This is a genomic window from Pseudomonas mandelii (assembly GCF_002251635.1).
Lineage (GTDB): Bacteria > Pseudomonadota > Gammaproteobacteria > Pseudomonadales > Pseudomonadaceae > Aquipseudomonas > Aquipseudomonas mandelii_B.
Genome location: NZ_NMOJ01000002.1, coordinates 57,672 through 99,112, shown reverse-complemented (window position 1 = coordinate 99,112; position 41,441 = coordinate 57,672). Strand labels below are relative to the sequence as shown.

Below are 41,441 nucleotides of genomic sequence, written 5' to 3'. Positions count from 1 at the left end.
CAACCGTGAATCAGTAAGCCTTGCCAGTTTTGTAGAAGTGCTCGTAGCAGAAGTTGGTCGCCTCGATGTAGCCTTCAGCGCCACCGCAGTCGAAACGACGGCCTTTGAATTTGTAGGCAATCACGCAGCCGTCTTTGGCTTGCTTCAACAGGGCGTCAGTGATCTGAATCTCGCCACCCTTGCCTGGCTCGGTTTCTTCGATCAATTTGAAGATGTCCGGGGTCAGGATGTAACGGCCAATGATNGCCAGGTTCGACGGTGCATCTTCAGGTTTTGGCTTCTCGACCATGCTGTGAACACGGTAGATGTCGTCCCGGATCATCTCACCGGCAATCACGCCGTACTTGTGAGTTTCTTGCGGGTCGACCTCTTGAACCGCAACGATGGTGCAGCGGTATTTCTGGTACAGCTTGACCATCTGGGTCAGTACGCCGTCGCCTTCCAGGTTAACGCACAGGTCATCCGCCAGTACCACGGCGAACGGTTCGTCACCGATCAGTGGGCGGCCGGTCAGGATCGCGTGGCCCAAGCCTTTCATCTGGGTCTGACGGGTGTAGGAGAACGAGCACTCGTCGAGCAATTTACGGATACCGACCAGGTATTTTTCCTTGTCGGTGCCCTTGATCTGGTTTTCCAGCTCGTAGCTGATGTCGAAGTGGTCTTCCAGCGCGCGCTTACCGCGGCCGGTAACGATGGAGATTTCAGTCAAACCAGCGTCCAGTGCTTCTTCGACGCCGTACTGGATCAGTGGCTTGTTTACCACCGGCAGCATCTCTTTAGGCATGGCTTTGGTCGCTGGCAAGAAGCGAGTGCCGTAACCGGCTGCTGGGAACAAGCATTTCTTGATCATATGAGTCCTTACAAAGGGCTGTGCGTACGAGTTTCGGCGCAGTCTAATCAGGCGGCGTGCACCTTACAATGCCCCGCGCTGGCTAACCGATGCCATCATAGAGAAATATTCCAGCGGATAGTTCCATCCAGATTTTTGCGCGGTCAAATCAGCGTAGCTCAAAGAGGCCGACAAACTGGACCACCATACGCTTATCGCCCCCCAATGCGAGCATTTGCCGGTATCATGGCGACTTTGAACCAGTGAACGAGACAGATAGATGACCGTAGCAAAAATCATCAACGGGTACACGGTCGACAAAGGAAAAGATGGCCAGTGGCACATTACCGCCGCGAATGGCGAAGATGTTTCCGGGCCGTTACCCAGCGAAGCGATGGCGATTGAAGTGGCGTCGGTGCTCGACTACACACCCCCCGCGCCGAAGCGACGCGGCAAGAGTCAGGACTGATCTCCTGCGGCATACGCAGAGCCCTGCCATCCAGCAGGGCTTTTTTATGGCCGGGTGCAAACAAGTGGCCATTCGCTATAACCTTTTGATGCCTGCGCTGTCACAGGCTTAGCCCCATCATCCTGACGACGACAACGACATGACTAAATTTTTGCCCCTGATTGCAATCCTGGCCCTGAGCGGCTGCGCCACTTCCGAGAAAATGTACCTGAACAACGGAGAGCAAGGTCTGGAAATCGACTGTTCCGGCGAAGCCAATTCCTGGGCCACGTGCTATGAAAAGGCCGATGCCTCTTGCGCGGGCACCGGCTACCGGATCGTCGGTACCGACGGAACGCCTTCCACCAAGGAAAGCGACAAAACCCTGGGGGTCGATGTCGGCAACTTCAAGAACCGCAGTGTCGTGGTGGTCTGCAAGTAGGGCGCCCTGCCCTACATGTGAATTTCCGCAAATTTGATTCCGAGACCACGCACGGTCTCGATCAAATCGTCGAGACGAGCAAACGATTCGACCTCGTCGTTATCATCCACCAGAAAATAGCTGCGCCCGGCGCTTTTCTTGAAAAACACGATCCATTCCCCGGGGTTCGCGGGATTTTGAATGACGTGGGTGGCAGAGATCAGTCCCTCTGCATGGCATTCCCGTAAATGTTCTCGCTTCATGCTCGACTCCAGAAAAGACAATGCCGCCAAAGCATGACTTTGACGGCATCGGTGTAAACGGTGGCCAGTCTATCAGCCGGAAATGCAGGCATTGGCGGCTTTTTGCACGTCTTTAGGACGCACCGGCACATTGGACATACGCTCGTGCAGCTTGATAGCACTGCCACCCGAACGGTCTTCGATGTCGAATACGGCTGCCGGGGCCGACGAGAATTTCGCCGGTACGATCACGCGCATCCCATCCTTGTGTGACTCCAGTTGCAGGGCGCCACGACTGTCGGCCAGTTTTTCAACCAGGCATTGCGCGTATTCATTGGGCTTTTTGCCTGAGATCACGTTCATGGTAGGCAGCGTCTCGTTAATCTCCGAGACACTCGCACAGCCACTCACTACCAATGCCAACGGCAAGGCCAACACACCCCACTTCATACAAAACCTCCGATAAAGACCCTCCGACAGCACAAATGCTGATTTTCTCCGAGGCTCGCTGCGTTTATCGCTCATAGAATTCCGAATAACTGTTTTTAATTGTCAAAGCGAACCTCGACGACCGGATAATAACCTGTTCGGGCTGATAAACTGCGCCAATCGCCCATGCTATCGTTTTGATTTTGTAGAAAAAGCCCTTCTGGAGGCGCCCCATGAAATTCATCCACCAGCGCGAGCACCTCAACGAGGGCGACATCGTTGTCATCGAATGCTCGCAGACCTGCAATATTCGCCTGATGAGCGATGCCAATTTTCGCAGCTTCAAGAACGGCGGCCGCCACACCTACCACGGCGGCGCCTTCGAAAAATTCCCGGCAAAAATCACTGCACCGAGCACCGGTTTCTGGAACATCACCATCGACACGGTCAACCGCCGGCCGATCAGCGTGACCCGCAAACCGACCCTGACACACTCGATCAAGATCATCCGTCGCTCCAGCACGAAACTGAGCTGAGCCACGTTCCCACACGAATAAAAGCAGGTATGACCGTGGCCCAAACGACCAAGTACGTCATCAAATACAAGCTCAACGGCGAACGCCGCTTCGAATTTGCCCAGCTCGAAAAAGGCACTGAAGAAGAAGCCAAGGCCGCGCTGGACGCCATTCATGGTTCGAGCGAAGACGTCATCAGCGACATCGCCGTCAGCAAAGCGCTGTAACGCGACACGGCACCCGGAGCAACAACAAGGACGTCATGCTCCGCGCCCGTTTTGAATTCGACCGCAAGCGCCGGAGTGTTCACTCCCTTGGCGCGCCCTAGACTGGCCACCTCGACCTTTGGTTAAGGAGTCAGAACATGCCTACTTCCCCGATTCGCTACATCGGCGGTACTTCCAGCCTCGGCGTCTTGTTGCTGGCATTCAGCGCCGAGGGCCTGTGCGCGTTGCTGCTCGGTGACGACTTGATCACGCTCGAACGCGATCTGGCGCGGCGTTTCCAAGGCCCGACGCCGCAGCGCGATAATGGTTTGATGCCGGCCCTGGAGCAAACTCTGCGCCACCTCGAAGACCCACGCACCGCACTCGATCTCCCACTGCACCTGACCGGCAGCGTATTTCAACGGCGAGTCTGGGAAGTCCTGCGGCAAATCCCCGTCGGCGAAACCGCCAGCTACCGTGATATCGCCCAACGCCTCGGTCAGCCCAGCGCTTCTCGGGCGGTAGCGAATGCCTGTGGAGCCAACCCGGTGGCCGTTATCGTGCCTTGCCATCGAGTGTTGCGCCAGGACGGCAGCCTTGGCGGTTACCGCTGGGGACTGGAGCGCAAACGGCAGTTGCTGGATCGCGAGGCTCAGCGATGAGCGAGCAAGCTTTCGATGCGCTGGACTGGGCAACCCTGGAGCAACAACTCGACCAGGATGGCTGCGCCGTCATCAAGTCGCTGTTGAGTGCGCAGGCGTGCGATGACGTCAGCGCCCTCTACCCCCAGTCAGCGCCCTTTCGCTCTCAAGTGATCATGGCGCGTCACGGTTTTGGCCGTGGCGAATACAAGTATTTCAACTACCCCTTGCCGGACACGGTCGCCCGCTTGCGCAGTACGGCCTACCCTCGGCTGGTACCGATCGCCAATCGCTGGTACGAATGCATGGACCTGCCGACCCGTTTCCCCGCAACCCACGAAGCATTTCTGCAACGCTGTCATGCCGCCGGTCAGGAACGCCCAACACCGTTATTGCTGCAATATGGCCCGCAGGACTACAACTGCTTGCATCAGGACCTGTACGGCGAACACGTGTTCCCGCTGCAAGTGGCGATTCTTCTGTCAGAACCGGACGAAGATTTTACCGGCGGCGAGTTTGTGCTAACCGAACAACGCCCGCGTATGCAGTCACGCCCGCAGGTGATCGGCCTGAAGAAAGGCGATGGTGTGATCTTTGCCGTGAGCCAGCGCCCGGTCAAAGGCGTTCGCGGCTATTACCGAGTGACGATGCGTCACGGCGTGAGTCGCCTTCACAGTGGAAAACGGCATACCCTTGGAATCATTTTTCACGATGCGTTATGACCCCATGAGTCCGACCACCTTCGATCTGTTTGCCGATGCCGAACCCGAGCAGGAGCCCAGGCGTGAGCAGATCGGTGAACAGTCCTGCGTCTTGCGCGGCTTTGCCCTGTCCCGGCTCGATCGGTTGCTGCCGGCACTGGAAGCGGTTCTGACAGCTGCACCGTTCCGGCAGATGATCACGCCCGGCGGCTTTACCATGTCGGTGGCTTTGAGCAGTTGCGGCACTTGGGGCTGGACCACTGACCGCAGCGGCTACCAGTACACGCGCAACGACCCACAGACCGGACGACCCTGGCCCGAGATGCCCGACGTGTTTTTCGAACTGGCACAAGCGGCGGCACGGGAAGCGGGATTTGCAGATTTTGTCCCTGATTCGTGCCTGATCAACCGCTATGTCCCCGGGGCGAAGATGTCATTGCACCAGGACAAGAACGAAGGTTCCTACGCCGCACCGATCGTGTCGGTGTCATTGGGGTTGCCGGCCATGTTCCTGTTCGGCGGGTTTGAACGAAGCGATAAAAGCCAGCGCATACCGTTGCTGCATGGCGATATCGTGGTCTGGGGTGGCGTCGATCGTTTGCGTTATCACGGCGTCTTGCCGATCAAGGACGGCCATCACCCGAGACTGGGCGAGCAACGGATCAACTTCACCTTTCGCACTGCCGGATGACACCCTCGAATTCAACCGCAAGACTCGGAGTGCGGCGGCGTTGCGGGCTGGTTAGTCTGAAAAAAACGGGTCAACGGACATGAATCCATGACAACTCATTCGACCAGGATTGCCACCGAGGACGATCCTCGCTGGGCCGCCGTTGTTGCACGGGATCCCGGCGCCGACGGGCAGTTTGTCTATGCCGTGAAAACCACCGGAATCTATTGCCGCCCCAGCAGCCTGGCGCGCTTGCCGAAACCGCAGAATGTCGAATTTTTCGACACGGCGGAACAAGCGCTGGCGGCGGGTTATCGTCCGAGCAAACGGGCCACGAAGGATCAAAGCGATGTCGCCGCACAACACGCAGCAACCGTCGCAGCCGCCTGCCGCCACATCGAATCCGCCGAAAATCCGCCGGCGTTAAATGAACTGGCGCAGGCAGCGGGCCTGAGCAGCTTCCACTTCCATCGCGTATTCAAAGCCGTGACCGGTCTGACACCCAAGGGTTACGCCACAGCCCATCGCTCACGCAAGGTTCGCGAACGCCTGACCGACGGCGGCTCGGTCACCGACGCCCTGTATGACGCCGGTTTCAACTCCAACAGCCGCTTCTATGAATCGGCCGATCATCTGCTGGGCATGAAGCCGGGGGATTACCGCGCGGCGGGCCAGAACAACGACATCCGTTTTGCCGTTGGCCAGTGTTCCCTGGGCGCGATTCTGGTGGCGCAAAGTGAACGTGGCATTTGCGCGATTCTGTTGGGGGAAGATCCGCATCAACTGGTCTGCGATCTACAGGACAAGTTTCGGCGTGCCAATCTGATTGGCGCCGATCACGCGTTCGAGCAATTGATTGCCAAGGTGGTCGGTTTTATCGAAGCCCCAGCGATTGGCCTGGATTTGCCGCTGGACGTGCGCGGCACTGCTTTTCAAGAGCGGGTCTGGCAGGCGCTGCGGGAGATTCCTGCGGGTAGCACCGCCAGCTACGCCGATATCGCTCAGCGTATCGGCGCGCCCAAAGCCGTGCGCGCAGTGGCTCAGGCCTGCGGCGCGAACAGTATTGCAGTGGCGATCCCGTGCCACCGCGTGGTGCGTAGCGACGGCAACCTCTCGGGCTATCGCTGGGGTGTCGAGCGCAAGCGTCAGTTGCTTGAACGCGAGACCGTGTAATCAGCGATTCACATCGACCACAACCCGCCCGCGCAATTGCCCGGCGAGCAAGCGGGGCGCGGCGTCGATGGCTTCGCTCAAGCCGATTTCATGGCTGATCAGTGGCAGCAACGCGAAGTCCAGATCCTTGGCCAGCCGATTCCAGGCTTCCACCCGCTTGGCTTTGGGCTGGGTCACGCTGTTGATCCCGGCCAACGTCACGCCACGCAAAATGAACGGCGCGACGGAGGCTGGAAAATCCATGCCTTGTGCCAGACCACATGCGGCAACCGTGCCATTGGCCTTGGTGCTGGCGCAAGCGTTGGCCAGCGTGTGGCTGCCGACCGAGTCAATCACCGCCGCCCAGCGCTCCTTGGCCAGCGGTTTGCCCGGCTCGGACAGCGTCGCGCGATCAATGATCTCGCTGGCCCCCAATTGCTTGAGGTAATCGTGCTCTGAGGTGCGGCCCGTGGACGCTACGACTTTATAGCCGAGCTTGCTTAGCAGCGCGATGGCGAAACTGCCCACGCCGCCGTTGGCACCGGTGACCAGGACTTCGCCCTGCTCAGGCGTTACACCATTATGTTCCAGCGCCAGGATGCACAGCATCGCCGTGTAACCGGCTGTACCGATTGCCATGGCTTGAGCCGCGGTGAATTCCTTGGGTAGCGCAATCAGCCAGTCGCCCTTCAGGCGTGCTTTTTGCGCCAGTCCGCCCCAGTGCCCTTCGCCCACGCCCCAACCATTGAGCAGGACCTGGTCACCGACCTTGTAGTCCGGATGCTCGCTGACTTCGACCGTGCCGGCCAGATCGATCCCCGGCACCATCGGGAATTTCCTGACCACCGGGCTGCTGCCGGTGATCGCCAGGCCATCCTTGAAGTTCAGCGTGCTGTACGCGACGCGCACCGTCACATCGCCTTCGGGCAGTTGATCGTCATTGATCTCTTGCAGTATGGCCCGGTAACCGCTGTCGTCTTTGTTGATCAAAATACCTTTGAACATCATTGCCTCTCAATGGAATGAATCCGGTTGTGGGGGGCATTGAAATACCACAAAGAAACACCTCGCCGTACAAGACTTTAGCCAAACGAACAAAGCGCCGAGCGTTTCCATGACGTGTGGCTATGCCTTTTTTGTGGGGGCCTGGAATAACGGAAAACGTCCCGGATACAAAAGTCGACTGGCTCTGCGTCAACCATTGCTGGTAAAAAAACGGTTCTACCCGTCGGAGAATCATTGAAATGAGCCAATGGCCAGACACCCGTATTCTTGACCTGCTCGGCATCGAACTGCCGATCATCCAGGCTCCCATGGCCGGCGCTACTGGCTCGGCCATGGTCATCGCCGCGAGTAACGCCGGCGGCCTGGGCTCGATGCCCGCTGCGATGCTGAGCATCGAGCAGTTGCGCGAAGAGCTGAAAACGATCCGCCAACACAGCCAGCGACCGTTCAACATCAACTATTTTTGCCATCAGACGCCAGCGGCCGATGAGCAACGCGCTCGGGACTGGAAACATTTGCTGGAACCGTACTATCGAGAACTGGGCGTCGATTTCGAAGCGCCCACTCCGGTCTCCAATCGCGCGCCTTTCGATAACGCCGCCTGCGATGTGCTCGAAGAATTCCGCCCCGAAGTCGTGAGTTTTCATTTTGGCCTGCCGGAAAAAGCCTTGCTCGACCGGGTAAAAGCCACCGGGGCCAAGGTGCTGTCATCGGCCACCACCGTAGAAGAAGCCGTCTGGCTGGAACAACATGGCTGCGACGCGATCATCGCCATGGGCTACGAGGCAGGTGGACATCGCGGGATGTTCCTCAGCGATGACTTGAGCAGTCAGGTGGGCACATTCGCCCTCGTGCCTCAAGTCGTCGATGCGGTGAAAGTGCCGGTGATTGCAGCGGGCGGGATCAGTGATGCTCGGGGGGTGGCGGCCGCTTTTCTGTTGGGCGCTTCGGCGGTGCAGGTGGGGACGGCTTACCTGTTCACGCCGGAAGCCAAGGTCAGCGCGTCTCACCACAAGGCGTTGCGCACGGCCAAGGAAAGCGAGACGGCAGTGACCAATCTTTTCACCGGCCGCCCGGCACGAGGAATCCTCAATCGGGTGATGCGCGAACTCGGCCCCATGAGCGATAAAGCCCCGGCCTTCCCGTTGGCCGGTGGTGCGTTGATGCCGTTGCGGGCCAAGGGTGAAGCGGACTTCAGCAATCTCTGGGCGGGGCAGGCGTTCACGTTGGGCATTGAAATGAGCACGTCGGAGCTGACTCGGCGTTTGGCGGAGGAAGGTTTGGCCAAGTTGCTCCGTCGGTAAGTCACGCTGTTGTAGCAGGTGCCGAGCAACGCGAGGCACCTGCTACAAGTCGTGCGCAAACTCAGTACCGACACATTCCGTTCCCGGGCATTTCGCTATATATTCCGATATATAGCGTTTCACTCCCTCGTCGCATTCGCCTATCACGGAGCCGTTCCATGCCCCTGCGTGCCTCACGTTTTGCCCCGACCTGCCTCGCAAGCCTGCTCGCCGTCTTCGCTTTCGGTTCCGCCCAGGCGGACGAAGTCCAGTTGGCCGTCGCCGCCAACTTCACCGCGCCGATCCAGGCCATCGCCGCCGATTTCGAAAAAGACACCGGACACAAACTGGTCGCGGCCTACGGCGCCACGGGTCAGTTCTATACGCAGATCAAGAACGGCGCACCGTTCGAAGTGTTCCTCAGCGCTGACGACACCACCCCGCAAAAACTCGAAGCTGAAGGCGACACCGTCAAGGGTTCGCGCTTTACCTACGCCATTGGCACGCTGGCACTGTGGTCAGCCAAGGAGGGTTACGTCGATGCCAAAGGCGACGTGCTGAAAAAGAATGCATTCAAGCACCTGTCCATCGCCAACCCGAAAGCCGCCCCGTATGGCCTGGCCGCCACTCAAGTGCTGGCTAAAGAAGGCCTGACCGACAAGGTCAAGGACAAGATCGTCGAAGGCCAGAACATCACCCAGGCCTATCAATTCGTGTCCACCGGCAATGCCGAACTGGGCTTTGTTGCCCTGTCGCAGATCTACAAAGACGGCAAAGTCACCAGCGGCTCGGCCTGGATCGTCCCGGCGGCCATGCATGACCCGATCAAACAAGACGCGGTGATCCTCAACAAGGGCAAGGACAACCCGGCCGCCAAGGCGCTGGTTGACTACCTCAAGGGGCCGAAAGCCGCCGCTGTCATCAAGTCCTACGGTTACCAACTCTAAATGCCGCTGTCGAGTGCCGATTTGTCCGCGATCTGGCTGACCATCAAGCTGGCGTCACTGACCACCGTGATCCTGCTGGTCATCGGCACTCCGATTGCGNTATGGCTGTCGCGCACCCGCTCGTGGTTGCGCGGCCCGGTGGGGGCAATCGTCGCCCTGCCCCTGGTCCTGCCGCCCACGGTGATTGGCTTTTATTTGTTGTTGGCGCTCGGCCCTAACGGCTTTGTCGGCCAATTCACCCAGTCACTGGGGCTCGGCACGCTCACCTTCAGTTTTGCGGGGCTGGTGATCGGTTCGGTGCTGTACTCGATGCCGTTCGTGGTCCAGCCGCTGCAAAACGCCTTTTCTGCCATTGGCTCCCGTCCGCTGGAAGTGGCTGCGACTCTGCGCGCCAATCCCTGGGACACCTTTTTCAGCGTGATTCTGCCGCTGGCCAGGCCCGGTTTCATCACCGCTGCCATTCTCGGCTTCGCCCACACCGTGGGTGAGTTCGGCGTGGTGCTGATGATCGGTGGCAACATTCCCGACAAAACCCGCGTGGTCTCGGTGCAGATCTACGACCACGTCGAAGCCATGGAGTATGCCCAGGCCCATTGGCTGGCGGGTTCCATGGTGGTCTTCGCTTTCCTCGTGTTGCTGGCGCTCTACTCCAGCCGTAAAACCAAAGCGGGCTGGAGCTGATCGATGATTCATACGCGCCTGAAACTGAGTTATCCGGGATTCACCCTGGAGGTGGATCTGCAATTGCCCGGCCGCGGAGTGACTGCACTTTACGGCCATTCCGGNTCCGGCAAAACCACTTGCCTGCGCTGTATCGCCGGGCTGGAGCGCGCCGAGGAGGGCTTTATTCAGGTCAACGATGAAGTCTGGCAGGACAGTGACAAGAAGATTTTCGTACCGCCGCATAAACGTGCGCTGGGGTATGTTTTTCAGGAGGCCAGCCTGTTTCCTCACCTTTCGGTGCTGGCCAATCTGGAGTTCGGGCTGAAGCGCATCCCCAAGCCGCAACGTCGGGTCGACATGGCGCATGCCACTGAACTGTTGGGCATCGGTCACCTGCTGGACCGCCATCCGCAGCACCTGTCCGGCGGCGAACGGCAGCGAGTCGGCATCGCCCGCGCGCTGCTCACCAGCCCGAAACTGTTGCTGATGGACGAACCGTTGGCGGCGCTGGATAGCCAGCGCAAAAACGAAATCCTGCCTTACCTGCAACGCCTGCACGACGAACTGGAGATTCCGGTGCTGTACGTCAGCCATGCCCAGGACGAAGTGGCGCGGCTGGCCGATCACATCGTGTTGCTCAGCGACGGCAAGGCCCTGGCCAGCGGCCCCATCGGCGAAACTCTCGCGCGTCTCGATTTGCCCCTGGCGTTGGGCGACGATGCGGGCGTGGTGATTGAAGGCCATGTCAGCGCCTATGACCCGCACTATCAGTTGCTGACGCTGCAATTGCCCGATACCGACCTGAGCATTCGGGTGGCGCACGCTCCGATGACCCAAGGCCAGGCCCTGCGTTGCAAGGTCCAGGCGCGGGATGTCAGCCTGAGCCTGCAAGGCGTCGAGCACAGCAGCATCCTCAATCGCTTGCCGGTGACGGTGATCAGTGAAATCGGCGCCGATAACGCCGCCCACGTGCTGATCCGCCTGAATGCTGCCGGCACGCCGCTGCTGGCACGCATCACCCGCTATTCCCGGGATCAACTGGGCGTGCACCCCGGCCAGCAACTTTGGGCGCAGATCAAAGCGGTGGCCGTGTTGGCGTAAATTGTCGGCACCACGGCGAACGGGCGCGGTCAATGGCTTTACAGGCCCCCTGACTTCGTCGCCAAGGATCTTTTGCCATGTCCGATACCGCGCTGCCCGATGTGCTGCCACCCGACCTGCACTATGTCGATGACACGCAGCCTGGAATCACCCGCAAACTCTTGCGGGGCAAATTCTGCTACTTCGATCCCGCGGGCCAGCGCATTACCGATCCCGACGAAATCAAACGCCTGAATGCCCTGGCCGTGCCGCCGGCCTACACCGACGTGTGGATCTGCGCCGACCCGCGCGGCCATCTGCAAGCGACCGGCCGCGATGCNCGCGGTCGCAAGCAATACCGTTATCACGCGCGTTGGCGCGAAGTGCGCGATGCCGACAAATACTCGCGCCTGCGGGACTTTGGCCTGGCGCTGCCGAAATTGCGCAAACAGCTTGAAGCGCTGCTGGACGCTCCGGGCTTCAGCCGAGATAAAGTCATGGCCACCGTGATTACCTTGCTCGATGCGACGCTGATCCGTGTCGGCAACACCCAATACGCCCGCGACAACAAATCCTATGGGCTGACCACCCTGCGCAACCGCCATGTGGACGTCAAGGGCAGCGAGATCCAGTTCCAGTTTCGCGGCAAGAGCGGCGTCGAGCACCAGATCACCGTGAAAGACCGACGCCTGGCGCGCATCATCAAGCGCTGCCTGGAGATTCCCGGGCAAGACCTCTTCCAATACCTGGACGAAAATGGCGAGCGACACACCGTCAGCTCCTCAGACGTCAATGCCTACCTGCAAACCCTGACCGGCGCCGACTTCACCGCCAAGGATTACCGCACCTGGGCCGGGAGCGCGCTGGCGTTGTCGGTGCTGCGCGAGTTGCAGTGGGAGCCTGAGTCGGACGCGAAGCGGCATGTAGTCGAAATGGTCAAGAACGTTGCCAGGCAACTCGGCAACACCCCGGCGGTGTGCCGCAAGTGCTACATCCACCCGGCGGTGCTCGAAGGTTTTATGCTCGGCGCATTGGCCCAACTGCCCCGGCCGAGGCTGCGTAAAGGCCTCAGGGCGGAGGAAGTCGGACTGGCCATGTTTCTGGAAAAAATGATCGCGGCGGCCGAACCGACGAACTGACTGTCCATTTTTTGCACGATCACAAAGAACTTCTATAGTTGATGTGGACACGAATCAGCTGCGGTGACGCCATGGAAGACATTTTCGTTGTGAAGCGTTGCAACAAGATCATCATTCATGGCCGCCGGGCCGGAGAAACCGGCCACCCGCCACCCGACGCTGAAGTCTGGTTTCGCATCGCCGACACCCGCACCCAGGGCTTCATTGGTGACGGCTTCGATCTTGAAGAAGATGCCCGACGTGAATGCCAGCAGCTCAATGCCAGGTCCCAAGTGACGGCCCGACAGGCCTGAAGTCCGGGTCTATACTGAAATCAGCTGAAGGACCAGTGACCCCATCGGCAGAAAGCTCGCACCCAGCGGGCTTTTTGCTGCTATTTGTCAGGTTTCTTGAACGGAGGTGTTTGCCATGTCCGAAAAAGAGTCCATCACCACCCTGCTGACCCTGCTCGACTCCCGCCAGGCTCGACTTGCCGCAGCCTGCAAGGAGATTGCCGACTGGGTGGATCATCAAGGGGGGCACCCGACAGCCCTCAGAATTCGTGACCGCCTGAACGACATCGAAAAAGACGCGCCACTGATTCGAAACACCTTGTCTTCGTTAAAACCTGTCGACCCGCCTCTTCCGCGGTTCAGATGATTCGATCTGGACGCGTGATTAGAGAAACGGCCTGATTCAGGACGCATGAACGGCGACTTCATCGTCACCGCACCCGTGCCTGTCTGATTATCGTGCGCTTCACCCCCCACCCGGCCTGGCGCTGGGCTTTTTTTTGCGACCCTCTTTTCACGTAACGTTCACAACATACGCCTTACAGTGAGCCACTCCTTTGAAGTAATACCCCTGGTCTGCCCGCATGCAGACCTTTTTTTTGCCTGTGANNNAGGCAACGAACGTCGTCGTTGGCTGGAGGTCAAACGATCACACGTCACGAAGGAGACGTCCCATGGTCACTCACTTCAAAGTCAGCGGGCATCTGGCCTGCGGTCACAAAGGCAGCAATCTCACATCAACCGGCGAACTGACCCGCGTAAAGTGCAGAAGCTGCCGTAACACCGACGCGTTCAAGGACGCGCGCAAAGCCGAACGCAACGCAGCACGCCGTGCTGCACGCAAGGCCAAAGTCACCCACACCGCCAACGATTGGCGCGCAGCCTGGGTACAACGGTTGACCGCCATGGCCGGGTTGCAACGGTTACCCCGTGGTTTTACCGGCCAGCCTTTCGTTTAAAACTGCGCCTGGAAGATCTCATGCGGGAGAGAACCTGCTCGCGATGAGGGCAGCACATTCAACATTGATGTGACTGACCTTCAGCCATCGCTGGCGGGCTCGCTCCCACATTGGATTGACCCTGACAGTTCTGTCGGTGATTCGCACGGGTTCCCGTTCGCCGGCTCAATGATTTCAGCGAGCGACATGCGCTTGAAGGCTTCAAACAACCGCCGCCCCTCTTCGGGCGCACAAGAAATGGCCAGTCGCATGGTCGCTTCACCGAGCTGCCAGATCAGAAAGGCAGAATCAGCCATCCGCTGCGCATCGCGGCCTGGAAACACCCGCAGCATCGCATCGGCCAGCAAGCCGCCCGCCACACGACTCTCCTCCAGTTCCAACGCCAGCAACTGCTTGTCTGCCTGCATGCCTGACCAGATATCACGCATCGCAGGTTCCGCCTGAACGATCTCGTAATACTGATCCAGCAGCTCTGAATAGGCATCTGCCAACCCTTGCGCATCCTGCACCGCCACCAGCGCCTCTTCGATACAACGACGACTTGCGGCGTTATAGCGCTCGGCCAGCGTGCGAATGATCGAGCTCTTGTCAGGAAAGTACTGATAAAGCGATCCGATCGAGATCTCCGAACGTTCGGCAATTTCGCTCATTTTTAACTGGTCGCTGCCCTTGGTCGCGATCAGTTGAGTCGCCACTGCCAGGATTCGCTCCTGCCGCTCGCGACTGCGTTGTTGCGTGGGATTGCGGCGGGTCGGCTCTGAAACAGGTTGCTCGAGTCCGGTGGCGGCTTTCTTTCGCACTGGCGTGATTCCTGATCAATAACATGACGAGCACTCACCTTAGCATCACCCACGAACGCCCCCAAGTGGTTGCCTCCGCATGTCGGATTCCGCTCTAACGTTGGTTGACGGTGGAACATGAGCGATTATCATCTTTTTAACGTGAGCATCACTCACATTAACCCGATGGAGATGAACGCGATGAAAACCACTCAACACACCTTCCTCGTTCTCGGTGCGACCGGTAAAACAGGGCGCAGGATTACCCAACATCTCCAGGCCGCAGGATTGCCTGTGCGCCTGGGTTCTCGCGGCGCGAATCCTCCCTTTGACTGGGAAAATCGACGGACCTGGGAGGCGGCGCTTGATGGCGTTCACGCTGTTTACATTTCCTATCAACCAGACCTCGCCGTTCCGGGCGCCCTCGATACGATTCAGGCGTTTACCGACCTGACCGTAAAAAGTGGCGTCGGCAAACTGGTTCTGCTGTCCGGACGCGGCGAGGTTGAAGCGGAACAAGCCGAACGCGTCATTCAAAACAGCGGGGTTGACTGGACGATCCTACGGGCCAGTTGGTTCTTCCAGAACTTCAGCGAGGCGCATTTTCTGGAGCCCATTCTTGAAGGAGAACTGGCCCTCCCCGTCGGCAATATCGCGGAGCCCTTCGTCGATGTGGAGGACATTGCCGAAATTGCTGTCAAGGCGCTGACCCAACCGGGGCACTCACGCCAACTCTATGAATTGACCGGGCCACGGGCGCTGACGTTTGCCGAAGCGGTCGATGAGATTACTCAAGGGGCCGGGCGCGAGATCAGGTTCATCGCCGTACCGCCGAATGCCTATCGCCAGGCCCTGGAACAGGCACAACTTCCTGCGCAGTTGATTGACCTGGTGCTTTATCTCTTCACGACGGTGCTCGATGGTCGCAACACGCCGTTGGCCGATGGCGTCCAGCGCGCACTTGGCCGGCCCGCGCGAGACTTCAGCGCTTATGTTCGCCGCACCGCTGCTACGGGAATCTGGCAGAGCCAGGTTTGACGTCGGCGAAGTTCACCTGTCAAAAATTGCGAAGCAGAAACGACAAAGGCCTGCATGAGTGTCCTCATGCAAGCCCTTGATATCTATGGTGCCCGAACCCGGAATCGAACCGGGACGCCCTTACGAGCGGGGGATTTTAAGTCCCATGCGTCTACCAGTTTCGCCATTCGGGCGGCAGCGCGGTGAAGCTGTCTGGCTTGTGCAACAGAGGACGAAATATATACATCCCGCCCCGGTGAAGCAAGTTCGCAGATACCCTTTTCAAGACAAAATCTTGCAAGGTTGCGCAAATAAAAAAGCTCCGTAAATCNTTGATCTACGGGGCTTNTTTATAGTGGAGGCCGAGGTCGGAATCGAACCGGCGTAGGTGGATTTGCAATCCACTGCATAACCATTTTGCTACTCGGCCTCAAACATTTAATGTCATGTAGCGCAACATCAAATGTGTACAAACTTGGAGCGGGAAACGAGACTAGGTTTCGCGCTCTATCCCCTTGAAAACATTGAGCTTTTTCTGCCGCCAGTGCTTTCGATGGCGTGAATTATGTACTCATTTATTGAGGCTGGCAACCCCTTGATTTCAAAAAAAATTCTGCCGCACGATTTTTTTTAGCCTCCGGTGTCCAGCGCCCTCCTTGGCCCAAGCGCAACGGCACCTTGGACAGCGACGTACTGGTGCTCAAACCGGATGACAACATTGTCCACTTGGAGGAACTGGCCGCTCCATCACCCATTACATNNNTCCGGTTGTACCTCCGGGATCGGACCTCAAGTTGTGATTCGCCCTCGTCGATAGTCACCTTGCTGCAAGATAACAAAGCCGTCGATGCACTGACGTATACCTCCCGGGGCGGGATAGCGCAGCTTGACGCACCGCTTTCCTGGGAATACACGCAGCATGACAAAGTGTCCTTGCACATGAGGGGCAATTTCGGAAGTTCGTCGACGGCCGGCCGGTTCCAAAATCTGGGCGCATCGCTGCTTTTGCAACTGGCTGAGACCAACAAGAACATTTCCCAGTCAGTCCTTCGCTCATCGACTGGAAGGCCTCTCGAAGCTGGCGAGCTGGCGGCTGCCCAAGCCAAACTCCATAGTGGCATCGCAGATAACTCCATCAGCCTCACGCTGAATACAGCGAGTGGCAAAACCAGCAAAGGGTTGCAATATTGGTCGCGTATTGGATGTGATCCGATCAATCGCCGAGCAAACCAATCTTTTAGCGCTTAATGCCGCGATCGAAGCGGCACGCGCAGGTAAAGCCGGCAGAGGGTTTGCCGTTGTCGCCGACGAAGTGCGAGCATTGGCACATAGTACCGCCCAGTCGACAGAAGAAATCGAAATCATGGTTGCAGGGATACAGAGTGGTACGACTGAAGCCGTTCTATCCATGTCACGGAATAGCGATCGCACACAATCAACGCTCGAACTGGCAAATGCCGCGGGTGATTCTTTAACACAGATAACCGAGCCTATTTCTCAGATCAACGAGCGAAATCTGGTCATTGCAAGCGCTTCGGAGTAACAGGCACAAGTATCTAGAGAGGTTGATCGTAATCTGGTCGACTCAGTCTGCAGCAGGTGCCAATCAAACCAGTGCGGCCAGTAATGAGTTGTCACGGCTGGCTGTTGATCTAAGTGGAATGGTGACTCGATTGATAGTTTAACCACAGACAAAAGCCAAAAGTGTGGCGATTTACAACGTTCTCGTCACCCTGCATTGTGATGCCGTGCGCACGTCCGCCCGCAATCGGACGGAACACCCATCGCTAAACAGCTTGAAACAGTTAATGTTCACGGCCATCTCCCGGCATTAACACCCTACATTCAGGGCTCTGGAACGGGGGTTAAGAGCTGAAGCCTTTAGCCGGCAGGCCATTATCCAGGCTACCCACCGTTTCAGTACCCCTCTTCCTATTCGAATGTCCCGACCAGTCCTGCCATCGCTTGATACCATTCAGCACATTTATATGAAGCTTTAATGTCTGGAAGGTCTTTTTGTGAACGTTATCCGTCACTGGTTACGACAACCCTATGCGCGCCTCGTCGCGCTGATCGGATTGGTCCTGATCTTGCCTCTATGCCTGCGTGCGGCACTGGGTTGGTCGAGTCCACTCGGCTACCTTTCAGATCTGGGAACTGCCAGTCTTCTCATCGTCACCCTGCATCGTCGTCCCTGGTGGTTAGCGCTGCCGGTGTTGCTGGTTTGGGGAATTATGACGTTGGCGACTGCTGAACTCGTCAGTGCGGTCGGGAGGTTTCCAAACGCCACAGACCTGCAGTACTTGATTGACCCTCAATTTCTGGAAAACTCTGCCGGCGGTGGTTTCGCCCAGCCATGGCTGGCAGCCACCCTGTGCTTTGGACTGGCGATCTGGTTGATCACGCAGTGGATGGGCCGCTCCAAACCTATTCCGGCCTTACCACGTAGCGTGTGGGCAGCACCGTTGCTGCTGTTGATCGGCCACTGGGGCGCCCAGCACCTCTACCCCACCGACGAAGACCCCTGGCGCTTGTTCAACCTCCCGCATCAGTTACTGTCCGCGAGCGTTGGAGACGTTCAGTCAAGTGCTGAAGAATGGTTGGCAGGTGATGTTGTCGATGTCCCTCCAGAAATGGCGGGACTCACCCAACTCGATCTGGAAGGACAGAAACTGCTTGCCGCTCCCGGGCGGGCGCGGAATGTGTTGATCATCGCACTGGAAGGTATTCCCGGCGCCTACGTGGGTGTGAATCGCGAAGCCTTGCACAGCAGCTATCAGGAAAATCTCATGCCCAATCTCAGTCGATGGGCAGAGCGCGGCATGAATACGCCGGACTACGTCCTTCACAGCCACCAAACCATTCGCGGTCTGTATGCAATGCTGTGTGGCGATTACGACAAACTGGACAACGGCACGCCGAAGGGGGTGGAAATGTTGACCCAGAGCGAACGCAATCAAGCGTGCCTGCCAGCCCAGTTACACCAGAACGGATTCGCCACGCACTATCTCCAGGGTGCGGGCCTGCGTTTCATGGCAAAAGACAAAATCATGCCGCACATCGGTTTCGATGCCACTCATGGACTGGAATGGTTCACCAACAGCAACTACCTGGAATTCCCTTGGGGCAAGGACGACAAGGCCTTCTTAGAAGGAGCCCTTGAGTACGTTGGCCAGCTGAAAAAACAGAAAAAACCGTGGATGCTGACGCTACTGACCGTTGGCACCCACCAGCCCTATTCGGCCCCTGAAGACTACCTGGAGCGCTACGACACACCCAAGCAGGCCGCCGTCGGGTATCTGGATGATGCGCTTGGGCAATTCCTCAACGGCCTGGAACGTCAGGGAATGTTGAAAGACACCCTGGTGGTGATCACTTCGGATGAATCCCACGGTATCGATGGAGTGCGCCTGGCGTCCTCTTGGGGCTTCAATCTAATGCTCGCGCCCGAGCAGGATCAGTTGCCCAAGGTGAAGTCCGGGGTTTACGGGCATGTCGATCTGAGTGCCTCGATACTCGACTATTTCGCCTTGCCCTTCCCCCCAGCCTTGAGCGGTCGCTCGCTGTTTCGCGACTATGAAACGGGCCGCGAAATCATGTCGTACACCAACGACAAGTTGCGCTATCACAATGGTCAGGGCACCTTGACCGAGTGTGACTTTCAACAGCGCTGCCGGAATTACGCCAGCCCAGGCTTCATCGCGGAACATGCGACCTTGACTGGTCAGTACGGACGCAAGCGCGCCCGCCAAATCGCAGCCAGAGCGACGGCGCTGGATCATTCGCTGCTGCGCACACCCTTGAACCAGCACTACCAGTTCGGCAGTTCCGCCATCATCCCTCTTCAGACAGCGATCAAGGATGACTGGGCCGATAACCTCATTGGTGCGCAGTACCTGGAAATGCCAAAGGGCTCACTCACTCGCGTGCGTCTGACCGTGCGCTCGGTAGATCCACAACAGGATGCCTACATTCTGCTCAAGGCCAAGGAGCGGGAACAGGATGTCCCGTTGGGCCTCCCCGCAGAAATGATTGTCACTGCGGATCAGCCATTGGAGATGCACTTCAGTTTCGACAATCCGCAGCCGCGCAAGGCGTTCTCTTTTCACTTGCTGGGCTACGGGTTGGGGGCCGTTGAGGTGAGTGACTTCAGTGTAATTACTGAGTTACCGGGGCAGGACGACCTACCCACGAATATCGACAAGGCAGAGGGCTAGTCGCGACCGATCAGGCAGGCGTATGAGGCGGCAGAGAGAATTGAATCACCGCTCCCCGGGGCTGATTCGAACTTGCCCATAATCGACCGCCATGCGCCTCTATGATCGAATGGCAGATTGACAGCCCCATGCCCAGGCCGGTCGCCTTGGTCGTATAGAAAGCGGTGAACACCCGCTCGGCTTCACCTGCAGCGAACCCTGGGCCGCTGTCGCTCACCTGCACCAGCACGCTGCCCTGCTCTTCCATCTCGGCGTTGATCTGTAACTGTCTCTCGCCGCCGTTGACGCTGCTCATTGCCTCTAAAGCGTTAAGAATCAAATTCAGCAACACCTGTTGCAGTTCTACACGATCGCCGTGTACTAACGGCAAATCTTGCGCGATGTCTGTATGCACCGAAGCACCGTTACTGGTTGCCTGACTGCGAGTGAATTCGACCATTTCGCCGATGATTTTCGCGATGTCTACGGGTCCCTTTTGTGGCGGGGCCTTGCGGATATGCCCCCGGATCCGATCCAGAACCTCGGCCGCGCGATGAGCATCCTTAATCACGTTGTCGAGTACCTGTTTTATCTCGCCAAGATTAGGTGGCTGGGCGCCCATCCAACGCAGCGCAGCGTGAGCCCCCATAACGGTGGCGGCAATAGGCTGGCTGACTTCATGGGCTATCGAAGCTGCCAGTTGGCCCATCGTCGCGACACGGTTAGCGTGCGCCAACTCCATCTGGACATTGCGATAACGCTGTTCGCTTTGACGAGCGTTTTCTTGCGCCTGCTTACGCTCGGTCAGGTCAAGCACGAACGCGACACCCTCCTGGCTCCCTGAGTCGAACGTGGCCAAACCGATGATGATGGGCAGCAGGCTGCCATCCTTTTTGATGTACTCCTTCTCAAAAGGACGGGCACTCCCAGCCTGCAGCGCTTCTATCATTGTCTTTTCACTAACCTCACGATATTTCGGCGCTGTCAGGTCTCTCCATCTGACACGGCCTGAGACAATGTCTTCGCGTTCGTAACCGACCATCCGTAAAAACGCATCGTTGGCATCCGTGATTTCACCATCGGTATTCCAGAAAATAATGCCAATGATATTCGAGTCTACGAGCCGCCGGATCTTGGCTTCGCGCTCCGCGACATCGCGATATAAATGGGCGTTCTCCAGAGAGATGGCGGCCTGGGAGGCCACCAGCTTCAGCACGGCAATGCGCGCAGGGCTGAATGCCCCTGCGGTCAAATTGTTTTCCAGGAACAGCGCGCCAATGAGTTTCGCCTGGTTCATCAACGGCAAGCAGAGAATGGAGCGGGCTCGATGTTTCTGGATGTAGGGGTCCGCGGCGTACAAGGGTTGGGTAATCGCGTCGTCAATGACAACGCTCTCTTGCGTGCGCAGCACATGGTAGAGGATCAATTCAGGCAGCAGCGACGCACTCACCGGCACATCACGCAGACGCAGTTGCGGCGAGTCATTGCCCGCAGTCGCCTCGGCGACTATTCGATGGTGACTACCATCTGTGCGCACCATCAGACCTCGCTCCGCGCCGGCTTGTTCGACGGCCGTCGACATGACCATATCGATGAGCTTTTCCAGAACGATTTCACCTGAGACGGCCTGCGACACTTTGAGCACGGTGGCAAGATCAAGCTGTTCGATGGGTGTGGCGATGGTCGTCGCCGGACCGAACGTGGATGCTTCCGCCCGCAGATACGTGTGCACCGCTTCAAGCTGCCGGACCTTGCCATCCGCGCCCCAGCGCAGATACCCATAATGGGCATCGCGCATATATACGCGGGCGATTTTGGCAAGACCGCGTGCGGCGTAGAAGCGCGAAGCGAGTTCATTGGCGAGTGCTCCGATATGGATAAACCCGCCATGTTGCGCCGAGTCGATTGCCTCTTCGTATAAATGCTCCGCATCCACCAGGCGGTTCTCAATCCGGGCAATTTCGGCGCCCACCAGCGCCTTGTGGCTGGCGAAATTCTCGGGACAAATGTCTGCCCAGGCCCGCAGTTTCTGGTGGTGTGCATTGAGAACAGTCAAATGCTGCTGTCGATCATCTGACGAGTTGCTGGCGCACAGGCCCGCCCTCGCCAGCGCGTCATACAAGTAGTATTCGGCTTCCTCGAGAAAGGAGTGCGATACCTCGAGTAAAGGCTGCGCCAGTGCGGCGGCTTCAATGGCGGACGTAAAATCGCCGGCAAGATAGCGCGCTTGTAACTTGCGGATCCAGAAGCAACACGTCAACACCGGCGAGGTCTTGGAAACATGGTGCTCCGCGTCGCTCTCATTAAACTGCTCGCTGTCCAGGCAACCGAATACCGGTGTCAAACCACGCAACATCCGTATCAGTGCCAGCTGGTTTTCGATGAAGTCTATGACAAGGCCAAAGTGCACTTTCCTGGCATACGCGAGGCCTCGCTCGGCCTCACGTTGCAGATCGGGCAGCCGCTCGCCAGCGAACAGCAAGTTAGAGACGGTAATGTTGCAAGCAAACGCGCCAAATGAGTAATCGCCGACCCGGTTTGCAGCATCAAAAGCGCGATCCAGCAACGCGCGGCAACTGCGCACAGGACGTGCCCAGCGCGCGACAAAAAGTGAAAAGGATAAGTACGTACGCGCCTCATAACGCTCAAGGTTTCTGCGCTCGACAAGTTCACAACCCAGCTGGCCAAATCGAAATCCCACTTGATAATCGCCAAACCGTTGCCCGGTGACGAGAGAGAGATTGGCGTAGGCCACGCATGAGGCATCGCCATTGCCGTACTCAAGGCTGAGATTGATCGCCTTGCAAATGGTCAGACAGGCAAGGTTCGTGTCCGTGTGCAAAGCCGGCGAGATCAACATGGTCAGCGCATGAAGTGTTGCGAGAGCGACAGCATCCTCCATCGGCGGCAGATCGATGATTTGTTCAACTGCTTTATTACCAAGACTGGACCAGATGCCCTCGTATTCGCTCCGAGCCGCTTCGTCACTCGGGTGAGCGAACCACTCGATACCGACGTGACGCAGAAAGGACAGACAGACAGCCACCGCTTGATCACTGCGGTCGAGGAGTAAATTCACATTCATCCGCATGCACGCGACGCTACCCTGCTCGACGATCGTTAACGCGCGCTCCGAAAGTGCCTGTAGCCGCTGGTCCGCCACAAGCAACTGCCCGGTCAGGAATTCACATTCGGCCAGGTTCAACTCCAATTTGAATTTCAGTTCATGCCGACGAAGCCAGCACGGGTCGTCCAACAACTGGGCGCCGGTGATGAAATATTTGAGCGCCAAGTCATAGGCGGTCGAAGCATGGGAGCGCTGGCCGGCGATCAAGTTGAACCGGGCCAACTGCTCTCGTTCTTCCTGCTCGGTGATCAGCTGGGCGCCGCGATTGAGCTGGTTGACTATGTCGAAGATTACCTCTTCGTGCTGTTCCGCAGGCATTTCGCAAACTAGCAGCCGACCAATCTTCAGGTGGGCTTGCGAAAGCAGATGCGTGGGGATCAGTGAATAGGCGGCCTCATGAATTCGATCATGAGCGAACAGATAGACACCGTCCGAGCGCTCGATAAGCTCTTGGCGAATCGCTACCCATAACTCCCTGTGTAACTGCGCACGGGGAATCCCCATGACCGTCGCCAACGTCGAGATATCAACGACATTGCCGAGGCAGGCCATTTGCTGCAACGCCTGCAGCGTCGAGTGCGGCAGGCGGTTCAATCTGCCTGCCATCAGATCCACGACGTTGTCGGTGTAGCCCTTTGCGTGAATCCGATCGGTATCCCATTCCCACTGCCTGCGGTCATGGTCGAAGTTCAGCAGTTTCTCTTCGGCGAGCGCATGAAGAAACTGAATCACGAAGAAAGGATTGCCAGCGGTCTTATCGTGGACCAATTGAGCCAGCGGCTTGATCGGCGTCGGTTCGGTATGAAGCGCGTCGGTGATTAACTGCTCGATGTGCCCAATGGCAAGCGGCGTTAACGTTATCTCATCGATCGGGACCCCTGCACTCCTCATCGTTTGAAGCTTCTGCCTCAGAGGGTGATCTGCAGCGACTTCATTATTACGGTAGGCGCCAATCAGCATGAGGTGACGCAACGAAGAGCGTGTGAGCAAGTCCTCGATAAGGTCAAGTGTTGCCGTATCAAGCCACTGCAAATCGTCTAGAAACAGCACGAGGGGATGTTCCGCCCGGGCAAATACGCCAATAAATCGGCTAAATACCAACAGAAAACGACGCTGCGCTTGTTGCGGTTCCAGGTCTGGAACCATGGGCTGTTCGCCAATAATGAGTTTCAGCTCAGGCATCAGGTCAGTCATGAGCCGCCCGTTGAGATCGAGTGCCTCAAGCAGTGCCGTGCGCCAGCCATCCAGCTCCGCGTCGCTCTTGCCCAGAAGCGTGCGGACCAGTCCCTGAAATGCTTGCACGAGTGTTGAATAAGGGATGTCACGTTTGTACTGGTCGAACTTGCCAGAAGCCAGCAGTCCTCTCAACGGCACCAATGCCTTATGCAATTCATTGACGACAGAGGACTTGCCCATCCCGGAATAACCGGAGACCAGCACCAACCCTGTCCCGTCACTTTGAACTATCCGCCCGAAAGCGGAGACCAGGTCTTCAACGGCGCTCTCGCGCCCGTACAGTTTCTCGGAAATCACCAGCCGGTGAGACCTGCCGTGTTCATCCAGCGTAAATGGGCTGATATGTCCTTGCTGCTGCCACTCGGACCAGCAGCGCCGCAAGTCATGCTCGACGCCGGCAGCCGTCTGATAACGCTCCTCGGCCGTCTTGGCGAGTAACTTCATGATAATCCGTGAAATCGACTCCGGGACGGTGCCAACTCGCTCACTCGGTGGCATCGGCTTCCTGGCAATATGGCAATGCACCCATTCCATAGGGTCAGAGGCCGTAAATGGCAGCACACCGGTCAACATCTGATAAAGGGTCACACCCAACGAATAAAGATCGCTGCGCGAATCGATCGAGCGATTCATCCTGCCGGTCTGTTCAGGTGCCATGTAGGCAAGCGTACCGGCGATGGTCTCGGGCGCCTGCCGTTCCCGTGGCAAACGCGAAGCAAGCCCGAAGCCGGTGAACCGGGCCTCACCGTCCGGGCAATTGACGAATATATGCGTGGGCTTGATATCTTTATGGACGAGTCCGCTCAGGTGAAACTTGTTCAGCACAACGGCGATGCTGATCGCAAGACGCAAGAACGTTGCCGTCTCGACAGGACCAATGAGCAGCTTCGCCAGCGGCTCGCCTCCCGGGTCTTCAAACAACAACACTGTGCGGCCACCTTCGCTCACGAGTTCGATGGGACGCACTGCCCATTCGTCTTTGAGCTCATCCTTCAGGCCGAACTCGTGAGCAAGGCGATCCAGGGTAGCGAGCGATGGTTGCTCCAAGGTGGGCCGTGCAACCAGCACCTTTTCACGGCCAAATTTGCCGGAGCGCTGTCCCCGGCTCAAGACACGCTCACCGTCGTCCCACAATACCTGCATGCTTTCGCCTATCAACGCCCTATCCTCAATGTCCTAACCGACAGCCCTGCTACACCGCCGGCAAAGCGCCAGCCTCCTGATATGGAACACCACATCGCCTACAGATGGGTGTCCTGCATCGCCTTTTTTTGTCGCCTAAGCTGATGTCCAGAATGTCGGCCCTACGCTGCCGAACGATAGTAACGTAAAGCATTTGCTCAATGAGCGGCCCCCATAAAGATTCGGCGCTCCTATCGCCTCATTGAACCATGACAATTCACAGCGTTTGTATAATTTCGCCATACAAAGGCACTGCGCACAATTGCAGCTGTCACCTTCGTTATCGAAGCGCTTAGACAAGCCGAGTAAATCATTCTTAGGTGTTACCTGGTCATACTAAGAGGTTAGTCAGGCAACCGATCGTAGAAGCCATTAAATGCTATTTTCAGCGGACAATAAATTCGTTCCGTGGAGGAATGTCTTAGCCCATATTTTTGCATTGGAGAAAACGCTATGAAATTTCTGTCCATGCTATTGGCTATTGTTGCGATAGCGAATTTTGGATTCGCTGGTCCGCCTAGCTGGATTGCGAAAGATACTGTGTTTTCGGGCCCTGACACGCGCGCCAGCACTAATGCGAAGGACATATCTTCGAAAGCTCCGGTTGCATCCGACACTGCAGGTAACGTCGGATCGATTGGTTTTGCATACGATAAAACGGATCGCCTTGGCTTGAATCGTCGTGTGTCTGATATTACCAAGCGAAGTGATATCAATCGCAAATCATAGAAAAGAACAGAATGCTATAGCGCCAATGCAACCGCGCAAATAATGCAACACACAGTTGTAAACTTCTACGTCCGCGCCGCCATGGCCCATAAATGCCTTGGTTGCTTATTTGTACTTATATCTACAGGCACTTTAATGATCCGTTTTTTTCTAGCGACAACCGCCATCCTGGTGTCATTCAGTTGCTCGGCAGGGTTGCGAATTACTTCACCTGACCATGCCTGTACAGTGCTCAGCGATACTCGACTGCGCGCGAATACATGGTCAACCAGCGCGGATGGGACGGAAGGTTGTTCGAGTCCTGTACGGGATGTCAGCGTCGACAGTACTAGCGGCAATACTATTAGATTTGTTGCACAAGGCGCCGACCACATACCTGAACATCTCAGTCTGATCATCGATATCGCGTCGCCCTCTCTCGCCGATGATGCCAAGCGTGAAATGATCAAAGCCACCAAGCGCCTCTCGGTGAGAGCGCTGGGCTTATCAATACCGCATAAGATTGACGAATCGATACTGAAAGGCGAGAACGTGCAACTTGAAGTGGGCAGTGGCGTCGTGACGATCACCCGTACTAACCGGGCCCAGGGGGCGTATCAGTTGACGTTGACCATGCGATAAACGCCGGATAACAACGCCGAAATCACCGAAGCCGATTAAACACGACACGCCGCTAACCCTTAGCGCATTCACGCCAAGCGTTAATATTGTAAGAGAGTGTTTCCGAAGGCGGCACCCTCTTACAGACAAGATTTCTAACTACATTCAGTCATCTCCTTTCAAATGGCGGTTTTCTGCCTAAACTTGCTCTTGTCCGCCGTGCGCATGCTTTTCAGAGCATGGAATCGCACGAAAAACTAAAACAAGAGGAATTCCCCCCATGTTCAAACCCATGTGGAAAGCACTCGCCTGCGCCCTTGCCCTTGGCACCATGAGCACGGTCATGGCTGCTGATCCGGTGATTATAAAATTCTCCCACGTCGTTGCAGAGCAGACTCCCAAAGGCCAAGGGGCCCTGCTGTTCAAGAAACTGGTGGAAGAACGCTTGCCCGGCAAGGTCAAAGTAGAGGTCTACCCCAACTCTTCGTTGTTTGGCGATGGCAAAGAGATGGAAGCCTTACTGCTCGGGGACGTACAGATGATTGCACCGTCGCTGGCCAAGTTCGAGCACTACACCAAGACCGTTCAACTGTTCGACCTGCCTTTCCTGTTTGATGACATCTCCGCCGTTGACCGCTTTCAGCTGAGCCCGCAGGGCCAGGGACTGCTCAAGTCAATGGAAGACAAGAACATCACAGGACTGGCCTATTGGCACAACGGGATGAAACAACTGTCCGCGAACAAAGCGCTCCGAGTGCCGGGTGATGCCCGTGGGTTGAAGTTCCGGGTGCAGGCCTCTGCCGTGCTAGAGGAACAGTTCAAGGTCATACGCGCCAATCCACGCAAGATGAGCTTCGCCGAGGTTTATCAAGGCTTGCAGACCGGTGTTGTCAACGGAGCGGAGAATCCTTACTCGAACATCTACAGCCAGAAAATGCATGAAGTACAGAAGTACATCACCGAATCCAACCACGGTGTACTGGACTACATGCTGATCACCAACACCAAATTCTGGAATGGTTTATCGCCAGAGCTTCGTGGCGAGCTGGACAAGATCCTCGTCGAAGTCACCGCCCATGTGAACAAAGAGGCCGAGCAGCTGAATCAGAACGCCAAGCAGAGCATCATTGCGGCCAAGACCACCGAGATCATCATCCTGACGCCTGAGCAGCGCGACCAATGGCGCGTTGCGATGAAGCCCGTGTGGAAGAAGTTCGAAGGCGATATCGGCGCCGAGCTGATCACCGCGGCTGAAGCTGCCAACCAGGCCCAATGATCGGTGGACGACAGGTGTTGCCGCCTTGGCAGCACCTGCCTGCCATCCGCTACAGGAGATGCCATCCATGAATGCTCTTCGGCGCATCTGGGAACACTTCGAGGAAGGCTTCATCGTCTTCCTTCTGGCGGCCATGACGTTGGTAACATTCGTCTACGTTGTCCTCAACAACCTCTACACCCTGTTCTACAGCCTCGCCGAGAGCTGGGAAAGCGCCAGCGAATCGCTGTTCGCCATCGGCGACGGCGTCATGGGTATGGCGCAAGCCATGACCTGGAGCACCTCACTGACCAAGGCCCTGTTTGGCTGGCTGATATTTTTCGGGCTGTCGTACGGCGTGCGCACCGCAGGCCATATCGGCGTCGACGCCCTGGTCAAGCTGGCCAGCAAACCGGTGCAACGGTTCATTGGCATCATCGCCTGCCTTTTCTGCCTGACTTATGCCGGGTTGCTCAGCATCGCCAGTTTTGGCTGGATCCAGACCCTGATGGTTGCCCAAATTGGCGCCGAAGACCTGGGCCAGTACGGGATCATGCAATGGCACATCGGGTTGATCGTCCCCGTAGGGTTCGCCTTGGTTTTCATCCGTTTCGCTGAAATTCTCGTGCGCATCCTGCAAAACAGGCAGACCGGCCTGGGCCTGGCTGATGAAGCCGCAGATGCGTTGAAGCTGACCGAACACGAGGATGACAAGTCATGACCATTGCCTTCCTCTTTGCATCATTGTTCGTGCTGATGTTGATCGGCGTTCCCATTGCTATCTCCCTGGGGTTGGCAGGCTCACTGACCATCGTTTTTTTCAGCCCGGACTCGGTGCGCTCACTGGCGATCAAGTTGTTCGAAACGTCTGAGCACTACACGTTGCTGGCCATCCCGTTCTTTCTGCTCGCGGGGGCCTTCATGACCACCGGNGGNGTGGCGCGGCGCCTGATCGACTTCGCCAANGCCTGCGTCGGGCATATNCGCGGCGGCCTNGCGATCGCNGCCGTGTTGGCGTGCATGTTGTTCGCTGCCCTTTCAGGATCGAGCCCGGCCACTGTGGCGGCGGTGGGTTCAATTGCCATTGCCGGCATGGTCCGCTCCGGTTATCCGCAGGCCTTCGGCGCGGGGATCGTCTGTAACGCTGGGACCCTGGGCATCCTGATTCCACCCTCGATCGTCATGGTGGTCTACGCCGCCGCGACCGAAACGTCTGTCGGCAAACTGTTCATGGCGGGCGTGTTACCAGGCCTGCTGCTGGGGTTGGCGCTGATGGTGGCGATCTACATCGTCGCCGTGAAGAAAAAGCTGCCCGCCATGCCGCGCGCGACGTTCCGTGAATGGCTTGGCACGGCACGCAAGGCGATCTGGGGTCTACTGCTGATGTTCATCATCCTGGGAGGTATCTACTCCGGGATGTTTACCCCCACCGAAGCTGCGGCGGTGGCGGCCGTGTACTCGGCCTTCATCGCCTTGTTCGTCTACAAAGACCTGACGTTCCGCGAAACGCCAAAGGTCCTGCTGGACTCGGCCAAGCTGAGCATCATGCTGATGTTCATTATTGCCAACGCCATGCTCTTCGCGCACGTTTTGACCACCGAGCAACTACCGCAACAGATCACCGTGTGGGTGATAGAGGCGGGTCTGACACCGATGATGTTCCTGCTGGTGGTGAACATTGTGCTGTTGATTGCGGGGGCCTTTATGGAACCTTCGGCCATCATCCTGATCCTGGCACCGATCCTTTTCCCCATCGCCATGAAGCTGGGTATCGATCCGATTCACCTAGGCATCATTATGGTGGTGAATCTGGAGATCGGCTTGATCACGCCGCCCGTGGGTCTGAACCTGTTCGTGACCTCTGCTGTGACGGGTATGACACTGCCGGCAACCATCAGAGCCGCCATGCCTTGGCTGATGATACTGTTCCTGTTCCTGATCCTGATTACCTACGTGCCTTGGATCTCCCTGGCTTTACCAAACTGGCTGGGCATGAGCTGATGCCTCCCCTGTCCGGGTACTGGACGTTCGTATCCGGACAGGGCTTTCACGTTTGTGCTACCCCGGCCACTTAGTGTTGTCCTGAGTCCGTCCAGCAACTCCATAGATCCACTGAGGCCGGGTTGCTGACGGGTGGCCCTAGCCACTCGCTCATCTCATGACATTGCTGTTGGAAGCATAACTGGTAGTCACCTGCTTGCGGGGTGCGTCCCAGACTCAGAGGCTGCAAAGGCGGCAGGTGACGTTGATAGTGCCAGCTGCCTTTTTCCAACCTGGCCTCCGGGGGAATCTCCATACCCGCGCCATTCCCTTTGACCCTGGCCTCGGTGAGCACAAGTCCCTGCTCCGAGACGCGGTAGTCTTCTTCCCAACGAATTTTTTCAATTGAGTGGTTCCAAGCCAGTGTAAAGCTTGAAACAGGGAGTTGGGCCCAGGCGACGCCGGCCAAACCCAGGCACAAGCCAATCATGCGATGGCCGGTCTGACACGACGAGATCGCCAGACATGCTGAAGTATTATCAACACACCCAGCACGAAACCGATTTCGTCAGTCAACGGCAGCGCAACGACCAACAAAGCACCTGCGGCGAAACTCAATACACGCTCCCAAATCGGCATCTTCTGTTGCAGATAACCTGTGGACGCCATTCCCCAGAGGCCAACGGCCAACACTGTCTTCACCAACATATAAGCCGTCATCCACAAATTGTCGCCTTGCATCATGAGCGCAGGGTTGTAGACCGCCATGAACGGAATGACAAAGCCAGCCAATGCAATACGAACCGCCCACAGACTGATCTTGAATCCTGTTTCCTTGGCGATGGGCGCTGCGGCAAAGCATGCCAAGGCAACCGGTGGCGTAAGGTCTGCAAGAATTCCGAAATAGAAAACGAACATGTGCGACACGATCAGCGGCACACCCAACTCAAGCAGAGCAGGTGCTGCAATCGAACTGGTAATGATGTAGTTGGGAATCGTCGGGATACCCATGCCCAACACAAGGCAGGTAATCATCGTCAGTATGAGTGACAACAACAAATTATCCCTGCCGATGGCCAGTATGTAACCAGCGAAAGTCGAGGCTATCCCCGTCAATGACACTACGCCGATGATGATTCCCACTAGCGCGCAAGCAATCCCGACCGGTACAGCATGGCGAGCACCTTCGACTAACGCATGCAGGCAAATACTCAGGGTTGCTCGGCCTCCCTGAATGAACCAGCAGATGACCACTAACGTGGCGATCACCGCAAAGATCACGCTAATACCCAACTGGAAAAAACCGACGCAGAGGACACCAAGCGCAATCCAGAACGCACACCGCATCGCGTAACTGGACACCCGGAGAATGATTGCCGAACCGAGAATAACGATGGCTGTTAGCGCCAGACCCACCATTCCGGAGAACAGCGGAGTACGTCCGGAAAAAAGCAGGTAGACCAGGACAAAAAGCGGAATCAGCAAATACCAGCTTTCCTTTACCGCACCCCATGCGCTGGGGCATTGGTCTTTGGGTAACCCCTTAAGGTCGGAGCGTTTTGCCTCAAGGTGAACCATCCAGAACACCGAACCGAAATACAGGATGGCTGGAATTAACGCAGCTTTGGCGATCTCTACAAACGGGACATTAATTGTTTCCGCCATAATAAACGCGACAGCCCCCATCACAGGCGGCATCAGTTGGCTGCCCATGCTCGAAGTCGCCTCTACGCCGCCAGCAAATGCTGCCTTGTAGCCGAAGCGCTTCATCAATGGAATCGTGAACTGCCCGGTTGTGACAACGTTCGCAATGCCTGAGCCTGTGATCGTCCCCATCAAAGCCGATGACGCGACCGATACTTTTGCCGGCCCCCCGAGTTTGTGGCCAAACAGTCCCATCGCGAAATCTGTGAACAATTTGATCATGCCGGCCTGTTCGAGAAAGGACCCGAACAAAATGAACAGGAAAATATAGGTAGCGGAAACGTAGGTTGGTGTCCCGTAGAGACCTTCGGTGCCGAATGACAACTGGTTGACGACTTGATCGAATCCGTAGCCTCGATGAGCCAGGTCGCCTGGCAGGTATTCACCCAATAGACCGTAGGCCAGAAACAAACCACAGATGACAGGCAAAGCGATCCCCATCACCCGACGCGCGGCCTCAAACACCAAGGCGATCAATACCAGCCCAACCACCATGTCAGCTGTAGTCAGGTCACCTGAACGCTGGATCAAATCCGCCTCGAAGAACCATTGATACAAAGCAGTGGTAATCCCCGCGAGGCTCAATATCCAGGCCAGCGGCTGCCAAGGACGTGCTCTGCCATACGCCGGGTAACTCAGAAACACCACCCACAACAGGAAACCAACGTGCACCGCGCGCAGCACCTGGCTGGAAACAGGCGCAAACGCAGCGGTAACAATCTGGAAAACAGAAAACAACAACGCCACGTAGAACAGCGTCTTAGGCCAGTCGCGTGGGTTGGCGGCGATGCCATGATGATCTTCGCTCATTGGGTACCTGCCTCAAAACTACATAGAAGGGTACGAACCGCTCTATCGCTCTAGCGACCATCCCCGTGGCGCATTTTTGGATTACAGCGCTCCAGCTTCCTTGTAGTAGCGCTCGGCACCGGGGTGAAGTGGAATGGGTAAATTCCTGGCAGCATTTTGCAACTTGATGTCCTTGGCGGCTGAGTGAGAATTACCCAGGCGAGTGAGGTTTTCGAACATCAGCTTGGTCATCTGGTAGGCAACATCCTCTGAGACGTCCTCGCGCGTCACAAAAATATTAGTGATCGCCACAGTAGGCAGTGACTCAGGTTGTCCGTCATAGGTATTGGCTGGAATTTGTGCAGGCTGATAAGCGGCATTGCCGATTTTCGTAACCACATCAGGAGGAATCGCGACGTAGTTCAATGGCATGGTTGAGGAAAGGTCGCGGATGGCCGCCATGCCTAAACCCGAGGACTGAAGCGTGGCATCTAACTGACGGTTTTTGATCAGCTCTACCGACTCCGCGAAGGGTAGGTATTGGACTTTGCTCATGTCTTCGTACGTCAATCCCGCCGCTTTGAAAATCGCACGTGCGTTCAGTTCGGTACCGGACTTAGGGGCGCCGACGGAGATGGTTTTCCCTTTCAAATCCGCCAAGGTTTTGATGCCGGACTCTTTATTCGCAACAATTTGAATGTAGTTCGGATAGGCGCCTGCAATTGCTCGCAACTTTGTCAGCGGGGCCTTGAATCCTGCATCTTCCACGCCGTTTTTTGCATCAGCCACAGAGTCCCCAAGCGCCAGAGCGAGCTCCCCACGACCAGCTTGTAAAAGGTTGAGATTTTCCACCGAGGCTTTGGTCGCCTGCACAGAAGTCTTCGCCCCCGGTATCCCATCGCTGTATATCTGTGACAGCCCAACCCCAATGGGGTAATAAACCCCGCTAGTCCCTCCGGTAAGAATATTTATGAACACAGGTGCGGCGTTAGCTGCGCACGAGACTGTCAACGCAGCGGTGGCCGCAAAGAGGCTAAAGCGACTGGTTACTCGCATGGAAAACTCTCCGTCTTGTTATGGCTTTATGCAGAGTCTTACCACTGTAGTCGAAACCAACGACTTGAGTGGGAAACTGAGTTGGCCTGATAACCCGACGCCACGTGCAGACTTGGCAAAACACCCGATAACGATAGGGAGCAGAGCGAATCGTCACTCGGCCACTCATTTCTATTCGGCAGGTCTCCCACTCAGGACATGCTGCACTCGCCGCATGAGCTGCTCAGAATCGAAGGGTTTCTTGAAGTAGCCCACGGCCCCCAGTTCCCGCGCTTTTACTTCGGGAGTCTCACCGATGCAGGCGGTAATGAATATCACCGGAAACCGCATGTCGCGCGCCAGCAACTGTTCCAGCATTTGCAAGCCATTCATCCCCGGCATGCGAATATCCGAAATCATGCATGAGGTCGAATCCAGCGCATAATCGGCCAGACATTCCTCGGCACAGGCATAGGTTCGCGTCACATATCCCATTGACCTCACCAGACTGTCCAGCGACATGCGAAGTGTGTCGTCGTCGTCAACGATCGAAATGATTGGAATATTTGACAATTAGTTCAACCTTGAGGTTATGGGAGCTGATTGACAGAACTCCACTTGTGTTAAGACGCGCATCCGCACCTCAATATTCATGCTGCTTCAGAAAATCATCAAACACGCGAAACGTTTGCGGCACCGCGCTTCGGCTAAAGACAGACAGCGACAAAGTCGATGACACGGCTCTCGATGGCCATGTCCACCGAATCGGGGAATGTCGCCCCTGAACACTTGGAACAGAGTGCCAGATAAACGTAAATATTTATGGGCAATTAGGTATGGTCACATTATATGAAAGTATAGTTTTTCAGAGCTCGTAACTTCTACCCGTGGTTGTTGAATAGCACCTTCCTGCCCAATGCGACGACCTACTATCAATTGTCAAATTCCACCCTACAATCCGAAAAAAATAAATAACACGCCAGTTCATGATACTCATTGGCAAGCCAGCACCTGAAAAGCCCCAAAAACGCATTAAATGCGCTTAAGTTAATACCAAAGAATGATCAACTCATACGAACATACCTCCGAAAAACCCCTAGGCATAAGTGACTCGCCTATTCATTCCGTTATTATTCGATCAACGCTGAAAAAACGACATACCGTCGTTTTTATGCGCTCAACGCGATACCGCTCCGTTTGGAATTGACACTCCCGGTTTGATACCTCCTTTTCAAAGCGGGCTTTAGCGCTCTTTTTACCGAAAGAGCGCTTTTTTTATCAATACGAAGTTGCGCATTTTTTTATAACCGAATTACACAAATGCAGCGCACGCGCTCGCTGTGTGAATTCAACAGGCAAACGCCGAGGTGATTCATGGGTGAATACCGAAGATTATGGTGGATTTTGATCGGCATTCTTGGGGTCACGTTCTGCCTGCTGGGCTGGTTTGGGCGCGAGATCTATCGCCAGGCGCCACCGATTCCCCAATACATACAGAGTGTCGACGGCCACACGCTGTTCAAGGCCGATGACATTCTGGATGGGCAAACGGCCTGGCAGAGTGTCGGTGGCATGCAGCTGGGATCCATCTGGGGGCACGGCGCGTACCAGGCACCGGACTGGACGGCAGACTGGTTGCATCGCGAGTTACTTGCCTGGCTCGAACTGGCGGCGACTGACAGCTATGACAGACCCTATGCCGAGCTGGGTGAAGAGCAACAGGCCTTTTTACAACATCAGCTCAAGCGTGAGTACCGCAGCAATCGCGTGATTGACGGCACGTTGGTACTCAGCGCTCGCCGCAGCCAGGCAATGGAGCAGACAGCAACGTATTACGATGCCCTGTTCGGCGGCGATCCCACCCTGCACAGCAGCCGTCAAAGCTTCGCGATGAAAGAGGTAACCCTGCCGGACCCTGCACGGCGCAAGCAAATGACCCGCTTCTTTTTCTGGACAGCGTGGGCAGCCGCGACCGAGCGAGACGGCCAGAACGCCACGTTTACCAACAACTGGCCTCATGAACCCCTGATCGGTAATACACCGACGGCCGAAAACATCATCTGGTCGATGGCCAGTATCATCATGCTGGTGGCGGGAGTGGGCTTCCTCGTTTGGGCGTGGGCGTTTTTACGCAAGCACGACGACGCTGAACCCGTTGCACCCGCCCGAGACCCCATCAGCCTGGTGACCTTGACGCCCTCGCAGAAAGCCTTGGGCAAGTACCTGTTGCTGGTCGGCGCCCTGTTCGGGTTTCAAGTGATGATGGGTGGATTGACAGCCCACTACACCGTCGAGGGGCAAGATTTCTACGGGATCCCGCTGTCCAAGTGGTTCCCCTACTCCCTCACTCGCACGTGGCATCTACAGAGTGCGATGTTCTGGATCGCCACCGGCTTTCTCGCCGCCGGGCTGTTCCTTGGCCCGATCATCAACGGCGGAAAAGATCCGCGGTGGCAAAAGCTCGGCGTCGATCTGCTGTTTTGGGCGCTAGTGGTGGTCATCATCGGCTCTTATTGCGGCAACTTTCTCGCCATCGCCCAGTTGTTGCCAGCCGAGTGGAGTTTCTGGCTTGGGCATCAGGGCTATGAATATGTCGATCTGGGCCGGCTGTGGCAGATCGGAAAATTCGCCGGTATCGTCTTCTGGCTGGTGCTGATGTTGCGTGCCATGGTCCCCGCGCTACGCAGCCCGGGCGATAAAAATCTGCTGGCGCTGCTCGCATGCTCGGTGGTTGCTATCGGCCTGTTTTACGGTGCCGGACTGTTTTATGGCGAACGGACTCACCTTTCGGTAATGGAGTACTGGCGCTGGTGGGTGGTGCATCTGTGGGTCGAAGGTTTTTTTGAAGTTTTTGCTACCAGTGCGCTGGCATTCATCTTCACCAGCATGGGCCTGGTCTCGAAGAGAATGGCGACGACCGCCACGCTCGCGTCCGCGTCGTTGTTCATGCTCGGCGGTGTACCCGGCACGTTTCACCACATCTACTTCTCCGGGACTACTACGCCGGTCATGGCCGTAGGGGCGACATTCAGCGCTCTGGAAGTCGTGCCACTGATTCTGCTGGGGCATGAAGCCTGGGAAAACTGGCGTCTGCGCGACCGCGCCCCGTGGATGGAACGCGTGCGTTGGCCATTACAGTTTTTCGTGGCCTGCGCCTTCTGGAACATGCTAGGTGCCGGAGTCTTCGGTTTCCTGATCAACCCGCCAATCGCGCTGTTCTACATACAAGGTTTGAACACCACCCCGCTACATGCCCACGCTGCCCTGTTCGGTGTCTATGGCTTCCTGGCGCTGGGGTTTGGCTTGTTGATCCTGCGCTACATTCGCCCCGACCTGCGGTTCAACAATCGCCTCATGACCGTTGGGTTCTGGTGGCTGAACGCGGGCCTGCTGCTGATGATTTTCACCAGCCTGCTGCCCATCGGCCTGATGCAGTTCTACGCCAGCGCCAGCCAGGGTCTGTGGTATGCACGCAGCGAAGCGTTCATGCAGCAAGACTTGATGCAGACGCTGCGCTGGATGAGAACCATTGGTGATGTGGTGTTCATGGTGGGTGCCTTCGCCGTCATTGCACAGATCACTCGCGGGTTAATGTGGACGTCGTCGAAAGCGCTGGTGAGTGAGGCTGTGTAACGGTCCAGCGGTAAATGGGCGTCGCCCCTCGGCGACGCTGACCGCGACGGTCAACCTGCGCCATTGTTAAAGGGAAAAAACATGCTGCTCACGCGACTTTGCAAACGTTTCCTGGAGTCAGACCGGCTGGCGTTTATCGCCTCTGTATCGGCGGCAATCACCATCTCCGTCATCAATCTTTTGATTGACTCGGATCTCGCGCATGCCGTGCTCTACATCACCCTGTTGTTCATGTCGGCGCATGTTTTTTCGATCCGAATAGTGACCATTGTCGCGCTGTTCTGCTTCCTCCTGGTCACCGGCAGTTTCATCATCGATTACTTCTACCAAGCCACAGGCAGCATTGTTGGCTACATCAGGTGCCTTGTCTCGCTGGTGACCATCACCTTGCTGACTGTACGCAGCAAATGGTCGACCAATGAATTGCGCCGCAATCAGGCTTTTCTGACCGGGGCGCAACGTTTGAGCCGGACCGGGAGCGTCGGGTTGCGCTTCGATCACGGCCAATGCAAAGAAATACGCTGGTCCGAGGAAGCCTTTCGCATCTACGGTTACCCTCGGGATATCGAGCCGTCCTGGGCGCTGATGACGGCAAGGCTGCACCCGGAAGATCACTTGCTGGCTGGCGGACTGTTTACCCGACTGGCGGCCGGGGTGCCGGACATTGAACTGGAACAGCGCTTGATCATGCCGGATGGCAATTGCCGCTACGTGCAGATGGTTTTTAACGCCATCAACCTGAGCAATAGCGCCCATAGTCGCGAGTACGTGGCGGCGGTGATGGACATCACCTCGGAGCGCCAAGCCGAGCAGGCGTTGTTCGACTCCCGAGCTCAACTGGCGCATGTCACCCGGATGACATCGCTGGGTGAACTCGCCGCCTCCATCGCCCATGAAGTGAACCAGCCGCTGGCAGCGATCGTTTCCAGCGGAGAGTCGTGCATGCGCTGGATCGACCGTGATAAACCGGAACTGGAAGAGGCAAAGTTGTCTCTGAATCGCATCATCCAGAGTTCGATGCGCGCCAGTGACGTCATCACCGGCATCCGTGCGTTGTCGAAGAAGTGCGTTCCACAACGTCAACATCATGCCTTCGACAAAATCGTGACTGACACTCTGCTGCTGGTTCAGCACGAGATGAGTCATAAACACATCAAACAGCATTTGTCGCTGGATGCCGCCGACGCTCGCATCAATGGCGATCGCGTGCAGTTGCAACAAGTCATCATCAATCTCGTCATGAACGCCTGCCAGGCCATGTGCAATCTGAGTGAAGGAGCGCGCTCGCTGAACATTTGCACGAGGGTTGAGCGCAACGAAGTGATCATTGAAGTCAATGACAGCGGCGAAGGCATTGATGTCGCCGATTTACCGTCACTGTTCAACCCGTTCTATACCACCAAGGCTGAAGGGCTGGGCATGGGGCTGTCTATTTGCCGCTCGATCATCGAATTTCATGACGGCAGGATCTGGGCCACGAGTATCAAGGGACAAGGCGCTACGTTTATGTGCGCCTTGCCACTGCTCTTGCCAGAACCAGTACTCGAAGTTGTTCTGCGGCTTTTCGGCATTGCGAACCCAAAGATCTCTGCCGATCCGATCACCTGTGGACAGGGGCGCAATACGGAACGAACCCCAGCCGCCACCTTTTGATATTTACTCCTACGAGCCAGCAGAGGCCTGGTCGCGGGTTTTCCACAGCGACAGCAGCACACCGCCCAGCAGAAGCGCTAGGGTTACGCTCAGGGAAATGACTGCTGGAATCTTGCCGATGATGCCGACCAGGAAAATCTTGCCACCGATAAACACCAGCACCAGTGCCAGCGCGTACTTGAGGTAGGCGAAGCGGTGGATCATCGCCGCCAGGGCGAAATACAACGCACGAAGGCCAAGAATGGCGAAGATGTTCGAGGTGTAGACGATGAAGGGGTCTTGGGTGATGGCGAAGATCGCCGGCACACTGTCCACGGCGAACACCAGGTCGGCACACTCGATCAGCACCAAGGCTAAGAACAACGGCGTCGCCCAGACCAGGGGCTTGCCGCTGGCGTCCGCCTGACGGACAAAGAAGCGCCCTTCATGCAGTTGCTCGGTCACCCGCATGTGTTTGCGCAGGAACTTCACCAGCAGGTTATCGCTAAGGTTGGGCTGGGCATCGACCTTGCTGAACAGCATCTTCACTCCAGTTAACAGCAGGAAGATGCCGAACACATACAGAATCCAGCTGAACTCGGCGATCAGCGCCGCACCCAGGCCAATCATGATCGCGCGCAGCACGATGACACCCAGAATGCCCCAGAACAGCACCTCGTGCTGATACTTACGCGGGATTGAGAGGAAGCTGAAGATCATCGCCATCAGGAACACGTTGTCCATCGACAACGATTTCTCGATCAGAAAGCCGGTGTAGAAATCCATCCCGGCGTCTCCGCCCTTGACTTGCCAGACCCAGAGGCCGAACAGCAAGCCAGCCGTGATATAGCCAGCAGACAGCAGCAGACTTTCAGTAACGCCGATTTCTCGCTGCTCACGGTGGAGAACCCCGAGGTCGAAGACCAGCAGGCCTATCACGATGCTTATAAAGACTAGCCACAACCAAGTGGCGGTGCCGAGGAACTCGGCCAGGAAGAACGGTTCTAGGGCAGTCATGAGCCCCTCCTCTAAGTGTCGAAGTTATACAAACTGCAACTCCGACATGGCAGCGGGTAGCTGTCAGAGGGGCCCGGCATTGCGAGTTCAAATCTAGAGAGGCGCGTGCAGTTTCTCAATCACACAAGAGTTGCAAGTTATTTCAAATCGGTAGGTCGTAGCGGAAGTCGGAGTGCCGATAGGCAGAAATGATATATGCATCCAGAGAACCCTTAACAGAGCCTGGCTCCCTGGCTTTTTTTGTTGCCGAACTTAGCGATTAAATGAGCCTGAATATCCTATAAGCATCTCAAGCTTCCGGGGACTCAGTCATCGCGACTCCTTTGCGCCCCAGTTGTCCCTCGAATGGATCACCAGGTAGCTGTCGACGGCATCGTCAATGGTGGGAAAGAATGCCGTTTCGCCAAGTCGCGCGAATAGACCGAATCGCTTCAGCTTGTCTTTGACCGGGTCCTTCATCTCGGCCATGCACAACTTGATGCCTGCTGCGCGCAGGGTTTCGTCCAGCTCCAATAGCATGTCGGAAGAAGTGACGTCGACACTGGTGACGGGTTCCGCTGCAACGACTAACCAGCGCACGGGCGTTGGCGATGCCGCCACTGCGTCCAGCACGCGGTCATTGAACAGCTCGGCGTTGGCGAAAAACAACGGCGCATCCCAGCGAAACAGCACCAGGCCGGGGATGAGGCTTGCGTCGGGATAGCGCTGGATATCGTGGTAGCCCTTGACCCCCTTGGCTTGTCCCAGCACTGCGGAATACGGCCGCCAACCATCCCACAGAAATTCGATGACGGCGACCACGATGGCCAGTCCGATGCCCTCGATTGCGCCGAACACGGCCACGCCGACAGTGCAGACGATCGACAACCAGAACTCCCAGCGCTGGATGCGATAAATGCGTCGCAGGTCAGCGACTTCAATCAGACCGATGGCCGACGCGATCACCACCGCTGCCAATGCACTGCTGGGCAAACTCTGCAACAGGTCCGGCCCCACCATCAGCAGCAGGGCCACGGCCAATGCGCCGACAACGCCGGTCAACTGGGTTTTGGCGCCCGCAGCTTCGGCGACAGGGGTACGAGAGGAACTGCTACTGATCGGAAAGCCTTGAAAAAATCCGGCCGCCAGATTGGCAAAACCGAGCCCTGCCATCTCCTGGTTCGGATCGACGTGGGTTCTGGTCCGTGCTGCATAGACACGAGAGAGCACACTGGTGTCGGCGAACGACACAAGTGCGACGGCGCAGCCGCCGATGAGCACGGGGATAATATCGGCTCGGGTGATCCAGGGGATGGTCAACTCCGGTAAACCTTGTGGAAGCGAACCGAGTACCGACACTCCCGCGCGTGTACCAAGGTCCAGCATACCGACAGCGACAGTGGCGCCTGCCACTGCAATCAAGATGCTCGGCACGCGTTTGTAATCCTTGAGTAGCAGGATCACGATCAAGGTGGCTGCGCCGATCATGAATGCGGTCCAGTTGGTCTTTCCTTCCATCACCGCAGTGACGACAGCCCATATGTTTCTCAGCGGGCCGTCTGACTCAATCGAAAAACCGAAGAGCTTTGGTAATTGGCTGATGAGTACAGTCAGCGCGATGCCGTTCATGTACCCGTAACGGATCGGTTTGGACAGCAACTCCGTAATGAACCCTAAGCGCATGATACCCGCCAGGATGCACACCGTTCCTGAAACGATCGCCATCATGCCCGCCAGTGCGATGGCGCGTTGTGGATCGCCGCCCGAAAGGGGCAGGACGACCGCGAGAATAACGGCGGCCAGTGAAGAATCCGGGCCAAGCACCAGAATTCGGCTGGGCCCAAACAACGCATAAGCGATCAGAGGAACGATGGTCGCATAGAGGCCATAGATGCCGGGCACGCCCGATGCCACGGCGTAGGCGATGCCAACGGGCACCAACATCGTGG

The 41,441-nt window shown here is 56.8% G+C and carries 37 protein-coding genes, 2 tRNA genes and 1 pseudogene (1 of these 40 only partly in view); 26 read left to right on the top strand and 14 right to left on the bottom strand.

Going from position 1 to position 41,441, the window contains the following annotated elements; all coding sequences use genetic code 11:
- Positions 1-10: 10 nt before the first annotated feature.
- Entirely contained in the window at positions 11-850 is an 840-nt protein-coding gene (galU, locus tag B7L09_RS00515) for a UTP--glucose-1-phosphate uridylyltransferase GalU (protein ID WP_094467304.1), read from the bottom strand.
- Between the two features lie 259 nt (positions 851-1,109).
- On the opposite strand from galU, the gene B7L09_RS00510 reads away from it, so the two are divergent.
- Together B7L09_RS00510 and B7L09_RS00505 are read left to right on the top strand one after the other, a co-directional pair.
- Complete coding sequence (locus B7L09_RS00510) at positions 1,110-1,298, top strand: hypothetical protein (protein ID WP_094467303.1); 189 nt, start codon at positions 1,110-1,112, stop codon at positions 1,296-1,298.
- A 139-nt stretch (positions 1,299-1,437) separates the two neighbouring features.
- Positions 1,438-1,719, top strand: a complete 282-nt coding sequence (locus tag B7L09_RS00505) for a hypothetical protein (RefSeq protein WP_094467302.1) — start codon at positions 1,438-1,440, stop codon at positions 1,717-1,719.
- Between the two features lie 11 nt (positions 1,720-1,730).
- Here B7L09_RS00505 and B7L09_RS00500 read toward each other — a convergent pair whose 3' ends face one another.
- Positions 1,731-1,961 carry a hypothetical protein gene (locus B7L09_RS00500; RefSeq protein ID WP_094467301.1) on the bottom strand — a complete coding sequence of 77 codons (231 nt, stop codon included), beginning with the start codon at positions 1,959-1,961 and terminating at the stop codon, positions 1,731-1,733.
- Between the two features lie 72 nt (positions 1,962-2,033).
- Positions 2,034-2,390 (bottom strand): hypothetical protein, encoded by a 357-nt coding sequence (locus B7L09_RS00495; protein WP_094467300.1) that lies wholly within the window; start codon positions 2,388-2,390, stop codon positions 2,034-2,036.
- 212 nt (positions 2,391-2,602) lie between these two features.
- Between B7L09_RS00495 and B7L09_RS00490 the strand changes: the two genes are divergently transcribed.
- The 6 genes from B7L09_RS00490 to ada all read left to right on the top strand — a co-directional run bounded on the left by B7L09_RS00490 (position 2,603) and on the right by ada (position 6,275).
- Positions 2,603-2,905, top strand: a complete 303-nt coding sequence (locus tag B7L09_RS00490; RefSeq protein ID WP_094467299.1) for a DUF1883 domain-containing protein — start codon at positions 2,603-2,605, stop codon at positions 2,903-2,905.
- A gap of 29 nt (positions 2,906-2,934) precedes the next feature.
- Positions 2,935-3,111 carry a hypothetical protein gene (locus tag B7L09_RS31895; RefSeq protein ID WP_094467298.1) on the top strand — a complete coding sequence of 59 codons (177 nt, stop codon included), beginning with the start codon at positions 2,935-2,937 and terminating at the stop codon, positions 3,109-3,111.
- A 137-nt stretch (positions 3,112-3,248) separates the two neighbouring features.
- Complete coding sequence (locus B7L09_RS00480; protein ID WP_094467297.1) at positions 3,249-3,752, top strand: methylated-DNA--[protein]-cysteine S-methyltransferase; 504 nt, start codon at positions 3,249-3,251, stop codon at positions 3,750-3,752.
- Entirely contained in the window at positions 3,749-4,453 is a 705-nt protein-coding gene (locus B7L09_RS00475) for a 2OG-Fe(II) oxygenase (protein ID WP_094467296.1), read from the top strand. Before B7L09_RS00480 ends, B7L09_RS00475 begins: the two co-directional genes overlap by 4 nt.
- On the top strand, positions 4,443-5,123 hold the full coding sequence (gene alkB, locus B7L09_RS00470; protein ID WP_094467295.1) for a DNA oxidative demethylase AlkB: 681 nt from the start codon (positions 4,443-4,445) through the stop codon (positions 5,121-5,123). The genes B7L09_RS00475 and alkB overlap by 11 nt, the downstream gene beginning before the upstream one ends.
- A gap of 87 nt (positions 5,124-5,210) precedes the next feature.
- Positions 5,211-6,275 carry a bifunctional DNA-binding transcriptional regulator/O6-methylguanine-DNA methyltransferase Ada gene (gene ada, locus B7L09_RS00465; protein ID WP_094467294.1) on the top strand — a complete coding sequence of 355 codons (1,065 nt, stop codon included), beginning with the start codon at positions 5,211-5,213 and terminating at the stop codon, positions 6,273-6,275.
- Here the strand turns inward: ada and acuI are convergent, their stop codons facing one another.
- Complete coding sequence (gene acuI, locus B7L09_RS00460; RefSeq protein WP_094467307.1) at positions 6,276-7,259, bottom strand: acrylyl-CoA reductase (NADPH); 984 nt, start codon at positions 7,257-7,259, stop codon at positions 6,276-6,278.
- 239 nt (positions 7,260-7,498) lie between these two features.
- Here acuI and B7L09_RS00455 point away from each other — a divergent pair, with 239 nt between their 5' ends.
- The 8 genes from B7L09_RS00455 (at position 7,499) to B7L09_RS00420 (ending at position 13,602) form a co-directional block, all read left to right on the top strand.
- Positions 7,499-8,563: an NAD(P)H-dependent flavin oxidoreductase gene (locus B7L09_RS00455; protein WP_094467293.1), complete on the top strand. Its 1,065-nt coding sequence runs from the start codon at positions 7,499-7,501 to the stop codon at positions 8,561-8,563.
- A gap of 158 nt (positions 8,564-8,721) precedes the next feature.
- A complete protein-coding gene (gene modA, locus B7L09_RS00450; RefSeq protein WP_094467292.1) occupies positions 8,722-9,489 on the top strand; it encodes a molybdate ABC transporter substrate-binding protein in 768 nt (255 codons plus the stop codon).
- Positions 9,490-10,170 carry a molybdate ABC transporter permease subunit gene (modB, locus tag B7L09_RS00445; RefSeq protein WP_094467291.1) on the top strand — a complete coding sequence of 227 codons (681 nt, stop codon included), beginning with the start codon at positions 9,490-9,492 and terminating at the stop codon, positions 10,168-10,170.
- 3 nt (positions 10,171-10,173) lie between these two features.
- Entirely contained in the window at positions 10,174-11,253 is a 1,080-nt protein-coding gene (gene modC / locus B7L09_RS00440) for a molybdenum ABC transporter ATP-binding protein (RefSeq protein ID WP_094467290.1), read from the top strand.
- 77 nt (positions 11,254-11,330) lie between these two features.
- Complete coding sequence (locus B7L09_RS00435) at positions 11,331-12,371, top strand: DNA topoisomerase IB (RefSeq protein ID WP_094467289.1); 1,041 nt, start codon at positions 11,331-11,333, stop codon at positions 12,369-12,371.
- A 71-nt stretch (positions 12,372-12,442) separates the two neighbouring features.
- Positions 12,443-12,664 carry a hypothetical protein gene (locus tag B7L09_RS00430; RefSeq protein ID WP_094467306.1) on the top strand — a complete coding sequence of 74 codons (222 nt, stop codon included), beginning with the start codon at positions 12,443-12,445 and terminating at the stop codon, positions 12,662-12,664.
- A gap of 115 nt (positions 12,665-12,779) precedes the next feature.
- A complete protein-coding gene (locus tag B7L09_RS00425) occupies positions 12,780-13,010 on the top strand; it encodes a hypothetical protein (RefSeq protein ID WP_010460746.1) in 231 nt (76 codons plus the stop codon).
- A gap of 307 nt (positions 13,011-13,317) precedes the next feature.
- Positions 13,318-13,602 (top strand): hypothetical protein, encoded by a 285-nt coding sequence (locus tag B7L09_RS00420; protein ID WP_094467288.1) that lies wholly within the window; start codon positions 13,318-13,320, stop codon positions 13,600-13,602.
- 80 nt (positions 13,603-13,682) lie between these two features.
- Here B7L09_RS00420 and B7L09_RS00415 read toward each other — a convergent pair whose 3' ends face one another.
- A complete protein-coding gene (locus B7L09_RS00415) occupies positions 13,683-14,402 on the bottom strand; it encodes a TetR/AcrR family transcriptional regulator (RefSeq protein ID WP_094467287.1) in 720 nt (239 codons plus the stop codon).
- Between the two features lie 180 nt (positions 14,403-14,582).
- Between B7L09_RS00415 and B7L09_RS00410 the strand changes: the two genes are divergently transcribed.
- On the top strand, positions 14,583-15,419 hold the full coding sequence (locus B7L09_RS00410) for an NAD(P)H-binding protein (protein ID WP_094467286.1): 837 nt from the start codon (positions 14,583-14,585) through the stop codon (positions 15,417-15,419).
- Positions 15,420-15,505: 86 nt separating this feature from the next.
- Here B7L09_RS00410 and B7L09_RS00405 read toward each other — a convergent pair.
- Together B7L09_RS00405 and B7L09_RS00400 are read right to left on the bottom strand one after the other, a co-directional pair.
- Positions 15,506-15,592: transfer RNA gene (locus B7L09_RS00405), tRNA-Leu, on the bottom strand.
- Between the two features lie 162 nt (positions 15,593-15,754).
- Positions 15,755-15,828 (bottom strand) — tRNA-Cys (locus B7L09_RS00400).
- A gap of 756 nt (positions 15,829-16,584) precedes the next feature.
- On the opposite strand from B7L09_RS00400, the pseudogene B7L09_RS00395 reads away from it, so the two are divergent.
- Both B7L09_RS00395 and B7L09_RS00390 read left to right on the top strand, forming a co-directional pair.
- Positions 16,585-17,083, top strand: a pseudogene (locus B7L09_RS00395) (methyl-accepting chemotaxis protein); the annotation flags it as partial.
- A 333-nt stretch (positions 17,084-17,416) separates the two neighbouring features.
- Positions 17,417-19,615, top strand: coding sequence for an LTA synthase family protein (locus tag B7L09_RS00390; protein WP_042932024.1), 2,199 nt, complete (start codon positions 17,417-17,419; stop codon positions 19,613-19,615).
- Positions 19,616-19,625: 10 nt separating this feature from the next.
- Here B7L09_RS00390 and B7L09_RS00385 read toward each other — a convergent pair whose 3' ends face one another.
- Complete coding sequence (locus B7L09_RS00385; RefSeq protein ID WP_010460758.1) at positions 19,626-25,100, bottom strand: trifunctional serine/threonine-protein kinase/ATP-binding protein/sensor histidine kinase; 5,475 nt, start codon at positions 25,098-25,100, stop codon at positions 19,626-19,628.
- Between the two features lie 492 nt (positions 25,101-25,592).
- Between B7L09_RS00385 and B7L09_RS31110 the strand changes: the two genes are divergently transcribed.
- The 5 genes from B7L09_RS31110 (at position 25,593) to dctM (ending at position 29,724) form a co-directional block, all read left to right on the top strand.
- Positions 25,593-25,868, top strand: a complete 276-nt coding sequence (locus B7L09_RS31110) for a hypothetical protein (RefSeq protein WP_141213412.1) — start codon at positions 25,593-25,595, stop codon at positions 25,866-25,868.
- A gap of 135 nt (positions 25,869-26,003) precedes the next feature.
- On the top strand, positions 26,004-26,489 hold the full coding sequence (locus B7L09_RS00380; RefSeq protein WP_042932021.1) for a hypothetical protein: 486 nt from the start codon (positions 26,004-26,006) through the stop codon (positions 26,487-26,489).
- 259 nt (positions 26,490-26,748) lie between these two features.
- Positions 26,749-27,744: a C4-dicarboxylate TRAP substrate-binding protein DctP gene (dctP, locus tag B7L09_RS00375; protein WP_010460763.1), complete on the top strand. Its 996-nt coding sequence runs from the start codon at positions 26,749-26,751 to the stop codon at positions 27,742-27,744.
- A gap of 67 nt (positions 27,745-27,811) precedes the next feature.
- Positions 27,812-28,444 (top strand): TRAP transporter small permease, encoded by a 633-nt coding sequence (locus B7L09_RS00370; protein ID WP_010460764.1) that lies wholly within the window; start codon positions 27,812-27,814, stop codon positions 28,442-28,444.
- Positions 28,441-29,724, top strand: a complete 1,284-nt coding sequence (gene dctM, locus B7L09_RS00365) for a C4-dicarboxylate TRAP transporter large permease protein DctM (RefSeq protein ID WP_094467285.1) — start codon at positions 28,441-28,443, stop codon at positions 29,722-29,724. Before B7L09_RS00370 ends, dctM begins: the two co-directional genes overlap by 4 nt.
- A gap of 70 nt (positions 29,725-29,794) precedes the next feature.
- On the opposite strand, the gene B7L09_RS00360 is transcribed toward dctM, so the two are convergent.
- From B7L09_RS00360 to B7L09_RS00345, 4 genes are all read right to left on the bottom strand, one after another.
- Positions 29,795-30,193, bottom strand: coding sequence for a DUF1850 domain-containing protein (locus tag B7L09_RS00360; protein ID WP_010460768.1), 399 nt, complete (start codon positions 30,191-30,193; stop codon positions 29,795-29,797).
- Positions 30,190-32,217 (bottom strand): TRAP transporter permease, encoded by a 2,028-nt coding sequence (locus tag B7L09_RS00355; RefSeq protein ID WP_010460771.1) that lies wholly within the window; start codon positions 32,215-32,217, stop codon positions 30,190-30,192. Before B7L09_RS00355 ends, B7L09_RS00360 begins: the two co-directional genes overlap by 4 nt.
- Before the next feature lie 81 nt (positions 32,218-32,298).
- A complete protein-coding gene (locus B7L09_RS00350; RefSeq protein WP_010460773.1) occupies positions 32,299-33,252 on the bottom strand; it encodes a TAXI family TRAP transporter solute-binding subunit in 954 nt (317 codons plus the stop codon).
- 171 nt (positions 33,253-33,423) lie between these two features.
- Positions 33,424-33,804: a response regulator transcription factor gene (locus B7L09_RS00345; RefSeq protein WP_010460776.1), complete on the bottom strand. Its 381-nt coding sequence runs from the start codon at positions 33,802-33,804 to the stop codon at positions 33,424-33,426.
- A gap of 801 nt (positions 33,805-34,605) precedes the next feature.
- On the opposite strand from B7L09_RS00345, the gene B7L09_RS00340 reads away from it, so the two are divergent.
- Together B7L09_RS00340 and B7L09_RS00335 are read left to right on the top strand one after the other, a co-directional pair.
- On the top strand, positions 34,606-36,864 hold the full coding sequence (locus B7L09_RS00340; protein ID WP_010460778.1) for a nitric-oxide reductase large subunit: 2,259 nt from the start codon (positions 34,606-34,608) through the stop codon (positions 36,862-36,864).
- Positions 36,865-36,945: 81 nt separating this feature from the next.
- Positions 36,946-38,517, top strand: coding sequence for a sensor histidine kinase (locus B7L09_RS00335; protein WP_094467284.1), 1,572 nt, complete (start codon positions 36,946-36,948; stop codon positions 38,515-38,517).
- A 9-nt stretch (positions 38,518-38,526) separates the two neighbouring features.
- On the opposite strand, the gene B7L09_RS00330 is transcribed toward B7L09_RS00335, so the two are convergent.
- Together B7L09_RS00330 and B7L09_RS00325 are read right to left on the bottom strand one after the other, a co-directional pair.
- Complete coding sequence (locus B7L09_RS00330; protein ID WP_094467283.1) at positions 38,527-39,513, bottom strand: TerC family protein; 987 nt, start codon at positions 39,511-39,513, stop codon at positions 38,527-38,529.
- 309 nt (positions 39,514-39,822) lie between these two features.
- Positions 39,823-41,441, bottom strand: partial view of a SulP family inorganic anion transporter gene (locus B7L09_RS00325; RefSeq protein WP_094467282.1) — the 3' portion only. The gene runs 166 nt beyond the window's last position; only the last 1,619 of its 1,785 coding nucleotides appear in the window; its start codon lies beyond the right edge, outside the window; it ends in the stop codon at positions 39,823-39,825.

Coding starts and splice junctions, on each gene's coding strand:
- acuI (WP_094467307.1), bottom strand. CDS start 7,259: ATGTTCAAAGGTATTTTGATCAACAAAGACGACAGCGGTTACCGGGCC.
- B7L09_RS00475 (WP_094467296.1), top strand. CDS start 3,749: ATGAGCGAGCAAGCTTTCGATGCGCTGGACTGGGCAACCCTGGAGCAA.
- B7L09_RS00360 (WP_010460768.1), bottom strand. CDS start 30,193: ATGATTGGCTTGTGCCTGGGTTTGGCCGGCGTCGCCTGGGCCCAACTC.
- B7L09_RS00335 (WP_094467284.1), top strand. CDS start 36,946: ATGCTGCTCACGCGACTTTGCAAACGTTTCCTGGAGTCAGACCGGCTG.
- B7L09_RS00490 (WP_094467299.1), top strand. CDS start 2,603: ATGAAATTCATCCACCAGCGCGAGCACCTCAACGAGGGCGACATCGTT.
- B7L09_RS00350 (WP_010460773.1), bottom strand. CDS start 33,252: ATGCGAGTAACCAGTCGCTTTAGCCTCTTTGCGGCCACCGCTGCGTTG.
- B7L09_RS00340 (WP_010460778.1), top strand. CDS start 34,606: ATGGGTGAATACCGAAGATTATGGTGGATTTTGATCGGCATTCTTGGG.
- B7L09_RS00410 (WP_094467286.1), top strand. CDS start 14,583: ATGAAAACCACTCAACACACCTTCCTCGTTCTCGGTGCGACCGGTAAA.
- B7L09_RS00480 (WP_094467297.1), top strand. CDS start 3,249: ATGCCTACTTCCCCGATTCGCTACATCGGCGGTACTTCCAGCCTCGGC.
- B7L09_RS00380 (WP_042932021.1), top strand. CDS start 26,004: ATGATCCGTTTTTTTCTAGCGACAACCGCCATCCTGGTGTCATTCAGT.
- ada (WP_094467294.1), top strand. CDS start 5,211: ATGACAACTCATTCGACCAGGATTGCCACCGAGGACGATCCTCGCTGG.
- B7L09_RS00495 (WP_094467300.1), bottom strand. CDS start 2,390: ATGAAGTGGGGTGTGTTGGCCTTGCCGTTGGCATTGGTAGTGAGTGGC.
- B7L09_RS00510 (WP_094467303.1), top strand. CDS start 1,110: ATGACCGTAGCAAAAATCATCAACGGGTACACGGTCGACAAAGGAAAA.
- B7L09_RS00355 (WP_010460771.1), bottom strand. CDS start 32,217: ATGAGCGAAGATCATCATGGCATCGCCGCCAACCCACGCGACTGGCCT.
- B7L09_RS31895 (WP_094467298.1), top strand. CDS start 2,935: ATGACCGTGGCCCAAACGACCAAGTACGTCATCAAATACAAGCTCAAC.
- alkB (WP_094467295.1), top strand. CDS start 4,443: ATGCGTTATGACCCCATGAGTCCGACCACCTTCGATCTGTTTGCCGAT.
- B7L09_RS00330 (WP_094467283.1), bottom strand. CDS start 39,513: ATGACTGCCCTAGAACCGTTCTTCCTGGCCGAGTTCCTCGGCACCGCC.
- B7L09_RS00425 (WP_010460746.1), top strand. CDS start 12,780: ATGTCCGAAAAAGAGTCCATCACCACCCTGCTGACCCTGCTCGACTCC.
- B7L09_RS00430 (WP_094467306.1), top strand. CDS start 12,443: ATGGAAGACATTTTCGTTGTGAAGCGTTGCAACAAGATCATCATTCAT.
- B7L09_RS00455 (WP_094467293.1), top strand. CDS start 7,499: ATGAGCCAATGGCCAGACACCCGTATTCTTGACCTGCTCGGCATCGAA.
- B7L09_RS00420 (WP_094467288.1), top strand. CDS start 13,318: ATGGTCACTCACTTCAAAGTCAGCGGGCATCTGGCCTGCGGTCACAAA.
- B7L09_RS00505 (WP_094467302.1), top strand. CDS start 1,438: ATGACTAAATTTTTGCCCCTGATTGCAATCCTGGCCCTGAGCGGCTGC.
- dctP (WP_010460763.1), top strand. CDS start 26,749: ATGTTCAAACCCATGTGGAAAGCACTCGCCTGCGCCCTTGCCCTTGGC.
- modA (WP_094467292.1), top strand. CDS start 8,722: ATGCCCCTGCGTGCCTCACGTTTTGCCCCGACCTGCCTCGCAAGCCTG.
- B7L09_RS00500 (WP_094467301.1), bottom strand. CDS start 1,961: ATGAAGCGAGAACATTTACGGGAATGCCATGCAGAGGGACTGATCTCT.
- B7L09_RS31110 (WP_141213412.1), top strand. CDS start 25,593: ATGAAATTTCTGTCCATGCTATTGGCTATTGTTGCGATAGCGAATTTT.
- B7L09_RS00385 (WP_010460758.1), bottom strand. CDS start 25,100: ATGCAGGTATTGTGGGACGACGGTGAGCGTGTCTTGAGCCGGGGACAG.
- B7L09_RS00370 (WP_010460764.1), top strand. CDS start 27,812: ATGAATGCTCTTCGGCGCATCTGGGAACACTTCGAGGAAGGCTTCATC.